The 57,032-nt window shown below is 66.2% G+C and carries 57 protein-coding genes and 1 riboswitch (1 of these 58 running past the window's edge); of the genes, 27 read left to right on the top strand and 30 right to left on the bottom strand.

Features of this window, described 5'->3' with window-relative positions:
* Positions 1-1,320, bottom strand: the 5' portion of a protein-coding gene (locus HH308_RS05995; RefSeq protein ID WP_170193277.1) for a DUF445 domain-containing protein. It extends 39 nt beyond the left edge of the window; the window shows 1,320 of its 1,359 coding nt (coding positions 1-1,320); it begins with the start codon at positions 1,318-1,320; its stop codon lies off the left edge, out of view.
* A gap of 37 nt (positions 1,321-1,357) precedes the next feature.
* On the opposite strand from HH308_RS05995, the gene HH308_RS05990 reads away from it, so the two are divergent.
* Together HH308_RS05990 and HH308_RS05985 are read left to right on the top strand one after the other, a co-directional pair.
* A complete protein-coding gene (locus tag HH308_RS05990) occupies positions 1,358-2,140 on the top strand; it encodes a TetR/AcrR family transcriptional regulator (RefSeq protein WP_170193276.1) in 783 nt (260 codons plus the stop codon).
* Positions 2,141-2,143: 3 nt separating this feature from the next.
* Positions 2,144-2,998, top strand: a complete 855-nt coding sequence (locus tag HH308_RS05985) for a polyphosphate kinase 2 family protein (protein WP_170193275.1) — start codon at positions 2,144-2,146, stop codon at positions 2,996-2,998.
* A 330-nt stretch (positions 2,999-3,328) separates the two neighbouring features.
* Here HH308_RS05985 and HH308_RS05980 read toward each other — a convergent pair whose 3' ends face one another.
* Complete coding sequence (locus HH308_RS05980) at positions 3,329-4,549, bottom strand: benzoate/H(+) symporter BenE family transporter (protein WP_170193274.1); 1,221 nt, start codon at positions 4,547-4,549, stop codon at positions 3,329-3,331.
* A gap of 51 nt (positions 4,550-4,600) precedes the next feature.
* Between HH308_RS05980 and HH308_RS05975 the strand changes: the two genes are divergently transcribed.
* The gene (locus HH308_RS05975) at positions 4,601-5,128 is read left to right on the top strand and encodes a helix-turn-helix domain-containing protein (protein WP_170193273.1); all 528 of its coding nucleotides are present in this window, start codon (positions 4,601-4,603) and stop codon (positions 5,126-5,128) included.
* A gap of 90 nt (positions 5,129-5,218) precedes the next feature.
* On the opposite strand, the gene HH308_RS05970 is transcribed toward HH308_RS05975, so the two are convergent.
* The 3 genes from HH308_RS05970 to HH308_RS05960 all read right to left on the bottom strand — a co-directional run bounded on the left by HH308_RS05970 (position 5,219) and on the right by HH308_RS05960 (position 8,785).
* On the bottom strand, positions 5,219-6,088 hold the full coding sequence (locus HH308_RS05970; protein WP_170193272.1) for a 3-hydroxybutyryl-CoA dehydrogenase: 870 nt from the start codon (positions 6,086-6,088) through the stop codon (positions 5,219-5,221).
* Between the two features lie 259 nt (positions 6,089-6,347).
* Complete coding sequence (gene aceA / locus HH308_RS05965; RefSeq protein WP_170193271.1) at positions 6,348-7,640, bottom strand: isocitrate lyase; 1,293 nt, start codon at positions 7,638-7,640, stop codon at positions 6,348-6,350.
* A 350-nt stretch (positions 7,641-7,990) separates the two neighbouring features.
* A complete protein-coding gene (locus HH308_RS05960) occupies positions 7,991-8,785 on the bottom strand; it encodes a hypothetical protein (RefSeq protein WP_170193270.1) in 795 nt (264 codons plus the stop codon).
* Positions 8,786-8,842: 57 nt separating this feature from the next.
* Here HH308_RS05960 and ramB point away from each other — a divergent pair, with 57 nt between their 5' ends.
* Positions 8,843-10,252, top strand: a complete 1,410-nt coding sequence (ramB, locus tag HH308_RS05955) for an acetate metabolism transcriptional regulator RamB (RefSeq protein WP_170193269.1) — start codon at positions 8,843-8,845, stop codon at positions 10,250-10,252.
* 461 nt (positions 10,253-10,713) lie between these two features.
* On the opposite strand, the gene HH308_RS05950 is transcribed toward ramB, so the two are convergent.
* Positions 10,714-11,346, bottom strand: coding sequence for a TetR/AcrR family transcriptional regulator (locus HH308_RS05950; RefSeq protein WP_312870410.1), 633 nt, complete (start codon positions 11,344-11,346; stop codon positions 10,714-10,716).
* Between the two features lie 69 nt (positions 11,347-11,415).
* On the opposite strand from HH308_RS05950, the gene HH308_RS05945 reads away from it, so the two are divergent.
* Positions 11,416-11,952, top strand: a complete 537-nt coding sequence (locus HH308_RS05945) for a carboxymuconolactone decarboxylase family protein (protein ID WP_170193268.1) — start codon at positions 11,416-11,418, stop codon at positions 11,950-11,952.
* On the top strand, positions 11,949-12,593 hold the full coding sequence (locus tag HH308_RS05940; protein WP_170193267.1) for a class I SAM-dependent methyltransferase: 645 nt from the start codon (positions 11,949-11,951) through the stop codon (positions 12,591-12,593). The genes HH308_RS05945 and HH308_RS05940 overlap by 4 nt, the downstream gene beginning before the upstream one ends.
* On the opposite strand, the gene HH308_RS05935 is transcribed toward HH308_RS05940, so the two are convergent.
* The 3 genes from HH308_RS05935 to HH308_RS05925 are packed head-to-tail and all read right to left on the bottom strand — an operon-like array spanning position 12,586 to position 14,056.
* Positions 12,586-13,149, bottom strand: a complete 564-nt coding sequence (locus HH308_RS05935; protein ID WP_170193266.1) for a dihydrofolate reductase family protein — start codon at positions 13,147-13,149, stop codon at positions 12,586-12,588. The two genes, HH308_RS05940 and HH308_RS05935, sit on opposite strands and share 8 nt — an antisense overlap.
* A 54-nt stretch (positions 13,150-13,203) precedes the next feature.
* Entirely contained in the window at positions 13,204-13,689 is a 486-nt protein-coding gene (locus HH308_RS05930) for an SRPBCC family protein (protein WP_170193265.1), read from the bottom strand.
* Between the two features lie 4 nt (positions 13,690-13,693).
* A complete protein-coding gene (locus HH308_RS05925) occupies positions 13,694-14,056 on the bottom strand; it encodes an ArsR/SmtB family transcription factor (protein WP_170193264.1) in 363 nt (120 codons plus the stop codon).
* 134 nt (positions 14,057-14,190) lie between these two features.
* Between HH308_RS05925 and HH308_RS05920 the strand changes: the two genes are divergently transcribed.
* The 8 genes from HH308_RS05920 (at position 14,191) to HH308_RS05885 (ending at position 19,247) form a co-directional block, all read left to right on the top strand.
* Entirely contained in the window at positions 14,191-14,994 is an 804-nt protein-coding gene (locus HH308_RS05920) for a class I SAM-dependent methyltransferase (protein WP_170193263.1), read from the top strand.
* A 7-nt stretch (positions 14,995-15,001) separates the two neighbouring features.
* Entirely contained in the window at positions 15,002-15,355 is a 354-nt protein-coding gene (locus HH308_RS05915) for a cupin domain-containing protein (protein WP_170193262.1), read from the top strand.
* Between the two features lie 16 nt (positions 15,356-15,371).
* Positions 15,372-16,025, top strand: coding sequence for a helix-turn-helix domain-containing protein (locus tag HH308_RS05910; RefSeq protein WP_170193261.1), 654 nt, complete (start codon positions 15,372-15,374; stop codon positions 16,023-16,025).
* 78 nt (positions 16,026-16,103) lie between these two features.
* A complete protein-coding gene (locus HH308_RS05905) occupies positions 16,104-16,595 on the top strand; it encodes an MTB12 C-terminal domain-containing protein (protein WP_170193260.1) in 492 nt (163 codons plus the stop codon).
* A complete protein-coding gene (locus HH308_RS05900; protein ID WP_312870409.1) occupies positions 16,547-17,302 on the top strand; it encodes an ABC transporter ATP-binding protein in 756 nt (251 codons plus the stop codon). The genes HH308_RS05905 and HH308_RS05900 overlap by 49 nt, the downstream gene beginning before the upstream one ends.
* Positions 17,299-18,102: an ABC transporter permease gene (locus HH308_RS05895; protein ID WP_170193259.1), complete on the top strand. Its 804-nt coding sequence runs from the start codon at positions 17,299-17,301 to the stop codon at positions 18,100-18,102. Before HH308_RS05900 ends, HH308_RS05895 begins: the two co-directional genes overlap by 4 nt.
* Positions 18,103-18,141: 39 nt before the next feature.
* Positions 18,142-18,855 (top strand): rhomboid-like protein, encoded by a 714-nt coding sequence (locus tag HH308_RS05890; RefSeq protein WP_170193258.1) that lies wholly within the window; start codon positions 18,142-18,144, stop codon positions 18,853-18,855.
* A 4-nt stretch (positions 18,856-18,859) separates the two neighbouring features.
* Positions 18,860-18,922, top strand: a riboswitch (guanidine-III (ykkC-III) riboswitch).
* Positions 18,923-18,932: 10 nt separating this feature from the next.
* Positions 18,933-19,247, top strand: coding sequence for a DMT family transporter (locus HH308_RS05885; RefSeq protein ID WP_170193257.1), 315 nt, complete (start codon positions 18,933-18,935; stop codon positions 19,245-19,247).
* A 4-nt stretch (positions 19,248-19,251) separates the two neighbouring features.
* Here the strand turns inward: HH308_RS05885 and HH308_RS05880 are convergent, their stop codons facing one another.
* Both HH308_RS05880 and lpdA read right to left on the bottom strand, forming a co-directional pair.
* Positions 19,252-20,133 carry a DNA-3-methyladenine glycosylase family protein gene (locus tag HH308_RS05880; RefSeq protein WP_170193473.1) on the bottom strand — a complete coding sequence of 294 codons (882 nt, stop codon included), beginning with the start codon at positions 20,131-20,133 and terminating at the stop codon, positions 19,252-19,254.
* Positions 20,134-20,141: 8 nt separating this feature from the next.
* Positions 20,142-21,527 carry a dihydrolipoyl dehydrogenase gene (lpdA, locus tag HH308_RS05875; protein WP_170193256.1) on the bottom strand — a complete coding sequence of 462 codons (1,386 nt, stop codon included), beginning with the start codon at positions 21,525-21,527 and terminating at the stop codon, positions 20,142-20,144.
* A 139-nt stretch (positions 21,528-21,666) separates the two neighbouring features.
* On the opposite strand from lpdA, the gene HH308_RS05870 reads away from it, so the two are divergent.
* Positions 21,667-22,215: a TetR/AcrR family transcriptional regulator gene (locus HH308_RS05870; RefSeq protein WP_211188216.1), complete on the top strand. Its 549-nt coding sequence runs from the start codon at positions 21,667-21,669 to the stop codon at positions 22,213-22,215.
* 73 nt (positions 22,216-22,288) lie between these two features.
* Positions 22,289-24,358, top strand: coding sequence for a prolyl oligopeptidase family serine peptidase (locus HH308_RS05865; RefSeq protein WP_170193254.1), 2,070 nt, complete (start codon positions 22,289-22,291; stop codon positions 24,356-24,358).
* Positions 24,359-24,367: 9 nt separating this feature from the next.
* Here the strand turns inward: HH308_RS05865 and HH308_RS05860 are convergent, their stop codons facing one another.
* From HH308_RS05860 to HH308_RS05820, 9 genes are read right to left on the bottom strand one after another with little or no spacing between them, the layout of a single operon-like run.
* Positions 24,368-25,210: an MlaE family ABC transporter permease gene (locus HH308_RS05860; protein WP_170193253.1), complete on the bottom strand. Its 843-nt coding sequence runs from the start codon at positions 25,208-25,210 to the stop codon at positions 24,368-24,370.
* Position 25,211: 1 nt separating this feature from the next.
* A complete protein-coding gene (locus HH308_RS05855; RefSeq protein WP_211188215.1) occupies positions 25,212-26,042 on the bottom strand; it encodes a hypothetical protein in 831 nt (276 codons plus the stop codon).
* On the bottom strand, positions 26,039-27,004 hold the full coding sequence (locus HH308_RS05850; RefSeq protein WP_170193252.1) for an MlaD family protein: 966 nt from the start codon (positions 27,002-27,004) through the stop codon (positions 26,039-26,041). The genes HH308_RS05855 and HH308_RS05850 overlap by 4 nt, the downstream gene beginning before the upstream one ends.
* A complete protein-coding gene (locus tag HH308_RS05845; RefSeq protein ID WP_170193251.1) occupies positions 27,004-28,059 on the bottom strand; it encodes an MlaD family protein in 1,056 nt (351 codons plus the stop codon). Before HH308_RS05845 ends, HH308_RS05850 begins: the two co-directional genes overlap by 1 nt.
* On the bottom strand, positions 28,056-29,171 hold the full coding sequence (locus tag HH308_RS05840) for an MlaD family protein (RefSeq protein ID WP_170193250.1): 1,116 nt from the start codon (positions 29,169-29,171) through the stop codon (positions 28,056-28,058). Before HH308_RS05840 ends, HH308_RS05845 begins: the two co-directional genes overlap by 4 nt.
* A 1-nt stretch (position 29,172) precedes the next feature.
* Positions 29,173-30,219 (bottom strand): MCE family protein, encoded by a 1,047-nt coding sequence (locus HH308_RS05835; RefSeq protein WP_170193249.1) that lies wholly within the window; start codon positions 30,217-30,219, stop codon positions 29,173-29,175.
* On the bottom strand, positions 30,207-31,229 hold the full coding sequence (locus tag HH308_RS05830) for an MlaD family protein (RefSeq protein ID WP_170193248.1): 1,023 nt from the start codon (positions 31,227-31,229) through the stop codon (positions 30,207-30,209). Before HH308_RS05830 ends, HH308_RS05835 begins: the two co-directional genes overlap by 13 nt.
* Positions 31,226-32,263: an MlaD family protein gene (locus tag HH308_RS05825; protein WP_170193247.1), complete on the bottom strand. Its 1,038-nt coding sequence runs from the start codon at positions 32,261-32,263 to the stop codon at positions 31,226-31,228. Before HH308_RS05825 ends, HH308_RS05830 begins: the two co-directional genes overlap by 4 nt.
* A 4-nt stretch (positions 32,264-32,267) precedes the next feature.
* The gene (locus HH308_RS05820) at positions 32,268-33,125 is read right to left on the bottom strand and encodes an ABC transporter permease (protein ID WP_170193246.1); all 858 of its coding nucleotides are present in this window, start codon (positions 33,123-33,125) and stop codon (positions 32,268-32,270) included.
* 369 nt (positions 33,126-33,494) lie between these two features.
* Here HH308_RS05820 and HH308_RS05815 point away from each other — a divergent pair, with 369 nt between their 5' ends.
* Positions 33,495-34,133, top strand: coding sequence for a TetR/AcrR family transcriptional regulator (locus tag HH308_RS05815; RefSeq protein WP_170193245.1), 639 nt, complete (start codon positions 33,495-33,497; stop codon positions 34,131-34,133).
* Here HH308_RS05815 and HH308_RS05810 read toward each other — a convergent pair.
* From HH308_RS05810 to HH308_RS05785, 6 genes are all read right to left on the bottom strand, one after another.
* Positions 34,130-34,945 (bottom strand): hypothetical protein, encoded by an 816-nt coding sequence (locus tag HH308_RS05810; protein WP_170193244.1) that lies wholly within the window; start codon positions 34,943-34,945, stop codon positions 34,130-34,132. The two genes, HH308_RS05815 and HH308_RS05810, sit on opposite strands and share 4 nt — an antisense overlap.
* A gap of 10 nt (positions 34,946-34,955) precedes the next feature.
* Positions 34,956-35,903, bottom strand: a complete 948-nt coding sequence (gene ppk2 / locus HH308_RS05805; protein ID WP_170193243.1) for a polyphosphate kinase 2 — start codon at positions 35,901-35,903, stop codon at positions 34,956-34,958.
* A gap of 102 nt (positions 35,904-36,005) precedes the next feature.
* Entirely contained in the window at positions 36,006-36,530 is a 525-nt protein-coding gene (locus HH308_RS05800; protein WP_312870407.1) for a DUF6764 family protein, read from the bottom strand.
* Between the two features lie 133 nt (positions 36,531-36,663).
* On the bottom strand, positions 36,664-37,107 hold the full coding sequence (locus tag HH308_RS05795) for an SRPBCC family protein (protein WP_170193242.1): 444 nt from the start codon (positions 37,105-37,107) through the stop codon (positions 36,664-36,666).
* Positions 37,108-37,152: 45 nt separating this feature from the next.
* On the bottom strand, positions 37,153-37,827 hold the full coding sequence (locus HH308_RS05790; RefSeq protein ID WP_170193241.1) for a DUF4166 domain-containing protein: 675 nt from the start codon (positions 37,825-37,827) through the stop codon (positions 37,153-37,155).
* Positions 37,828-37,904: 77 nt separating this feature from the next.
* The gene (locus HH308_RS05785) at positions 37,905-38,447 is read right to left on the bottom strand and encodes a TetR/AcrR family transcriptional regulator (protein ID WP_170193471.1); all 543 of its coding nucleotides are present in this window, start codon (positions 38,445-38,447) and stop codon (positions 37,905-37,907) included.
* Between the two features lie 84 nt (positions 38,448-38,531).
* Here HH308_RS05785 and HH308_RS05780 point away from each other — a divergent pair, with 84 nt between their 5' ends.
* From HH308_RS05780 to HH308_RS05770, 3 genes are all read left to right on the top strand, one after another.
* Positions 38,532-39,026, top strand: a complete 495-nt coding sequence (locus HH308_RS05780; protein WP_376767176.1) for a PaaI family thioesterase — start codon at positions 38,532-38,534, stop codon at positions 39,024-39,026.
* 84 nt (positions 39,027-39,110) lie between these two features.
* Positions 39,111-41,657 carry a LuxR family transcriptional regulator gene (locus HH308_RS05775; protein ID WP_170193239.1) on the top strand — a complete coding sequence of 849 codons (2,547 nt, stop codon included), beginning with the start codon at positions 39,111-39,113 and terminating at the stop codon, positions 41,655-41,657.
* Positions 41,642-44,281: a LuxR C-terminal-related transcriptional regulator gene (locus tag HH308_RS05770; protein WP_170193238.1), complete on the top strand. Its 2,640-nt coding sequence runs from the start codon at positions 41,642-41,644 to the stop codon at positions 44,279-44,281. The genes HH308_RS05775 and HH308_RS05770 overlap by 16 nt, the downstream gene beginning before the upstream one ends.
* 135 nt (positions 44,282-44,416) lie before the next feature.
* On the opposite strand, the gene HH308_RS05765 is transcribed toward HH308_RS05770, so the two are convergent.
* Positions 44,417-45,229: a tyrosine-protein phosphatase gene (locus tag HH308_RS05765; protein WP_170193237.1), complete on the bottom strand. Its 813-nt coding sequence runs from the start codon at positions 45,227-45,229 to the stop codon at positions 44,417-44,419.
* Between the two features lie 125 nt (positions 45,230-45,354).
* A complete protein-coding gene (gene groL, locus HH308_RS05760; RefSeq protein ID WP_170193236.1) occupies positions 45,355-46,980 on the bottom strand; it encodes a chaperonin GroEL in 1,626 nt (541 codons plus the stop codon).
* Between the two features lie 244 nt (positions 46,981-47,224).
* Between groL and HH308_RS05755 the strand changes: the two genes are divergently transcribed.
* The 6 genes from HH308_RS05755 (at position 47,225) to HH308_RS05730 (ending at position 53,761) form a co-directional block, all read left to right on the top strand.
* Positions 47,225-48,427 (top strand): sensor histidine kinase, encoded by a 1,203-nt coding sequence (locus HH308_RS05755; RefSeq protein ID WP_170193235.1) that lies wholly within the window; start codon positions 47,225-47,227, stop codon positions 48,425-48,427.
* Between the two features lie 38 nt (positions 48,428-48,465).
* Complete coding sequence (locus HH308_RS05750) at positions 48,466-49,263, top strand: LytR/AlgR family response regulator transcription factor (RefSeq protein WP_170193234.1); 798 nt, start codon at positions 48,466-48,468, stop codon at positions 49,261-49,263.
* A 174-nt stretch (positions 49,264-49,437) separates the two neighbouring features.
* Positions 49,438-49,827 (top strand): hypothetical protein, encoded by a 390-nt coding sequence (locus tag HH308_RS05745; protein WP_170193233.1) that lies wholly within the window; start codon positions 49,438-49,440, stop codon positions 49,825-49,827.
* Complete coding sequence (locus tag HH308_RS05740; RefSeq protein ID WP_170193232.1) at positions 49,824-51,566, top strand: sodium/solute symporter; 1,743 nt, start codon at positions 49,824-49,826, stop codon at positions 51,564-51,566. The genes HH308_RS05745 and HH308_RS05740 overlap by 4 nt, the downstream gene beginning before the upstream one ends.
* Positions 51,567-51,731: 165 nt before the next feature.
* Positions 51,732-52,124, top strand: a complete 393-nt coding sequence (locus tag HH308_RS05735) for a DUF485 domain-containing protein (RefSeq protein WP_170193231.1) — start codon at positions 51,732-51,734, stop codon at positions 52,122-52,124.
* The gene (locus tag HH308_RS05730) at positions 52,121-53,761 is read left to right on the top strand and encodes a monocarboxylic acid transporter (RefSeq protein ID WP_170193230.1); all 1,641 of its coding nucleotides are present in this window, start codon (positions 52,121-52,123) and stop codon (positions 53,759-53,761) included. The genes HH308_RS05735 and HH308_RS05730 overlap by 4 nt, the downstream gene beginning before the upstream one ends.
* A gap of 333 nt (positions 53,762-54,094) precedes the next feature.
* Here HH308_RS05730 and HH308_RS05725 read toward each other — a convergent pair whose 3' ends face one another.
* A complete protein-coding gene (locus HH308_RS05725; RefSeq protein ID WP_170193229.1) occupies positions 54,095-54,937 on the bottom strand; it encodes a helix-turn-helix transcriptional regulator in 843 nt (280 codons plus the stop codon).
* Positions 54,938-55,006: 69 nt separating this feature from the next.
* On the opposite strand from HH308_RS05725, the gene HH308_RS05720 reads away from it, so the two are divergent.
* Complete coding sequence (locus tag HH308_RS05720; protein ID WP_170193228.1) at positions 55,007-55,747, top strand: dienelactone hydrolase family protein; 741 nt, start codon at positions 55,007-55,009, stop codon at positions 55,745-55,747.
* A gap of 15 nt (positions 55,748-55,762) precedes the next feature.
* On the opposite strand, the gene HH308_RS05715 is transcribed toward HH308_RS05720, so the two are convergent.
* On the bottom strand, positions 55,763-57,032 hold a 1,270-nt coding region (locus HH308_RS05715), incomplete at its 5' end, for an amidase (protein WP_170193227.1).

Genomic DNA, 57,032 nt, shown 5'->3' with positions numbered 1-57,032 from the left:
CCCCGCGAGAGCACCCACGACCGTGCCGTTGATGCGGATGAATTGCAGGTCTCGCCCCACCTGCAATTCGATCTTGCGACTGGTCTCCTCGGCGTCCCAGCCGCGCACCGTCTCGGTGATCACCGAGATGATTTCCTGCGAGTAGTTCGCTGCCACGTGGTGGGCCACGCGCGCCACCCAGCCGTTCATCTTCTGCTGCAGTTCGATGTCGTCACGAACCCGCTTCGCGACCTGAATTATGGAGTCCGACAACGTATTTCGCAGCGTGCTGTTCGGATCGTCGAGCATCTGCTCGATCACCGCCTTGCCGGTCTTCCAGGCCGTCGACGCCGCTCCGGACACCTCGTCGCGCCCGACGAGTTCGGCCTTGATCGCCTCGAATCGCGCGATGGTCTCGGGGTCGTTCTGCAGTTCGTCGGCGAACTGTTCGGCATAGCGATGCATCGCCACCCGCACGTCGTGATTCGGGTCGGTTTTGACCTTCGCGGTGAACTCCACGAGCTCCCGGTAGATCTTGTCGCCGACGAGGTTGTTGACGAACTTCGGCGCCCACGTCGGACCGTCCCGATCGACCACCCGATCGATCAGATCAAGGCTGCCCAGAGCCCAGTCGTGTGCTCTATCACATGCGAGCTGGATCACCGGTTCCAGGCGGTCTTCGGCGATCAATTGCTCCAGTATCCGACCCACCGGCGGCGCCCACTGCGGCTCCGCCGCCCACTTGATCGCCGCCATGATGAGCTGTTCGACGTCCTCGTCGCGCAGCATCTCCGACCACAGCGCGAGTATCCGCGAGGCCTCGTCGGACACCCGGGGCGCGTTGACCGGGTCGGCCAGCCAGTTCGACACCCGGCCGGGCAGATTCAACGACGCCGCACGCGACTCGATCAGTTCCGGGGTCATGAAGTTCTCTTCGATGAATCCGCCGAGCTGATCGCCGATCTGGTCCTTCTTCTTGCGGATCAGCGCGGTGTGCGGAATCGGCAGGCCCAGCGGCTGCCGGAACAGCGCGGTCACCGCGAACCAGTCGGCCAGCGCGCCGACCATGCCGGCCTCCGACGCCGCCCGCACGTAGCCGACCCACGCGGCGACGTCGACACCGTCGCGATTCTCCAGCCAGCGGGTGAACAGGTAGACGATCGCCGCGACGACCAGGAATCCGGTCGCGACGAACTTCATCTTCCGTAGATCCCGGCGGCGCTGTTCGTCGCCGTCGGCCGAGCCGAAACCCGACAAGCCCGGCGACGTCGAGGGGGGCGGGGAAAGTGAGACGTCACTGTCATGAACAAGGACGTTCTCGGGCAAAGCGCGATGCTCCATGAAAACAGTCTTACCGAAATGCCACTACGCTAACCACGTGCCACCCAACAGACCGACTCCCGCCGCGGCCGCTCGTGCCGCGGTCGCCGCCGCCGCGAACGTCACCCGGGGCATCGAACAAGCGCTCATCAGCGCCACCGAGGCGTCGAAGCCGCGAACGTCCGCGGAGAGCGACGGCCGTAAGCAGCGGTGGGAACGGCACAAGTCGCAGCGGCGCGAACAACTCGTCGACGGCACCATCGAGGCCATCTCCGCCCTCGGAGCCGACGCCGGGATGGATGAGATCGCCGGGCACATCGGTGTGTCGAAGACCGTGCTGTACCGCTATTTCACCGACAAGGGCGACCTCGCGCGCGCGGTCTCCGCGGCGTATTTCCAGCAACGGCTGCTGCCCAACCTCCTCGAGGCGATCGTCGACGACCGCATCGAATTCCAGCAGGCTCGCGGCATCATCACCGCTTTCGTCACCACCGTCGCCGAGGCCCCGCAGGTCTACCGCTTCGTCAGCAACGGCGCGACGTCGACCTTCGACGAACCCGAGGCCGTCGTGATCAAACTGATCAACGCACTCATCGCGGCGCGGCTGACCGCACGCGAGTCCGATGTCCGCGGGTCGACCATCTGGTCGTACGCGGTGGTCGGCGCCACTCGCAATGTCGTGAACTGGTGGACCGCGGAAGGCAGCGACGCGTCGGCCGACGAAGTCATCGACTACCTCACGATGCTGCTCTGGAGCGCCGTCGTGGGAATCGCCGGCTTCGACGGCTCGCGGGAACGCTTCTTCGCCGCTCCCCCGCCGCTGCCCCCGGTAGGCTCCTGACCCATGAGCAACGGAGCATGGTCGACGCCGGCCCAGAAGTCACTGCGTGCGAGCGAGCTGGGCCCCATCGCCGCATTCGACGCCGACTCGACGCCCGGATTCGACGGCGACAAGTCCGATGGCGAAGCACTGCTGACCAAGCGCGGTGAGCATTTCGCCGACCTGCAGGAGTTGCTCTACGCCAACGGCCGGTCGGGTGATGATCGATCGGTGCTGCTGGTGCTGCAGGGGATGGACACCGCCGGTAAAGGCGGCATCGTTCGCCATGTCGGCGGCCTGGTCGATCCGCAGGGTCTGGCGATCACGGGTTTCGGTAAGCCGACGCCCGAAGAACTCTCGCACGACTTTCTGTGGCGCATCCGCAACGCGCTGCCCGCGGGTGGTCGGATCGGCATCTTCGACCGTTCCCACTACGAAGACGTTCTTCCGGTACGCGTCCACAACCTCGTTCCACAGTCGGAGTGGGAAGCGCGATACACCGTCATCAACGACTTCGAGCGAGACCTCGTCGACCAGGGGACGACGGTCGTGAAGTGCGCGCTGGTCGTGTCCAAGGACGAGCAGAAGGCACGGCTGGCCGAACGGCTGGACCGGCCCGACAAGTACTGGAAGTTCAACCCCGGCGACATCGACGAGCGCGCCTATTGGGACGCCTACCTCGAGGCCTACCAGGCCGTCTTCGACCGCACCGACACCGACTACGCGCCCTGGCATATCATTCCGGCGAACCGAAAGTGGTTCTCCCGCTTGGCGATCTGCGAATTACTGATCACGGCTCTGGAGAACCTCGACCTGAGCTGGCCACCGGCCGATTTCGACGTCGAGGAACAGAAGAAGCGGCTGGCGGCGTCGGAGTAGCTCGCAATCGAGCCTCACCCGCTCCCCGAGTACCGAAGCGAGGCACGAGCTTCGGTGTAACCGCTGTGCTGAGTGACCGCGAGGAACGAGCGGTTGTATCGAAGTAGAGGGGTCTGGCGAGCCGAAGACCCCAACTGGGGAACCGGTTTCGGGCACGCACACCGTTTCCGCGGCGAGCTCACCTGCTCGACGACGTCGGTTCCGAAATGGCCTGGACGGGCGCCCAGCCCACGGTTCACAGACGAACCTCCCTTCAAAGCCGCAAACATCAGCCTCGCCACCAGCCACGACGACTCGTTTCGCCACCAAGACCCACCCCGACTCAATCCTTCAGTTCGCCGCCCCCCTCATTCGGGGAACGCCGCGGTAGCTCAAGATCCAGTTCGCCGCGATACCGATGACCAACCCCCAGAACGCTCCACCGATACCGGCGATCGTCACACCGGCGGCCGCCGTGACGAATGTCAGTGCAGCCGGGATTCGCAACGCCTCGTCCGTCAGCGCCCCCACCGCCGCCGACGCGAAGGTTCCCAAGAGAGCAAGTCCCGCAACGGCTTCGATCAATCCGGCGGGCGCGACGGCGGTCAGCACCGTCAGTCCCCCGGCCAACAGCGCAAGCACCAGATAGACGATTCCCGCACTGACAGCGGCGATCCAGCGCCGCGACTTATCGGGGCCCGCATCGTCGCCCGCCGCGAGCGCCGCCGACAATGCGGCCAAGTTGACGGCGTGCCCGCCGAAGACAGCCGCGATCATCGTCCCGATTCCCGTCACCGTCATCGACGCCCGCCACGGCGCGGCATAACCGAACGACTTCAACACGGCGACGCCGGGCACGTTCTGCGACGCCATGGTCACGATGAACAGCGGGACGGCCGTACCGATCAACGCCGGTACGGTGAACGTCGGCATCGTGAATTCAACTGTCGGCCACCAACTCTCACCCGGCCGGGGATGCACGCCGATGCCGCGCACGCCCAGGTCGATCCCGATCACCACCAGCGCGGTCACCAGCGCCAAGGGCAATGCCCACCGGGGCAGCCAGCGCAGTGCGACCACCCAGACGAGCAGAATCGGCAACGTCAACCACGGCTGTTCACTCAACGACTTCACCGGCGCTAGACACAGCACCATCAACACACCCGCCAGCATCGCCTGAGCGAGCGGCGTTGGAATCCGCTGCACCAAGTCACTCAGAAACGGAATGAAACCCGTTGCCACCATGGCGATTCCGACGACGAGAAAGGCTCCGACGGCGGCCGACCATCCGCCGGGGACGGCGCCGGCTCCCGCGAGCAGCGCCGCTCCCGGCGTCGACCACGCCAGTGTGATCGGCATCCGAAAACGCAGCGACAGCAGGATGATTCCGAGCGCGAACACGACCGTCAGCGCGAACAGACCCGACGCCGCCTGAGCCGGGTCGGCGCCGGCCGCCCGCAATCCGGCGATCACCACGACGAACGACGACGTGAAGCCCGCGAGTGCGGTGACCAGTCCGGCGATCACGGGCTGACTCAGCGAGGCCTCGCCGGCGGCTTCGTTTCTCGGCATACACTTATCATAGGGCAGGCGTTCCGTAAACAGAACAGCAATACTGGACGGATGACATCCGACGACATGCGCCGCGCCGTCGCGCACCGGGTCGCCGCACTGCGCGCCGAGCGAGGGCTGTCACTATCCGAATTGGCCCGCCGCGCCGGAATCGGCAAGGGGTCACTGTCCGAACTCGAAGCCGGACAACGCAATCCGACGCTGGATACGCTCTACGCGATCGCCGGACAGCTGGGCGTCCCGCTCACCGCGCTGCTCGGCGAGCAGTCGGGAACCGAAGGTACCGGCGAGAGCATCGACGTATCTCTGCTACACGTGGAGCATCACGACGACGGCGCCACGACGGAGGTGTTCTGGCTGCGGTTGACACCGAATGGCATACGCACCTCGCCCGCGCATGGGCCGGGCGTCATCGAGAGTCTGTACGTGGCGACCGGCTCGGTCAGCGCCGGACCGACGGGAAACGAGCGGCCCGCCGGGCCCGGCGAGACCGTGACTTGGGTCAGCGACGTCGCGCACACCTACCGCAGCGGCCCGCGTGGAACGCAGGCGGTGCTGACGATCCATTCGCCGGGGTGAGCTGATGGCAGACTTTCTCGACGTTTCTGCGGTCCGGACACGGCGTGTCACCGCACCAACGTCAACAAAGTTGGCCGCGCCCCAGCGGACCTACTTGCCGTATTCGTAGAATCCGCGACCGGCCTTCTTGCCGACGCGACCGGCTTCGACCATGCGCAGCAACAGCGGCGGCGCGGCGAACAGCGGCTCTTTGTATTCCTCGTACATCTTGTCCGCGATCGCTTTGACCGTGTCGAGACCGATCATGTCACCGAGCTTGAGCGGCCCCATCGGATGAGCGCAGCCCAGGACCATCGCGCGGTCGACGTCCTCGACGGTCGCGAATCCGCCCTCGACCATGCGGATCGCCGAGATCAGGTACGGGATGAGCAGTGCGTTCACCACGAACCCGGCCCGGTCCACGCAGCGCACCACCTGCTTGCCGAGAACGTCTTGAGCGAAGGACTCAGCGCGAGAATAGGTTTCGGCGCTCGTGTCGAGAGTGGTGACCAGTTCGACGAGCGGCAGCACGGGAACCGGGTTGAAGAAATGCATGCCGATGACGCGGCCGGGAGCCGACGTCGCCATCGCGATCTTCATGATCGGGATGGAGGAGGTGTTCGACGCCAGAACGGCGTCGGGATCGGTGACGATGGCATCGAGCTTGCTGAAGACCTCAGTCTTGATGGCTTCGTCTTCGATGATCGCCTCGATGACGAGTTGCCGGTCGGCGAACTCGGCGAGGTCACACGTGAAGCGCACGTGCTCGGCGGCTTGGTCACGTTCGCGCGAGGTGAGTTTGCCGGTGGAGACGCCACGATCGAGAGATTTGAGAATCCGGGCGCGCCCGGCGTCGAGCAGCTCGCGAGTCGATTCGAAGACGAGCACGTCCACCGAGGAGCGGGCGCACACCTCGGCGATGCCGGCGCCCATCTGTCCGGCCCCGACGACGCCGACTCGGGAAATAGAACTGTTGACCATGAAAATCCTTACCTACCAACAGAAAAGCAGAAAACGCAAGCCCAAGTACGAAACGCACCCACCACGAGAAGGCGAGAAGACGGTAACTCTGCGGGGGAACGCCCAGAAATCAATCACTTACAAGACAGGCGGCCCGCAACGGGAAGTTGCGGGCCGCCTGTCTAGTTCGCCAAAGATGCGGGGCGGCGGGATTGCCGCAACGGAAGTTGCGAGCCGCCTGACCAGTTCGCTAAAGACGCCCGGGGAGGCGGAACAGCTCCTAGTGGAACTGGCCTTCCTCGGTGCTGCCCTTGAGCGCAGCGGTCGACGTGTTGGGGTCGACCGTGGTGGCGATGCGGTCGAAGTAGCCCGCACCGACCTCACGCTGGTGCTTGGTGGCGGTGTATCCGCGCTCCTCCGAAGCGAACTCGCGCTCCTGCAGGTCGACGTATGCGGTCATGCCGTCGCGGGCGTAGCCGTAGGCGAGATCGAACATCGAGTAGTTGAGGGCGTGGAAGCCGGCCAGCGTGATGAACTGGAACTTGAAGCCCATGGCGCCGAGTTCCTTCTGGAACTTCGCGATGGTGGCATCGTCGAGGTGCTGCTTCCAGTTGAACGACGGCGAGCAGTTGTAGGCGAGCAGCTGGTCGGGGAATTCCGACTTGACGGCCTCGGAGAACTTCTTGGCGACCTCGAGGTCCGGAACACCGGTCTCCATCCAGATGAGGTCGGCGTAGGGAGCGTATGCCTTGGCACGCGCGATGCAGGGCTCGATGCCCTTCTGCACGTTGTAGAAGCCTTCGCTGGTGCGCTCGCCGGTGACGAACGGCTTGTCGCGATCGTCGACGTCGGAGGTGATCAGGGTGGCGGCCTCGGCATCGGTACGAGCGATGACGACGGTCGGGGTGTTGGCGACGTCGGCGGCCAGGCGAGCCGAGGTCAGGGTACGGATGTGCTGCTGGGTGGGGATGAGCACCTTGCCACCGAGGTGGCCGCACTTCTTCTCCGAGGCGAGCTGATCCTCCCAGTGGGTGCCCGCGGCACCGGCAGCGATCATGGCCTTCTGCAGTTCGTAGACGTTGAGCGCGCCACCGAAGCCGGCCTCACCGTCGGCGACGATCGGGACGAGCCAGTTGTCGACCGAGGTGTCGCCCTCGACTGCGGCGATCTCGTCGGCGCGCAGCAGTGCGTTGTTGATGCGGCGAACGACGGCGGGCACCGAGTTGGCCGGGTACAGCGACTGGTCGGGGTAGGTGTGGCCGGAGAGGTTGGCGTCACCCGCGACCTGCCAGCCGGAGAGGTAGATGGCCTTCAGGCCGGCGCGAACCTGCTGCACGGCCATGTTGCCGGTCAGCGCACCCAGCGAGTTGATGTAGGAGTCGTCACCCTTGGTGACACCGTCCCAGAGGATCTCTGCGCCGCGGCGAGCGAGGGTGTGCTCCTCGACGACCGACCCCTGAAGGTCGGCGACCTGCTGCGCGGTGTAGTCACGGGTGATGCCCTTCCAGCGCGGGTTGGTGTCCCAATCCTGCTGGATTTCGGCGGCGGTGCGTGGCTTACCGACGTTGCTCATTGCTACTTCGCTTTCTTCTACTGCGACCGAAGTGCGATCGCTGTCATCAAGGCAGCTGGCTGTTGCGAAATTTTCGTTGCCTCTAGGCGGTGCCTGCAACGAGGATGCCACAAAGTAAACACCCAGGTCCAACCCCTTTACGATGCAAAATTGGGTTATCTTTTCCCTCGGCTTTGCAAAGTTTGCAAATATGTTCGTGTGAATCTTTCGGCTCCGAAGCCAAAAAGTACGCGCGTACTGGGATTTTGCCGACCCACCCTCGCGGGTGCGTCCGGCACGGCGTCGGCTCGACGCCGCGCCGAGGCTGCCCCGATCCGGCGTCAGAGTGAAGTAATTCACACCCGACGGCGCTACCGGCGGGTAGCTCCGGCGGCGTTCAACGCCTTGCCGAACAGTTCGACGAACGCCGCATCCGACATCGGCGCGATCGCCGTCGGTGCGGGAGCGGCGAACTCGGTGGCGGTGCTCGACGACGTGAGCTGCACCGTCACCGGCGCGGCATCGGCGGCGTCGAAGGTGAAACGCCCGGTGGCGTATCCGGCGAGACTCACCGACGTCGACGCGGTACCGTCGGCGATCCGCGTCACCGCGGTGCTGCGCACGACGAACACGTCGACGACGCGCAGCGAGCCGACCCGGCCGACATACCCCGGCGTCGACGATTCGAAGGCGGGGTCGTCGAGCTGGACGTGGTCGGTGGTGATGACCGCTCCTTTCAAGGAGCCGGTGGTGAGGACGGTCGTGGTCCGCGCGCAGTCGCGAGTGCTGGTGCGGATATCGGAGACGACGTCACGCGTCTGCGTCGACGCCACTTCGGTCAGGCCGGCGTTGACGCTGGTCGCGCCGAGTACCGCCGCGTTCGCCGGCGTCAGCGATTTGTTGAACCGCACATCGGCGACGGGTCGGCACTGCGCTGGCGTGACGGTCGCGGCGGCTGCGACGTCGAGTTGGCGGGCGTTGGCGGAGGTGAGGTCGTCGACGGTGAGCGGCGCGGTGGTGAAGCCGTCGGGCAGCGCGACGGGTGAGAGCAGCATGTCGGCGGGGACCGGACGCGTGATGGCGGTGTCGCCGCTGCAACCGGTCGCCGTCGCGACCCCGACGACCAGTCCCCCCAACGCCATCAGCAGGCGATACCGTGTGCTCACGGCCCAACCGTACCGTGCGCACGAGGACGCGCCTCGCATCAGAAGGGAGGTACCGGCGTGAGCAAAACCTACGTCGGATCACGACTGCGCCAATTGCGATCGGAACGCGCGATGTCGCAGGTGTCGCTCGCGCAGACGCTCGGCATCTCACCGTCGTATCTGAATCAGATAGAGCACGACGCCCGACCGCTCACGCCCGCGGTACTGACGAAGATCACCGAGGTCTTCGGCATCGAGGCGAGCTTCTTCGATTCGCAGGACAATGTGCGTCTCGTCGCCGAACTCCGGGAGGCGCTGCTCGACGAGGACGTCGAAGCCGCACCCGCCGCCGCCGATCCGCAGGCGATCGCGCAGTTGGTCGCCACCCATCCGGCGATGGCCGAGGCCATGGTCAACCTGCACCGTCGCTATCGCGTGGTGACCGATCAGCTGGCGGCCGCCACCGACGAGCGCGGCGACCGCAGCATGCGGGGTAGCATCAGCGCGCCGCACGAGGAGGTTCGCGACTACTTCTATCAGCGCCGCAACTACATTCACGATCTCGACATCGCAGGCGAAGAACTGTCCACCCGCATGCGCATGCATTCCGGCGATGTGCGCGCGGCGATCGTCGAACGTCTGCAACGGGTCCATGGCGTCTCGCTGAATCGTCGCATCGACCTCGGCGACTACGTACTACACGAGTTCGACCCGTCGGCCCGGCGCCTCGACATCTCCGCGGCCCTCTCGGCCGGCCAGCGCACCTTCAAGGTCGCCGCCGAGTTGGCGTATCTGGAGTTCGGCGACCTGATGAACGACCTCGTCGACGAGGGCAACTTCACAACGCCCGACGCACGATCGCTCGCGTATCTAGGGCTGGCCAACTACTTCGCCGCCGCCGTGGTGCTGCCGTACCGCCAATTCCACGGTGCCGCAGAGGATTTCCGCTACGACATCGAGCGGTTGTCGGCGTTCTACGCGGTGTCCTACGAGACCATCTGCCACCGCCTCTCAACATTGCAGCGACCCAATCTGCGCGGCATCCCGTGGTCGTTCGTGCGCGTCGACCGCGCCGGGAACATGTCGAAACGTCAGTCCGCCACCGGTTTTCACTTCTCGTCGAGCGGCGGCACCTGCCCGTTGTGGAATGTGTACGAGACCTTCGGCTCGCCCGGCAAGATTCTCACGCAGATCGCCCAGATGCCCGACGGCCGCAACTACTTCTGGGTGGCACGGACCGTCGAACGCCGGGCGACGCGCTACGGCCAGCCCGGCAAGACCTTCGCGATCGGCCTCGGCTGCGAGCTGCGCCACGCGGCCCGCGTCATCTACTCCGACGGTCTGGAGATCGGGCCGCAGGCACGGGTGTCGTTGATCGGTGCCGGTTGCCGCGTGTGCGAACGGACGAGTTGCCCGCAGCGTGCATTCCCCGCGCTGGGCGCCAAGCTCGACATCAACGAACATCGAAGCAGCGTGTCACCGTACTAGACGGTATCCACTCCGCCGGTTGAGCCGGGCCGCTCCGCGGGTTGAGCCGGGCTTTCCCGCCGGTTGAGCCCGGCCACTCCACCGGTTGAGCCGGGCTTTCCCGCCGGTTGAGCCCGGCCACTCCACCGGTTGAGCCGGGCTTTCCCGCCGGTTGAGCCGGGCCGAAGCGCTAGCGAAGGCCCGTGTCGAAACCACGCAACCCGACGCTGCCAACGCACCAAACGCCCAGCGAGAGTTGGTAACTCGTCTCACGATGGTTTCGACACGGGCGCGTCTCGCTGCGCTCGTCGGGCCCGGCTCAACCAGCGGGGAGGTGAGGTGGTTTCGACACGGGCGCGTCTCGCTTCGCTCGTCGGGCCCGGCTCAACCAGCGGGGTGGTGAGGTGGTTTCGACACGGGCGCGTCTCGCTTCGCTCGTCGGGCCCCGCTCAACCAACAGAGGACCACTCCCCCCGTCGACATCAATCGGCACAGGGCTTCACGTACCCCATCAATAGCGCGACCGCGCCGTCGATCAGTCCTGCGAAGTCGCCGTCGGGGTGCGCGAGATATGCCATCGTCAGCCCGTCGGTGAAGGCGACGACCAGCGGCGCCAATTCGGCGCTCGGCTTGGTCCAGGTGAACTGCGCCGACGCCGACGCCGCGTCGAGCACGCGAGTCACCAGGTCGTAGTAGCCCTGATACAGCCTGGTGGCGAGATGTTCGATGCCCGGCGTGCGTTGAGCGTAGAGCGCCAACGAGATCAGTGCGCGTTCCTTGGCGGGATCGGCGGCAAGGGCGGCCAGGTAGACATCGAGTCCCTGCCGGAACAGTTCGTCGAGCGTGACCCCCGGCGACGGCGACGTGACGTCGAGTTCCGCGAGCAGTCCGTCGAAGGAGGCGATCTCGGCGTCGATGCCAGCCTCGACGACCGCGGCGAGCAAGCCGTCGCGTGATCCGAACGAGTAGAACAGCCCCGACTGTCCCACCCCGGCGGCTGCCGCGATCCGGCGGGTGGTCGCGGCCTCGACACCGTCTTCGGCGATGATGCGCAGCGTCGCATCGACCACGGTCTGACGCTTCGCCGCAGGCCCGGAGAGATCTGCAGAAGACACGGTTCACCGTAACCCACACCGCCGACGCGATCACCGAACATCGGCCACCTGATCGACTACGGTGACCCCATGAGCTCCCCACGGATCTCCCCCGGCGGCCTCCGCGAACTCGGTCCCTTCAACTGGGTCTTCGCTCGCGGCGCGGCGCTGGCGACCGGAGTCGACGACGCCCATATCTTTTCGACGCTCGGCCGGGCGAAGGGCCTGTTCCGCGGCTGGCTGCACTATTCGGCGCGGATGATGCCGTTCGGCAAACTATCGCGCAAAGACTCCGAGATGATCATCATCCGCGTCGCTCATCTGCGACAGTGCGACTACGAGATGGACCACCACCGCCGACTCGGCGCACGCGCGGGTATCACCGGCTCGCTCTACGACGACATCATCGCCGGACCCGATGCCGGCTGGGGCGATCGCGAACGCAGTCTGCTGCTGGCGACCGACCAACTCGTCGAGAGCCGCGACATCTCCGACGACGCGTGGGCCGCGTTGGCCCGCCACCTCACCGACGAGCAGTTGATCGCCTTCGTTCTGCTTGTCAATCAATACGATTCACTCGCGACGACACTGGGTACCCTGCGAATCGAACGCGACGTCAAGAAATGACGTCGATCGCCCAGCGCTTGATGCGCAGCAAGACCTTCTCGGTTGTGTACCAAGATCTTTGGCGGCCGACGTTCACGCGCCTGTTCAGTCTGGGCGGCAGCGCGACGGCCGAGTTCGACCGCGCACTGATGAGTTACCTGTCCCGGCCCGGCGAGCGCTCGATCCTCGACGTCGCCTGCGGCCCAGGGAATTACACCGGACAGCTGGCTCGCCGGCTGACCGGTGTGGGGCACTGCGTCGGCATCGACTTCTCCCCGGCGATGCTGAGCACCGCGGTACGAACCAACTCCGGTGACCGGATCAGCTACCTGCGCGCCGACGCGCATGCGATTCCGTTGGCCGACAACACCTTCGACACCGTCACGTGCCTCGCGGCGCTCTACCTGATTCCCGATCCGCTGCCCGTGATCGACGAGTTGGTCCGCGTCTGCAAGCCCGGCGGCGACGTCGTCATCTTCACCTCGGTGCGCACGGATCTGTCGCGCCTGCCGGGAGTCGGAACCATCGCCACGCTCGGCGGTTACCGGATGTTCGAGCCCCATGAGATCACCGGGCGGATGCACGACGCCGGGATACCCGACGTCGAGCAGACCATCATCGGACAGGGGCAGTACGTCATCGGCCGCAAGCCCGCTACTTGACGACGTCGAATATCTGCAGCTGGACTCCGTTGGAGAACGACGCCGACTCGGCCAGTGCCAGTGCGGTTTTCGCGGCGGCGGCGTCGTCGAACAGCCGCTTTCCGGAGCCTAGCAGCACGGGGAAGACCAGCAGGTGGTAGCGGTCGACGAGTCCGGCCGCCAGCAACCCCTGCGCGAGGGTTGCGCTGCCGCGCACGATGATCGATCCGTCCGCATCGGAATCCTTCAGTGCCGCAACCTCATCGAGCGAGCGAAGGACAGAAGTGTTATGCCACTGCGGATCCGACAGTGTCGACGAGACGACGTACTTCGGCATCGCGTTGTAGTCGGCGAACTCGTCCATCGACGGCCATACCGGGGCGAACTCGTCATAGGATTGCCTGCCGAGCAGCATGGCGCCCGCCTCGGTCTGTTCCCGGCCTTTGATCTCGTAGGCCTCGGGAACGAAGTCGATGTCGGTGAAGGTCCAGCCCGCGTGCGGGTGAGCACCGCCGCCGGGTGAGTCGACGACGCCGTCGAGGGAGATGAATTCGCTGACGATGAGCGGACGAGACATGAAAACTCCTGGGTGGGTGAGGTATTCGACGCAGGCTGGACTGCGACGAGGTGGCTAGGCCTTGACCAGATCGTCGATCTGATTGATCGCCCCGCTCGCACCCTCGATGACACCCATGTCGAGCACCTTCTGCAACGCTTCGGCGGTCTCATAGGTGCTCAGGTATACCGCGCGGGTGCCACCGTCGACGGCGGTGAAGGCATAGTCGTTGCGCGACACCGGCATTCCCGGAACAGGGTTGAATTCCTCGTCGGCGAAGCCGTCGTCGAAGGTGAATCCGTCGGGTTCGTCGACGGCGGTGATCTGCCACCAACCGGCGAACTTCTCACCCTCGGGGCTCGTCATGTAGTAGGTGACCCGGCCGCCGGGCCGCAGATCGTGCTCGACGACGGTGGCCGGGTACGTCGGCGGTCCCCAGATGCGTTCGAGCTGGCGCGGGTCGGCGTAGATCTGCCACACCCGTGGTACCGGGGCGGCGAATTCGGCGGTGATGGTCAGGGTCAGGTTGTCGGTGTCGGTCTGCACGTCGATGACAGGCATGGTCTCAATCCTTCTGCGTTGGTTGATCTTTCGATTCTGATAGGTCGGTGGCGAGCAGATCGTCGATCCGGGCGATCCGGCCGCGCCACACGGCTTCGATTTCGTCGAGCATCGACGCCACCGACCGGACCGCCTCCACATCGCCGCGGGCCAGCTGCTCACGGCCGCTGCGCCGTTTGCTGAGCAGACCCGCCTTCTCCAAGACGGCGACGTGTTTCTGCACCGCGGCGAAGCTCATGTCATAGGGCTCCGCGAGTGCACTGACCGAATGCTCTCCCGCCAGGACGCGCCGCAAGATGTCGCGCCTGGTGCGATCGGCGAGGGCGTGGAACATCGCATCCGCTCTGTCCTCGTCGGCCTCGGTCACTCGCCAATCATACAACCGATCGGTTGTATGTTGTCAATCCCCGATTCCACACTCTTTTCTGTAGCCAAGCCTTACCTTTCTGGTAATTTCGATGAGACTCACTACTCTAAATTCGAAGAAGAAGAGGTATCACCATGGACGCTGCCGAGCTGCCCTTCGCTGCCCGCCGCTCTGCCGACATGCCCGGCCATTGGCTGCTTGCCCGCCTCGGCAAGCGCGTCTTGCGCCCCGGCGGCGCGGAACTGTCCACGCGGATGCTCGACGACCTGCCGATCGCCGGCGCCGACGTCCTGGAAATCGCACCGGGCCTCGGCCGCACGGCCACCGACATCCTCGGCAGATCGCCCCGCAGCTATGTCGGCGTCGAATCCGACGACGCCGCGGTGTCGCTGACGAAGTCGGTGATCGGCACGGCCGGTGACGTCGTCGAAGCCGACGCCTCGGCCACCGGACTGCCCGACGCATCGATCGACGTCGCGATCGGCGAGGCGATGCTGACCATGCAATCGGCCCGCGGCAAGACCGCCATCGTCGCCGAGGCCCATCGCGTCCTTCGCGAGGGTGGCCACTATGCGGTGCACGAACTCGCGGTGCATCCCGACACGCTGCCCGCCGACGACAAGGCCGCGCTGCAACGCGCACTCGCCCGATCGATCAAGGTCAACGCCCGCCCCCTGACCGAGACCGAATGGCGAGAACTGTTCACCGCCAACGGCTTCGAGGTGAGCGAGGTCAGGTTCGCGCCGATGGCACTCCTGCAACCCCGGCGAATCATCGCCGACGAGGGCTTGTTCGGCGCGATTCGGTTCGTCGGCAACGTGATTCGCGACGGCGAGTCACGTGCGCGCGTGCTCGACATGCGCTCCACCTTCCGCAAGTACCGCAAGAACCTGGCCGCCATCGAGGTGGTGGTGACCAAACTGAAGACAACAGAATGAGGAGCAGATGACAGCCCACATCAACGAGGCCACCGCAATCGACTGGACCGCGATCACCGGTCTCGCCGACGTCGCCGACGGCCCGCGGGCCGATCGCCCGCTGGTCGACGTGCGGGCGCGGCTCGACGGCGCCACCGTCGTCCGGATCGCGTTCACCGGCGGTCAGACAATGCCCGATCACCAAGCGGCACACCCGATTCTCATCGTCGGGCAACGCGGTAGTGTCGACGTGACCGTCGCCGGGACGACGACGGCGGTGACACCCGGCGTCGCGCTGCATATCGCCGCGCGGGTCCGGCACGAATTGCGGGCTGCCGACCCGGGCGCCGTCACTCTTCTCGTGCTGAACGCGACGCCCTGAACGAAAGAGGGCGACGATGACACTGTCCGATCCCCGTGCCGCCGTGCTGCGGACGCTGCGGAACGCGGACGGGCCGGTCGACGCCGCAACGGTGGCCAAGCAGCTGCAGGTGCACGTGACGACCGCACGATTTCACCTGAACAACCTGATCAAGTCGGGTGAGGCGAGCACGGCACAGTTGCCGTCGACGTCGGTGGGGCGACCCCGACTCGGCTACGTCGCGGCACCGGATGCGCCGACCGACGAGCTCGTCGCACTGTTGCTCGGACAACTCGGCCCGACCGCGCACAGTCGCGAACAGCGGGCCGCCGAAGCCGGCCGGCTGTGGGCCGCGCGCCATCCGGCCCCACCGGCGCCCACTCCGCTGCCCGACCCGGTCACCGTCGTCGTCGACGCGTTGCGGGGGCTCGGGTTTCAGATTCGCTCGACGACCAGCGCCTTCGGCTCGCATGAACTGACCATCTGCTCGTGCCCGCTCAAAGAATTGTCGACCGACCATCCCGAGATCGCGCAGGGCATCGCCCGCGGCGTGATCGAAGAGGCGCTGGCGACGGCATCGGCGGCATTGGGCTCGCAGTACGCCGTCGCCGTTCGCCCCGACGTCGCGGGCGGCAACTGCGAGATCACCGTGGGCCTGTCGCCGCAGGTGCGCTCGGCGTCTCGGCACTAAGGGTTGCCTTTCATAATTTAAATGACTACGGTCCTTTTTATTGCGGGTCGAATCCCGCATGCAACGAAAGGACATCTGATGCCACATCCGCTCCGAACTCCTATCCGCAGCACGGCGGCGGCCCTCTGCGCCCTCCTGATGAGCGTCGGACTGGCGGCCGTGGTCGCCGCGCCCGCACCGGCGAAGACCTTCCCGCCGAATTTCACGGTGACCGCCGAGCACCCGACCCTGGCCGACCTCAACGACATCGTCGAGTTCATCGTCGAGACACCGGCGTCGGATGAGGCCAAAGCCGCGAACGTCGAAGGAGGCATGAGCGCCGTCGTGGTTCCACGCACCGTCTATCAGCTGGGACTGTTTCGCGCGCCGCGCGGATGGAACGACGTCACCGGACCGCTGGTGCAACGCGGAAACTCGGTGACCGCCACGCTCAACAGTGGATCCGCGGGCCGCCCGACGATCCGGATGACCATCGAGTTCAAACGCCTCGGCGGAAACTGGAAGCTCGCGGCGAGCTCGATGTGCCAGGGCGTCAAGGCCGTCGGCCTGAACATCTACTGCAACAGCTGATCGTGATCGACGTCGTCGAGGTGACCAAGGAGTATGGCGACCGCAGCGCGCTGCGTGCGGTGAACCTGGCCTTGCCACGTGCGCAGCTGAGCTACCTGCTCGGCCGCAACGGCGCGGGCAAGTCGACCCTGTTGCGGTGCCTGAGCGGGCTGACCACCCCGTCCACCGGCACCGTGCTGCTCGACGGCAGACCGATCGGCGACCGCGCCGACCGCGCCCGTCTGGTGGGAATTCACTTGGGCGGCAAAAGGTTTCCGCCCGGCCATACCGCCCGGCGGTACCTGCGGTTTCGGGCCGCGGCGGCCGGGGTCGGGCGATCCCGGGTGAATGCCGTACTCGACGACGTCGGCATGACCGATCACGCCGATCGCCCACTCAGCGGATTCTCACTGGGCATGGCACAGCGGATCGGCATCGCGGCCGCACTGCTCCCCGACCCCGCGGCACTGATCTTCGACGAACCGCACAACGGGCTCGACATAGTCGGAATCCATTGGGTCCGTGCGCTTCTCACCGACCTCGCGGCCGGCGGGCGAACCGTCGTCGTCGCGTCGCATCTCCTCGACGAGGTGGCGCGTACCGCTGATCGGGTCATCATGCTCGACGACGGAGCCGTCGTCGCCGACGAGCCGCTGAGCGACTTCGTCGGCGCCGCAACAGATCTCGAAGAGGCGTATCTGATCCGGACCGGCAGGCGGATCGCGTGAGGGCGTCGACGATCCCGACCGCCGTGGTGGCCGAGTCCATTCGGACCGGCGGTCGGCGCGGCGTCGTATGGACGATCGGCGTGCCGGCGGCGGTACTGAGCGGGCTGCTGATCACGATGGCGGTTGCGATCGTGGCCGAACAGTTCGCCGCCATCGGCGCCGCCAGCGCGAATCCGGCATCGATTCAGGTCACCTCGGCCACCACGCCCAACGCGGTCTACTGGATCATCACCTTCACCGTGACCATCGGCGCGATCACCGCGGCGTACGCCCAGGCGTCGGCGATGCGGGAACCCGCGGACGACCTCGAGCGCTTCAGCTATGTCCGGTCGTGGACCGCTCCGATCGCACGGTGGCTCTACTACGGGACGGTCACCGCCGTCGTGTCGTCAGCGCTCGTGGTGTGCACGCTTCTGACGCTGCCGCGGGCCTTTCCGCTCGTTTACGGCGGCGTCGAGCTGATGTCCGACGCCGGGCTCCGCTTCGTCTGGGCGGTGCCGCTGTACGGATTCGGTGCTTGCGGATTCGGTATCGGGCTGGCCGCCGTGATCGCCAACCCGGCGGGGGCGATCGCCCTGCTGCTCGGCTGGATGTACGTCGTCGAGACGGCGATCACCTTGGTGCCCAACGGTTATCAGCTGCAGTCGTATCTGCCGTTCCTCAACGGCGTATACGGCACCGGACAAGAGTTGGCGTTGCAGACCCCGTGGTCGCGCAATAGCGCGCTGGCCTTCTTCGTGGCGGTCTCGGCACTGGTGTTCGCGGTGGGGCTGCTACGGCTGAGTCGGCGTCGACGATGATCGTTGGCTATGACAGCACCCTTGAGCGACAATCCCACTATGTGGCGACGCGTATTCACAACGGTGTGGACATACCTGCGCCGATCCCCGCTCACGTTCATCTGGCTCGCCGTCCTGCTCGCTACGACGTCGGTCCAGCACGCCGTGTCGCCCCAATTCCTCGATGCGATCCTCGTTCACCGGTCGACCAACATCGACCAGCTGACGACGGATCCGCTTCGCGTCATCGTGATGAGCCTCTGGTGGCTCGACGGCGGCGGCGACGCCGCATACTGGTTCCCCTATGCGATCAGCTACGTGATCTTCCACGCTCCCGCCGAGCGTTGGCTCGGCTCATTCCGTTGGCTGGCAATCGGGTTCACCGGGCACGTCATCGCGACCTTCGTCAGCGAAGGCGCACTCGCGCTGGCGATCCGCGACGGGATCGCCAACGGTTCGATGCGCGACACCCAGGACGTCGGCGTCAGCTACTTCCTCGCCACCATCGTCGCCGTCCTGACGTATCACATCGCCAGGCCGTGGCGGTGGGCCTACCTGGCCGGAGTGCTCGTCAGCTATGCGGTCCCGCTGCTCGTCGCCCCCACATTCACTGCGCTGGGCCACTTCTCGTCGGTGTTGATCGGCCTCGCCTGCTATCCGGTGGTACGTGGGAAGACCGACGACCAATGGGACCCGGCGGTTACCGTCCGCCGGCTCATCCGACGATGGAGACACTCCTCACCAGAGGTCTCACCGGTTCGTCGAGCGTGCTAGGTTGACGACGTCAACGATGACAAACGGACGAGCGCACCGTACCCGACCGATGCAAAGACGGTGCAGGAGTGTGTGCAATGGCATGGATCGTTCTCGTCGTTTCCGGTGTGTTGGAAGCCGTTTGGGCCACCGCCCTCGGTAAGTCCGACGGCATCACCCGCCCCATCCCGTCGATCGTCTTCGGTGTCGCCCTGATTCTGTCGATGAGCGGCCTGGCCTACGCCATGCGCACCCTGCCGACCGGAACGTCGTATGCCGTGTGGGTCGGCATCGGCGCCGCCCTCACCGTGACCTATGCGATGGCCACCGGCGGCGAGTCGGCGTCGTGGTTGAAGATCCTGTTCATCGTCGGGATCGTGGGGTGTGTCATCGGCCTGAAGGCGCTGCACTGACCACTCAGATCCCCCGATAGTCGCGCACCGACATCCGGTGTCCCCGACGTTGCGGCCGCGGACCGTACCGCTCGATGAGCCGGATCACCCGACCCCGCTGTCCCGCAAAGGGTTCCAACAACTCCAGCATCCGTGCATCGTCGATGCGCTCGCCGATCAGTGCGTGCCCCACGACGTTGGGGATGTGGAAGTCGCCAACCGGCACGGCGTCGGGGTCGCCGACGGCGCGGGCCCGCACCTCGGCCTCGGTCCACGGTCCGACGCCGCGCAGCACCGTCAGCCGGTCGGCGTGCCGCTCGACGTCGACGCTCGACGCCCCGCGAATCGTGCGCATCCGTACCGGTTCGGCACCGCTGCGATGCCAGTCCCAGTTCGGGATGTCGGCCCACACCGCACGCGGCGGCGGCACCCACAGCCCGTCGACGCCGGGCGCCGGCTCCCCGAATCTGCGCACCAGATACCGCCACGCCCGCCACGCTTCGGCCCCGACGACCTTCTGTTCCAGGATCGACGCCGCCAGCGCCTCCCACACCCGGTCGCTGCGCCCGATCCGAAATCCCCTCGACCGTCGGACCAAGTCGTCGACGATCGGATTTCCCGACGGCACCAGACTCGGATCATCTTGTGCGCCAAGCAGATCCGGTAGTTGATCGAGCATCCAGACGCCACCCGGCCCCCACGCCGTTCCGGTCACCACGCCCGACGACGCCGTGATCCGCAACGTCCCCGGACCGTCCGGTGTGTGACTCGCCCGGGTGATCGCTCCCCCGGCGTCGACCCGGAAAGCCGGGTCACCCCCACCACGACGATGGACGCCGACCGTGGCCCCGATGTCCAGGGGCCACGGCGGCGTCCAGTCGCGAGTTCTCGGCGTCGAACCTGCCAGTGGGGAACTCAGAGGTTGATCATGTGGCCGATGGCGCCGTGGAAGGTCTCCTGCAGCGCCTCGGACATGGTCGGGTGAGTATGGACGTTGCGCGCCAACTCTTTCGCGGTCAGATCCCACTTCTGGGCGAGGGTCAGCTCGGGCAGCATCTCGGAGACGTTGTCGCCGACGAGGTGCCCGCCGATCAGTTCGTCGTTCGCACCGTCGGTGATCAGCTTGACGAAGCCCGCGGTCTCCGCGAGACCCTGCGCCTTGCCGTTGGCGGAGAACGGGAACGTCGAGACCTTGACGTCGTAGCCCTCGGCCTTCGCCTGTTCTTCGGTGAGGCCGAACGACGCCACCTGCGGCTGACAGAAGGTGGCCCGCGGCATCATCCGATAGTCACCGAGCGCCATCGTCTCGGCACCGGAGATCGTCTCGGCCGCGACGACGCCCTGCGCCTCGGCGACGTGCGCGAGCTGCAGCTTCGCGGTCACGTCGCCGATCGCGTAGATGCCGGCCACGTTGGTGCGCATGAAGTCGTCGATGGCGATGGCGCCACGCTCGGTCAGCTCCACACCCGTGTTCTCCAGTCCGAAGCCGGTGACCCGCGGGGCGAAGCCGACCGACATGAGCACCTTGTCGACGCTGATCTCACCGGGCTGGTCCTTGGCGTCGATGTATCTCACGGTGACCGACGATCCGTTGTCGGTCACCGACTGCACCTTGGTCGAGGTGAGAACCTTGACGCCGAGCTTCTTGTACTGCTTGGCGATCTCCTTGGAGACGTCCTTGTCCTCGTTGGGGAGCACACGGTCGAGGAACTCGACGATGGTGACGTCGACGCCGTAGTTGGCGAGCACGTAGCCGAACTCCATGCCGATGGCGCCCGCGCCGACGATGACGATCGACGACGGCAGTTCGCGGGTGAGGATCTGCGTCTCGTAGGTCACGACATTGTCGGACAATTCGACGCCGGGCAGCAGTTTGACGGTCGAGCCGGTGTCGATGATGACGTTGTCGAAGGTGATCTCACGGTCGCCTACCGTGATCGTCTTGGCGTCCTTGAACACCCCGTAGCCGTCGATCTCGGTGATCTTGTTCTTCTTCATCAGGAAGTGGACACCCTTGACGATGCCCTCGGAGACCTTGCGACTGCGGTCGAAGGCGGCTCCGAAGTCGAAGCTCACGCTCCCCGACATACCGAAGGTCGACGCCTGATGATTGAAGATGTGCGCCAGTTCGGCGTTGCGCAGCAACGCTTTCGACGGAATACAGCCGACGTTGAGGCACACACCTCCCCAGTACTTCTCTTCGATGACTGCGGTTTTCTGACCCAACTGGGCCGCCCGGATCGCGGCTACGTACCCACCTGGACCTGCACCGAGGACAACTGTTTCGAAGTGTTCTGACACGATGGTCAGACTAGTCTTCGCGCGCGGGCGTCGCAGCAGGTCCCGGGGTACCCGTCGGTAGCATCTCGTGCGGACGGGCCCCGAACCCCGATTCAATCGACGCTTCAATCGCTGTTGGGCATGTGGTTTGATGATCCCCATGACCTCCACCGCCGTGAGCACGCGTGATCGCCTGTTGCAATGCGCCGAGGAGTTGCTCGCCGACGCCCCGTACGACGCGGTGTCGGTGCGATCGATCTGCGGCGCGGCACACGCGAACGTCGCAGCGGTGCACTACCACTTCGGCACGAAGGAAGACCTCGTCGTCGCACTGCTCAACGAGCGCCTCGCGCCCTACTGGGCACAACCCCTCGAAGCACTCGGAGCCGATCCGTCGGTGACCGAAGTCGTCGACGCCATCCTCGCCCCCTTCCTCGAGCTCAACGCGCAACCGAACGGTCGCCTGTATCTGCGCCTGCTGGCGCGCGTCGTCGACGATGCCGATCAGTCCAGTTGGCACGGCCGGTGGTTCACCCTCGACACCTGGAGCGCGCTGCTCACCCACGTCGACGCGGCACTCGCCCGGCGTCGCTGGGCGCTCGCCTTCGACCTGCTGATGCGCAGTTTCAGCCGCACCGACGCCCCATTGTCCGACGACGCGGTGGCGGCACTTCGCGGATTCGTCATCGCGGGTCTGTCGGCGCCGTAACCGCAACGCGCTGCCCCATTCGAACGGGTGAGGTTCCCGATCCGGTGGCACTCGGCGCAGTATTGTCGACCGAGTGACCACCACCGCAGACGACCCCTACCTCTGGCTCGAAGACGTCACCGGCGACGACGCGCTGGCCTGGGTCCGCGCGCACAACGACCCCACCGTCGCCGCGCTGACCGGATCGCAACGCTTCGCCGACATGCAGTCTCAGACGCTGGAGATCCTCGATTCCGACGACCGCATCCCGTACGTCTCGCGGCGCGGCGCCTATCTGTACAACTTCTGGCGCGACGCGGCGAATCCGAAGGGCCTGTGGCGCCGAACGACGTTGGAGTCCTACCGCACCGACGCACCGGAGTGGGACGTCATCATCGACGTCGACGAACTTTCTCGCGCGGAAGAGGAGAACTGGGTGTGGGGCGGCGGCACCGTGCTGCGCTCGACGCTGTTGCCCGGCGACGACCCGGACGGCCAATACCGGCATGCGCTGGTCTCGCTGTCACGCGGGGGTGCCGATGCGACGGTCATCCGCGAGTTCGACCTCGTCACCCGCAGCTGGGTGGACCCCGCCGACGGCGGCTTCTACCTGCCGGAGAACAAGTCACGTATCGGGTGGATCGACGTCGACTCCGTCTACGTCGGCACCGACTTCGGCGAACAACCCGACGGCACCGGCTCGATGACCGACTCCGGGTATCCGCGGATCATGAAGAAGTGGGTCCGCGGCACGTCGCTGGACGACGCACCGATCGTTTTCAGCGGTACCACCAACGATGTCTCGGTGGGCGCCAGCTTCGACGACACGCCCGGTTACGAACGCCATTTCGCTTCGCGCTCAACAGATTTCTACAACTCAGAAATGTACGAGATCCGCGGCGACGAGCTGATCCTGGTCGACGTGCCCACCGATGCCGTCGCGGGGATTCGCAACAACTGGCTGTTCGTGCTGCCCCGCTCGCAGTGGCAGCTCGACGACGCCACCTACGCGCCGGGCACACTGATCGTCTTCGACTACGGCGCCTATCTGGCGGGCGATCGCAGCGCAACCGTGCTGTTCACGCCCGACGACCACACGAGCCTGGCCGCTTTCGTCTGCACGCGTTCCCACCTGATCATGACCACCCTGCACGACGTGCGGACGCAGCTGGACGTGCGCACCCTCGGCGACTGGGCTCCGGTGGAATTGGCCGGCATTCCGCCGTTCGCCACCGTCACCGTCTACGACGTCGACCCCGATGTCAGCGACGAAATCTTCTTGAACGCAAGCACTTTCACGCTTCCGCCGACATTCCTGCACGGCGACACCTCGGCGGGGTCGGTCGCGGCGATCAAACAGGCTCCCGCCCAGTACGACGCCACCGACGTCGTCGTCGAGCAGCGGTTCGCGACGTCGGACGACGGCACCCAGATTCCGTATTTCCTCGTCCGCCGCTCCGACGTCGGGCCCGGTCCGACCCTGCTCTACGGCTACGGCGGGTTCCAGAACGCGCTTGTGCCGGGGTATTCGGCGGTGTCGGGGCGCAACTGGGTGCAGCTCGGCGGGACCTACGTCATCGCCAACATCCGCGGCGGTGGAGAATACGGGCCGAGCTGGCACACCCAGGCGGTGAAAGCGGGACGCCACAAGGTGTACGAGGACTTCGCCGCGGTCGCGCGGGCACTCGTCGCCGACGGCATCACCACGGTGGAACAACTCGGCGCGCAGGGCGGCTCGAACGGCGGGCTGCTGATGGGCGTCATGCTGACCCGCTACCCCGAACTGTTCGGGGCGCTCGTCTGCCAGGTGCCGCTGATCGACATGCGCCGCTATCACAAGTTGCTCGCCGGAGCGTCGTGGATGGCCGAGTACGGCGACCCCGACAACCCGGAGGAATGGGAGTTCATCCGCCCCTTCTCGCCGTATCAGAACATCGTCGCCGACGTCGACTACCCCGCGATTCTGGTCACGACGTCGACCCGCGATGACCGCGTGCACCCCGGACACGCCCGCAAACTCGTTGCGCGACTTGAAGAAATGGGCAACCACCCGCTCTACTACGAGAACATCGAAGGCGGCCACGGCGGCGCGGCCGACAACAAACAGGCCGCCTTCATGACGTCGCTGGCGTACGAATTCCTATGGGAGCAGCTGGCGAAGTAGCGGCGACACTCACCCCAGCTGCATGGGGAAGAAGACGGTGTAGACCAGCGTCAGCAGCATGTTGACGATGATGATCGCGACGGTCGACACGACGACCGTCGCGTTCACTCCGTCGGCGACGCCGCGCGGTCCGCCCCGCGCTTCCAGACCGCGCTGGCATCCGATGACCGAGATCATGAAGCCGAAGATCATGGCCTTCACCAGCGCGAAGAGCAGGTCGCGCACCGACGCGAATGCACCGAACGACTGCCAGTAGCTGCCCGGACCGACGCCCTGCAGGGTGATCGACAGATAGAACGCCGAGATCACGCCGACCAACACGATGAACAGTGCCAGCAGCGGCGCCACGACCACCGAGGCGATGATGCGCGGCACCACGAGCCGCTGGATCGGGTCGATGCCCATGACGCGCATGGCGTCGATCTCCTCGCGCACGGTGCGCGCTCCCAGATCCGCCGCGATCGCCGACGCCCCGGCACCACCGAGCAACATTCCCGAGGCCAGCGGCGCGGCCTGCTGGATCACCGCGAAACCCGACCCGGCACCGAGAAGTGACTGTGCCCCGAGCTGATTGATGACGTTGCCGATCTGGACGGTCACGATGACCCCGAACGGGATGGCCATCAGGAAAGCCGGAACCGCCGTGACGCTCACCATGTACCAAGCCTGAAAGACCGCTTCCTTCATCTTCACCCGCCACCGGAAGATGTCGATCAGCAGCGTGGCGACGGCGGTTGCGGCGAGGTGGAAGGTGCGGCCCAGCGTCTGCACTGGACCCAGTGCGTTGGACCGGAGGTTCTTCTTCAGAACCGACCCGACCGACGGTCCCGCCGAAACCGCTGCGGCGGTCATGTCAGCCACCCGCCGGTGTCGACGCGGGCGCCGGCGACGGTGCGACAGAACTCGGCGTCGGCGTGGTGGTCGTGCCGCCGATCGCCTGCGGAATCGCCGACGTCGGATCGCCGACCGACGTGATCATCCAGTCCTTCGAGCGGTCCAGGGTCAGCGTGTAGGTGGCGGTGGTATTGCTGCCGTTGGGTGTCTGCACCGACTTGGTGTTCACGTCGACGACGGCCTGCACCCGGAAGATGTCGCCGGAGGTGCTGACCGTCTTCGCCACGATCAGGTCGGCGGTCGTCTGCATGCGCAGCGGGGTGAGAACCTGGTCCATCGTCTGGCCGATGAGGTCGTACTGTTTCTGCAGGTCGGGGCTGACGCCCTTCTTCATGTTGGCGATCCATGGTGTGAGGTCGCGGTAGTCGAGGGTGGCGGCGTTTACCGCGTACTTTCCGGCGACGTTCTCGGCCGCGGCGCGATCGGCGACGTCGGCGCGCAGGTCGTTGAGGTCCTTGCGCGCGGAGATGTCGCGGACGAGGAAGACACCGAGCGCCACGACCAGGGCGATCAGCACCACCGAGGCGACGATCGAACGGACCGACAGGGTGACCTGCCGAGGCGCTTTGACCGGGGTGCTCGCCGCGGGGCGTCGAACGGGATTCTTCGCGGCCGTCTTGCGCACCGGCGAGGCGCCCTTCGCCGGCGCCGCTTTCGTCGTCGCATCGTCGCTCGACGCCGGCTCCTCCGACACCGGCTCCCCTGACACCGCGTCGGTGGTCGTCTCGTCGGTCATCACGTCGGTCTCTCCTTGATTCGCAGCGGGTGTCGTCTCGTCTGTCGTCGTCATTTCGGCGGCACCGTCACGACCAGTCGAGCGGCTCCGTCGGTCCCGAACATCTGTAGCGCATTGGACAACAGTTGGCTCACATTCACTTGCGGCAGAGTCTGATTCAGTGCGGTAGCGATCGGCATCAGGGGCCCGACGGCGTCCATCGTCGGCGGAATGATCTTCGCGAGGTACTCGTGCAATCGCGCCAGGAAGGGGTCGATGATCGGCAGGTTCTTGGCGAAGTCCGAGCCGTCGACGACCCGCTCCAGAACGGGCAACACATTGCCGACGCTGGTCATGGTGCGTCCCAGACCGGTGCCGAGTTGCGGCGCGGCAGCGATCAGCCAGCCGAGATCGCCGGTGTAGCGCTGCGTGTTGGCGAACATCGTGCGCAGTTGAGTGGATCGCGACAGCAGCACCCCGGCGATCAGTCGGCTTCCGTCGCTGATCTGTCCGAGCGCCTGATCGGTGCCGTCGAGCGCCTGCCACACGGTCCTCAACAACGACGCCATCGGGTCGGCCGCCAGCGCCGACGACAGATTGTTGATCAGATCGAATATCCCGGGAATCGACTCGGGCTGCACCAATTGCTGCGCCGCGATGCGTTCACCGTCGACGAGATAGGGGCCGTTGCCGGAACCGGACACGAAGTTGATGTATGGCTCGCCGAGTGCCGACTGCATGCTGATCTCGACGCTGGCATCGCGCGAGATCTGCTGTTCCTTCGGATATCGCAGGGTGACATCGGCACCGGTCGGTGTGACATTCACGGTCGAGACTTCACCGACTCGAACCCCGTCGACGAATACCCCGGTTCCGCCGAGCACCAGATCGGTATTCGTCAGATGCATCGAGACGGTGGAGTACTCGGTCAGCGGATTCCAGCGATATACCCCGACGGCCAGATACAGCCCGCAGGTCGCGATCACCACCGCGAACGTCACGACGTTGATCCCCAATTCCTTGTTGACCGACATCATCAGGGCACCATCCCCAGGATCCTAAAAGCCTTGACCATCTGCGCCGAGAGGTCGGCATTGCTCGTCCCGCTGGCGATCGCGAGCGTACGGATATTGAGATTGGGCACGCCCTTGAGGAACGGAATGATCTTGTCGTTCAGAAGGTTGTACATCGCCGTCGCATTCGCTGCCTGACCGTGGTAATTCGGCCAGCCCGGAATGAGCAGGGGTTTGATCACCGTCTCCACCACTCCCGTCAATCCGTTGAGCAGCGGTATCGCAGGGTGCAGCGGCGTGATTCCGTGGTCGACCCGCGCGAACAGTTTCGCGATCCACAGAATCAGCAGGTCGCCGTTGATCTGGGTCGCGCCCTGCGGACTCAGCAGGAATTTCAGCGTCTGCTGTTCCGTGGCCAATTCGCCGGTGAGCCCGGTGACCGAATCGAGCATCGTGGTCAGCGCCGCCGTATTGTCGGCGAAGGCGTTGAGTGTGCCGACCATCGTCGACATCACCCGGGTCACCTCGGTGGGCTGCGCCGGGAACTGGGCGTTCACCTTGTCGAAGGTGTTGCCCAATTGGGGCAGACTGCCGCTGCCCAGGAAGTTGGACAGGCTGACCATCAGATCTTCGATCTGGACCGGCGCCTTGACGTGGTCCTTCGTCAGCTTCTGCCCCGCGGCGAGCCGTTTGGAGAAGGCGTCGGACGGATTGGTGATCGCCACGTAGGTGTCACCGAGCAGCGTGTCCTGGCGCAGCTCCACCTGTGCGTCGGAGCCGACGACGAATCCGTCGTCGATCGACAGGGTCACGATCGGAGCGGTCGGGCCGGATCGGATCGACTTCACCAGGCCCGCCCGGATCCCGTTGATGGTCACCTTCGACGCGGTGGGCAGGTTGCTGACGGTGCCGAACTCGACGTCCAGCGGCCAGCCGTTGCTCACCGACTGCGGAGTGGGAAGTCGTTCGGGACTGAACGAGCTGCTGCACGCCGAAACGCCGACCACCGTCGACGCCGCCACCGCGGCGGCAACCCAGCGTCGTATCAGATTGCGCGACAACACGATACGAGAATTCATCGGGCCGCTCCACTCAGAATCAAGGCCATCCGGATGGCGTCGACCTCCATGCCGTCGGGACCGGACACGTGGCATTGGCCGGGGAAGATCCGATTGATGTTCTGGCAGGTCGCCACCGGATTCTTGGCCGGAATGCGGGTCTTCGGCGGGTTGTAGCGGATCCGCACGCCGAGCGTTCGCTGGTCGAAGGAGACGTTGAACGCCCGGATGAGCACCGGCACGATGCCCAGCAGGTCGCCGAAGTTACGCATGCCGGCGCCGATCAGCCGCGCGATCGGAACCACGACGTCGAGCGCGGGCCACACGAACTGGGAGTAGCGCTGCGCGAGACTCGCGATCACCTGGATGATGATCGGCACCGAGGTGCCGAGTCCGTGGACGCCGTCGAAGAGCGCCGGAATCGTCGTGCCGAGCACCGGGTTGACCACCGAGACTAGCTGCTGGGCCAGACCCCAGTTATCCGCCAGGCCGGTCGACATGGCGCTGACGTTGTCGATCACCGTCACCATGTCGGCGAGTCCGCCGGTGATCGGCGTATTCGGCGCCACCGCGAGCTGCTTGATGATCGTGTTCAGAATCGGCCCGGTACCGGCCAGCCCGCCGCTGATGTTGCGGACGCTGGACATCACCGCGGCGAGCTCTTGCGGTCCGCCGTCGCTGGTCAGCTGCTTGCCGACCTTGGCGATGCTCTCCAGCGACTTGCTGATCGACACCGGCGTGCTCGTCGACGACAAGCCGATGCACTGGCCGGGTGTCAGCCGTGCGCCGCCGGTGTAGTCGCCCAACAGCGCCAGTTGGCGTACCGCGATGATCGACGGCGACACCGATGCCGCCTTGACGTCGGCGGGCAGCGTCTGATCACCGTCGACGGTGAAGGTCACCTTCGCCGACGACGGCCCGGCGTCGATGCCGGTGATCTCACCGACCGCCACTCCCCGCCTCGTCACCGTATTGCCGGTGAAGATACCCACGGCGTCGTGCATTTCGGCGCAATAGGTAGTCGACTTGGTGGTCGCCTTGCCGACGGCGAAATAGCCGACGCCGAGCAGGGCGATGATCACTATCGATCCGACCGACACCAGCCACGGGGAGCCCGCTATCTTGCGCAACATCTCAGCACCCCGATCCGGCGACCGGCACGCAGAAGTCCGACGCCAGCACGGTCTTGCTCTGGTCGATGATCACCGAACCGTCGGGCCCGACCATTCCCTCGAGCTTCTTGATCAGATCGCGTCCCTGGTTAATCATCGGCGTGTATCGCGCCAAGACCGGACCGAATTGCTTTCCGATTGCGTCGAGCTGCCGTACGAGCGGGTCGATGTCGTCGCGATAGGAGGCGAGCACGCCGGCGACCTTTCCCAGGATTCCGGTGAGCGCGAAGGCGGCCGAATTGAGGCGTCTGCCGAAATCGTCGTATTCGCTGAAGAACAGGCTCAGATTCTGGACCAGAGCGGTGATGACATCGCCATTGGCGTTGACCACCTTCGTATAGTCACCCGCCATTTTCAGCATCGCGCCGAATTCGTCCTGCTTCTGGTTCAGGTTCGTCAACATCGACGACAGAATCGTCAGATCGCTGCGGAATGCGGTCGGATTGTCGGCGAATCCGGCATTCAATTCGACCAGGGTCTTACGCAGCGGTGTGGCGTCGATCTTGCTGATCTTGGGCTGGGCGATCTGAAAAACCTCGGTCAGCGAATACGGCACCGACGTCCGGGTGACCGGAATCGGCGTATCGCCCAACGGCCGATCACCGATCGAGGTGATGTCGATGAAATTGCCGCCGACGACCGTCAGCATCTTGACGTCGGCCGTGGAATCACTGCCGATGAACGCGCTCTTGTCCACGGACATCGTGACCGCGACGTGGTCACCGGCGAGCTTCACCCCGACGACGTTGCCGACCGGAATTCCCGCGACGCGGACGCTGTCGCCGGTGCGGATCTGACCGGCTTCGTCGAAGTTCGCCGTGATATGCCCCTTGCCCGGCGTCAACACGTAGATTCCGACGGCCACCAGCCCGACGACGGCCAGCACGATCACCGCGGCGATGCCCCACCGGACCTCGCCCCGTTGCTGCTGGGCAGTCGTCTGGGCGGGGGGGTCGGTGAGCCGCGTGATGATCTTGCGCGGCCAGGAGAGGACCGTCAACGTTTGCACAGCGTCACCTGCGTTCCACGAATGAAGACTCCGATCGACGCGGGCACCGACGCCCGGCCGCGCGAGCAGGTGAACGACGTCGCCGTCGTACCGGGCACCGGCAACGCGGAGTTGAGTGCCGACAGGATGCCGGGCGCCAGCGACAGATACCCGACGACCGACTGGGCGATCGGCATGATCTGCCCGATGAAGACGTCGAGGTCGGGGGTGCGATTGTCGCGCAGCCCGAGAGACGCCAGGAAATTGTCGGTGCTGACCAAGGTGTCACTGGAATAGTCGGCCAGATGGCGCAGGTCGGGCATGAGCTGTACCAGCGTCGAACCCAGGTTGGACAGGTATCCGATGATCGGCGTGAGCGAATTCTCGCCGCCGCCGATCGACGACGACAGTTGCTGAAGGTTGCTCACCAACAGATTGACGACCGCCGAACGGTCGTCGACGACGGCGAGGACCTTGTTCAGCGAATCCACGAGACGACTGAATCCGGTGCCGTCCCCCTGCACCAGGGCGAGCAGGCTTTCGGAGAAGTGGTTGATGTCGTCGGGACTCATCACCGCGAAGACCGGCGCCAGGCCGTGGAAGATCGTGGTGATGTCGAAGGACGGGACAGTCGATTCCAGTCCGATCGTCGACCCGGCCGCGGCGGTCGGTCCGGTCGCCGAGCGCTGCTGCAGGTCCAGGTACCGGATACCGGTCAGGTTGAGGTAGCGGATGGCCAGTTTGGAGTCGGAGTAGATGTGCTGGCTCGACGACAGTGAGAAGCTGACCCGCGCCAACGACGTCTCGTCGCGGCGGTCGAGGGCCACCGCGGTGACCTTGCCGACTCGCACGCCGAGCGCGCGTACGTCGTTGCCCACCCGCAGCCCGGAGGCATTGCTGAACTCCGCCGAGTACGACGCCGAGTCCCCTTCGGTCGGGCGGTTGATCGCATTCGCGATGAAGATGCCGCCTGCGACGGCGACGATCGCGAAGATCACCAGGTAGACGAGGGTCCGAACGACGGATTTCACCGATGTCCTCCCGTCGGCGACGTCAGGGCTGCGGTAACGCCCGGAATGCCGCGCAGCACGACGTCGACGTTGAGCATCGGCCGCCCGTCGGCGCCGGCCGGCATCGCGCGCCGGATTCGTTCGATCAACGCGGCGATCTCCAAGCCGTTGTCGTAGGAGTCGGGGAAGCTCTGCTGAATCCGCGCGACGATCTGCGTCAGCGCCGGCACCAGCGGCATCGTCTGACCGATGTCCTTACCGAGGATGTCGTTGATGATGGGCAGCAACGTCGAGTAGGCAGCCCCCAGACCGTCGTTCGCCTTGTCGATGAAGCCGGGTCGCTGTGCCGCCTGCCAGCTCATCAGCGACCGGAGTCCGGGCAGCGCCGCCACCGTCGTCGCATTCAACCCGCTCAGTAGCGCGGCCATCTGGGGCATCGTCACCGACGTCGGGAGCTTCTGGGTGTCGGCGATCTCGGTCGCCAGCTCACTGACGGTGCCGATGACCGGCAGCAGTCCCATGGTGGCCTTGTTGGCGTTGGACAGGATGTCGGAGACGTACGGGGCGAAGGCTTCGGTCTGCAGGTCGCTGAGTCCGCGCAGCAACGTCGTCAACGTCGAGTCCACCGGAGTGTCCGGGTAGAAGTCGGCGTCGTTGCTCAGCGGGTCGCCGCCCGGCTGCGCGGTGAGCTCGACAGCGCCGATGCCGAACAGATTCTTCGGCGCGTAGGTGACCTGCATCGCGCTGGTGAGGACGTCTTTGCGGTCGCGATAGGCGGGGTTGATCGTCAGCCCGACGACGAACTTGGTGCCGTCGGCGCGGACCGAGGCCACCTGCCCGATCTCGTCGCCGTTGAGTACCACCGCGGTTCCCGGTTCGATGCCTCCAGCGACGACGTCGGTGTGCATGGCGATGTGCATGTTGTCGTCGGGGAGCATGGCGGTTACCACGACCGCGCCGATCACCAGGATTGCCGTGACGATGATGGCGATCACCGCTCGTTTGGCGAACGTCGCGGGCGATGCCGCCATGCCCGGGGTGCGAAAGTCGGTCATGCCGTCAGCCCCTGAACACGAACGGTGAGTTGATACCCCAGAAGAGGACGGTCAGCACGAGGTCCAGGCCGACCACGGCGACGAGGCTCGCCCGGATCGCGCGCCCCGAGGCCACGCCGACGCCCTCCGGACCGCCCGAGGCGAAGAAGCCTTTGTAGCAATGGATGATGATCACCGCCACGATGAAGATGGCCACTTTGAGGGTGGCCAACACGAGGTCGGGAAAGTTCACGAACTGCTGGAAATAGTGCTGATAGGCACCCGACGACTCGCCGCTGACCCGCACGACGAAGGCGCTGCTGAGGTAGCTGGCGATGATGGCGATCAGGAAGGTCGGGATGGTGGTGAGGATGCCGGCGACCACGCGGGTCGACACGACGAATGAAATCGAGTGCACGCCGACGACTTCCAGCGCGTCGATCTCCTCGCTGATGCGCATCGAGCCGATCTCGGCGGTCATTCGGCAGCCGGCCTGCACGGCGAAACCCAGTGCGGCGAGCAGTGGCGCGAATTCCCGGGTGATCGCATACGACGAGACCGAGCCGGCGATCGGGCCCAGGCCGAGCATGTTGAGGACTCCGTGCGCGACGATGGCGACCGTGGCTCCGGCGGCCAGCCCGAGGACCGCCATGACCAGCGCCGTACCGCCGCCGACGATGACCGCGCCGCGTCCCCAGGTGAGATCGGTGACGGTGCGGACGGTCTGCCCCTTGAACCGCCACATCGCCTGCGGGGCGAACCGGAAGCTGTAGTACACGAACGACAGGAAGTGTCCGAGCAGCGCGAGCGAGTCCTCGCCGCGGCGACGAACCCGAACGAGCCACCCCAGGCCTCGCGGTGCATACGCGGCGGGCACACCCATCGCACGTCACCCCTCTTCCTCGTACTGGTCTTCCTCGTACCGGTCTTCCACGTACTGTGTCGCCGCTCACCTCCGGCGGGCGACAGCGTAACAGAACACCGCTATCCAGATAACACCGCTACGCGACAGCACATCGTCGAGCCGAAGCGTCCACTCATCAGTCCGCTTAATATCAGTCACGCCGCACTTGCATAGAACGAACTGAACCACACCCGACGTCGTCGTTCACCCGTTTTGGACAGACGACCGAGCACGGATATTCGGATCGATCGATCGACCCGCCGGCGGCGGCGCTTCGAAAACCTAGCGGCGTAACATTTGAGGTGATACCGCTATGTGAAGTACGCGGCAATGCAGTGAGGAGATTCGATGGCACGGCGCAAGGCGCTCACCCGCGCCGAGAGTCAGGCAGTCACCCGCGAACAGTTGGTCGACTCCGCCGAGAAGCTGTTCTTGGCCAACGGCTATCACGCGACGTCGATCGCGACGATCGCCGCCGACTGCGGCCGCACCGTGGGCGCCGTGTACAGCAACTACGCCAGCAAGGAGGAACTCTGCTGCGCGGTCCTGCGACGCCGCTTCACCGCCGAGATCGCCAAAGCCCTGGCCATGCTCACCGCGGCCGGCGACGACCTCGACGCACGCCTGGAAGCCATCGCCCAGTGGTGGCGCGAGTTCGCGCGCGACACCCCGATGCTGTTGTTGACCGCCGAATACGGGCTGTCGCTTCTGCGCGACCCGAATCAGCGGGACAAGGCGGCACATGCGATCGATAGCACCGTCGACTCGGTGCGCGTCATGGTCGACGACCACCTCCCGAGCGAAGCGGCACGAGCCCATTCGGCGTCATTCGACCGCGCCGCCAACGCGATCACCGCGTTCGCGATCGGATTGTCGACGCTGCGCGGGGTCGGGACGCTCGGCGAGCGCGAATCGACGGCGATCCTCACCGAATCGATACGGATGTGGATCGACCGGGTGGCCGCCGAAACCCACCTGCCTGCCTAGAACCGAAAGGCAAGGCGCACAACAACTCCCACTACTGCGACGCCGAGTCCCACCGCACCGACGATCAGCGCAACATGCGTCAGATCGTTGACCACGCCGTCGATCGTCACTTCGGCGACCTGCCGCGCGCCGCCGTCGGTCGCCGAGACCTCCTGCTTGGCGCGGTGGGCGAACAGGATGGCCAATCCCCACGAGATCGCCGCCGACGCCACCGCGCCCACGCCGAGCCAGGCCAGGACGGTGCCCCGACGTCGGCCGATCGCCAGCGCCAGCAACGCCGCGACGACGGCGACTATGAGGCTCACGTAGGCGATCAGCGTGAGTTGGCTGCCGACATGGTGATAGCGCCCGGCCTCCAGGCCGTCGCCCGCGCCCCGGGTGATGTCGACGGTGATCGGGCCGGGAACCTTCACGCTCAGCCCGGTCGAGGCGATCACCCGATTGACCATGTTGGTCAGGTCGAGCTGCATCGGCTTGCCCCGTTGCTCGGGCGTCGCCTCATTGAACAGCCAGGCGTGCTCCTGCGAGGCGATGTCGACGAAGTCGGACCGAAACTGGGCACTGGCCGTGTAGCGGGTCGCGATGGGCTTGGCGATGAGGGCGGGTACCAGACCGTTCGACGCGGTGACCACCTGATTGACGATCTCGTCGGCCATGTAGGACTGGATCTTGGAGTTCTCGGCCATCGTCGACGCCGTCGTCGCGAATCCCTCCGGGTCGATGACCCGTTCTTTGACCCACAACGACGGCAACGCAACGATGATCGCGACGATGGCGATCAGCGTCGCCAGGCCGCTTACAAAACTTCGCACCCCAGAGAGGCTACTCACCCGCCAGATCGCGCGCGCGTCCGACGATCAGCGGATCGGGTTCGCCGACCACATCGTCGTTCTTACCCTCGTAGTCGAACAGACTCAGGACGTGACGCATCGCGTTGATCCGGGCCCGCTTCTTGTCGTTGCTCTTCACCACGGTCCACGGCGCGATGTCGGTGTCGGTGGCGGCGAACATCTCTTCTTTCGCCGCGGTGTAGCGATCCCACTTGTCCAGCGAGGCGAGGTCCATCGGCGACAGTTTCCACTGCCGCACCGGGTCGATCTGCCGGATCGCGAACCGCGTCCGCTGTTCGAGTGGGGTCACCGAGAACCAGAACTTCACCAGGCTGATGCCGTCGTCGGTGAGCATCTTCTCGAACGCCGGAACCTGCTGGAGGAATCGCGAATGCTGTTCGTCGGAGCAGAACCCCATCACGCGCTCGACTCCGGCGCGGTTGTACCAGGAGCGGTCGAAGAAGACCATCTCGCCGCCGGCGGGCAGATACTGCACGTAGCGCTGGAAGTACCACTCGGTGGACTCGCGCTCGCTGGGCTTCTCCAGTGCGACGATGTGCGCGCCGCGCGGGTTGAGGTGCTCGTTGAAGCGTTTGATGGTGCCACCCTTGCCCGCGGCGTCGCGGCCCTCGAAGACGAGTAGGTGGCGCTGGCCGGTCTTCTTCGACCATTTCTGCAGCTTGAGCAGCTCGATCTGCAGACGACGCTTGGTCACTTCGTATTCCCGACGGCTCATCCGCTCGTCGTAGGGATAGTCCTCCCGCCACGTGTCGACGACGTTGCGTTCGGGCAGGGTGAGGAGAATGGGGTCGTCGTCATCATCGTCGTTGACGGTGAATCCGGTGGTGTCGGCGAGGTCGACCAGCTGCTGTAGCGCCTCTCGGCCGGACACCGCACTGAAGTCGGGGCCGATGCGTTCCAACTCTTCAAGATCAGTCACCACACAACGGTAAGCAGCAACCGCGAACGGCACATGTCTTCCAGGTGAACTCGACGGATCTGTCGTCGGCCCCGACGTCGTACTACTCCCCGGGCGGGGTTCTCAGTTCTGGAAGTAAAGGACTCCCGATCGGACGCACAACTTGCCGCTCGACGTCTCGTAGGCGGCGGCGAAACCACCGAGGCACGCGGTTCCCTTGGGGCTCGCATACGCCTGGCCGCCCCATCCGCCCAGGGCCAGCGCCGTCGCCCCGGCGGTCGCCTGCGCCACCGACTGCGCTCCCGGCCCGGTGGTCACCGAGTAGGCGGTGCCGTTGTACTTCGCGCCGGCCAGAGCGGTCGAGCCGGGCTGCATGTTACGTGCAGTCGCCTTGCCGCCCTTGTCGGCGACGGCGATCGCGGTGCCCGCCGACGACGCGTCGTCGGCGGTGGCATGACTGCCCGGGCCCGACGTCGCCGCACACGCGCTGTCCGGGGTGACGTGCTGCATCCGCCCACCGTTGTCGGCGGTGCAGAGGTTGGCCTGTGCGCTGCCCCCGCCGACCGAGATCAAGAACGCCGCCCCCGCGACGGCCATCGCCGCGCCCATGACCCGTGTTGTGCACTTCGACAAAGTGGTGATTCGCACTGATTCCTCTCCCCGGACGGCCCCGCTGACCTGCCCAACGCACGTCAGCCTACAGATGCGGCAACCGCGCGTGTGCAACGATGTGGTCACGACACGCCGATGTGTTCTCGCCGGTCAGCGGCCTATCCAAAGGTCACTGGGCGGCGCGGCGCTTGGCCTCGGCGGAAACGCCCTTCTTCGACGTTTCCACCGCCACCTTCTGCGCCTGACGCAGCAGAAGGCCGGGCAGCTTCACCTTCAGATCGACCGACAACTCGAACTCGACATGCGTGGTGCCGTTGGGTCCCTCGGACAGGTGGTATTCGCCATGCTGCTGGCTCAATTGAGTCGCTTCGACGAGATCCCACGTGCAGGAGTTCTCGGTCCACGTGTACTCGATGACCTGTTCGTCGGTGATCGGCCCCATCGACACCGCGATCTTGACCCGCTTGGGCGCGCCGTCGTCGTATTCGTCGAGGATCTCCGCCGATTTGTGCGGCCCCGACCAGTCCGGCAGTGACTCCACATCCATCAGCAGTTCCATCACCACCGGCAGCGGTGCTTGAACGTCGTACTCGGTTTTCGCAGAGACAGCCATGGGAGGAAACCTATCACCGACCTGCGACACGATTGCCGCGTAGCCTCAGTGTTCCCGGTCGATGAGATTGATCGGCCAGGCTTCGTCGGGGATGTCGCTCAGTGCGCACTGCTGATCGACTGCGGTGAACCATCCGCGATAGTGCAGCACCTCCCCGATCACCGGGTTACGGACGATGGCGTCGCACCGGAATCGCTGGCGGGCGTCGTCCCATCCCTCGGTGTACTTCATCTCCAGCACGAACGGCCCGCGCATCCCCAGCCGCGGCCCGCGCAGCCAGCGCAGGGGGCCGCTTTCCAGAAGCAGATCGCCCTGCGGGGTCGTCGACGCCGTGATCGGGTAGAGCAGTTCGGGGCCGTCGCCGAAATAGTCGACGAGTCCTTCGTGGCCGGCGACCAACACGGAATTGAGCTTGCGACTACCCGCGGTGTATTCGAAGTTGCGCAGCACCGCGAGACACTCGCGGCCCAGTTCGTCGACGTAGCAATAGTTGTCCTGGGTGAACGGAACCATCCGGCTCGACTTGCTCGGCAATGCGTTGCGATTGCCGTAATACCAGGTGATCGGCGGTGGAACGGCTGCCGAGATATAGATCGACTCCAAGATGCCGGTCAGCCGCTGCGCCACCCCCGACGTCGAGTCGATCCCGTAGCGCCACTGCATATTCGGGTGCAACCGGTCGAAGTCGGACCCCAGGGCGGCACGGTAGACCGGCGTCATGGTTCTCCTCACTTCGACGCGGCGGAAGTCGATTCCGCGATTGTTCAAAGTGAAAACCTACTACGCCGACACACGCCTCAGGTAGCGGCAGCCGATTCGCACAGGGCCTGCAATTCGACGATCACGTCGTCGAGCGGGTCCACCCGACGCTGCGTCTGACACAGTCCGACGGCCCCTTCGACGGCAGCGATGATCAATCGCGCCAACGATTGCGCGCGCTCGCGCGGCACGCCGTCGCGGGCGAGTCGAGCGGCGATCAGCGCGATCCATTCGGCGAAGATCTCCTCCGCTTCGTCGGCGACGGCGGGTTCGGAATTGCGTGCCAAGCCTCCGGCGAGCACCGGGCAGCCGAATTCGAAATCACTCTCGATGAGCATCTTGCGCCATACGTCGCCGATGTCGGCGACGGTGTCGGCCGGGGTCGCCGTCCCACGACCCGCGATCCGGCGGGCCATGAACTCCCCCGCATAGCGGACCGCTTCGACCATCAACTCGCTCTTGCCGCGCGGAAAATGGTGGTAGATGGAACCGCGCGGCGCCTTGCTGGCCGCGAGCACGTCGCCGATCGACGTCGCCGACACCCCGTCGCGGCCGATGAGATCCGCCGCGCTGATCACCATGCGCTCGCGCGGGCCGCGTGCCTGACCGCGCCCGACGGGAATCTCCGCCACCTGCCGACCCTCATTTCATCTGCCCGAATATCTATGCCATCATACATAACCATGAGCACCGACATCTCTCCTTCGCCGGATTCGACGCCGCTCGATCCGCGCAGCGCTTCCGGACTCGAGCTCATGCAGGCATGGGCGGCCAACCCCGGCCTCGACCGCCCCAGCATCGGCCGCCTGCTCGGCATGCGGCCGGTCGCGATCGGCGAGGGAACGGTGACCTTCACCGTGACACCCAAACCCGACTTCGCCAACCCGCTGGGCAGCGTGCACGGCGGAATCTGCGCCACCCTGCTCGACTCGGTGATGGGCTGCGCGGTGCACACCACCCTGCCCGCGGGCGTCCGCTACACCACCCTGGAACTCAAGGTGAACTACATCCGCTCGGTGGCGCTCGACGCCGACGACCTCACCGCGGTGGGAACGGTGATCCACAGCGGGCGCAGCACCGCGACCGCCGACGGCAAGGTGTTCGCCGCCGACGGCAAACTCGTCGCACACGGCACCACTACCTGCATCATCTTGCGCTGAGGCCGACGCCGGGGCGTCGGTCGAACAGCGGAAGAACGCCGATAACGGCCGGCCGATGCAACCGGGCCGTCGTAGTCTCTCTCTATGCACGACATCGTGCGCACGCGGTTCTTCGAACAGGCCCGCGTGCTCGTCGACGACCCGGGTGCAGGGGGACTCCTGCTCGTCGGTCCGCTCGGCGTGGGCAAGACCACCCTCGCGCAGGCGATTCTCGCCGGCCGGACGGTGACCGCATTGACGGCGGCGGACTGCACCGCCGAACGTCTGCGCGACTTCGCCCATCGACCCGACGACAGTTCGACAGGGCGAGCGGAGCGCCGGGGCACTTCGACAGGGCGAGCGGGCAGTTCCATCGTGTGGATCGCCGACGCCGACCGACTCGATCCGGCCGCAGGCGCGATGCTGTGGCAGTTGACGGCCGCCCGCGCGACTCGAGTACTGCTGACCGCGCGCAGTGCGATCGCCCATCCCGCGCTGTACGCGATGTGGAAGGACAATCACGTCCACCGGCTGTCGATTCCGCCGTTCAGCCTCGACGACACCGCCGCACTCGTCGAGTCCCGCATACCCGGGCGCGTCCATCGTCGGGTTCCCCACCAGATTCAGCGGCTCAGCGGCGGAATCCCGCTCATCTCCGAGGCTCTGATGAGCGCTGCGATCGATTCGGAAACACTGCAGACCGAATTCGGTGTAGCTCAGTTGCATCACGACATTCCACTGTCACCGACGCTGCGGGCGATCCTCGACCGGTTCCTCGCACCGCTCACCGCGACACAGCGCGACGTCGCGACGATACTGTCGATCGCCGCGAATCTGCCGCTGGCGGTACTCAATACACTCTGCGACGGTTCGGCGATCGACGAGTGCGAGGCGTCGGGCCTGATCGACGTCGACGCCGGTGGCGACGCCACCCTGCGCATCCGGATTCTCGCATCGGTGATCGATGCCGAACTGTCCGACGATCAGCGCCGCGATCACGCGCGCCGGATCAGCGCGGCGTTCACCGCCGACCTCGCCGTCGGCGACACCTGGGTCATCACGCCGGTGATGATGAAGCTGATCGCCGGGATCGACCAGCCCACCGGGGCATTGGTCGACGCCGCGGCGCACGAACTGCGCATCGGCCACTTTCAGACGGCGGATATGCTTGCGCGCCAAGCAATTACGCGCGGTGACCACGCCGAGCCCACGCTCATTCTGGCGCAATCGCTGATGTGGCGGGGTCGTGCTCGCGAGTGTGAGCAACTGCTCGCCGCCGGCGACCCGCCGCCCGACGCCACCGTGCGCGCCCGGACCATCTCGGTGCGCGCGGCCAACATGTTCTGGTTTCTCCTGCGGCCCGACGATGCACTGACACTGCTTCGCGAGGCGCGTGCGACGTTGCCCGCCGACTCGGACGGCCTGTTCGCGATCGACGCGCTGCGTGCCACGTTCCACTACTATCTGGGCGAATCGCCTGTCGCGCTTGAGATTTGCGCTGAGCTCGGCGAACCGCGAGACCGTGACGCGTTGTCGACGGCGTGGCTCTACAGCTCGAAGGCCGCCGCCCTCCTGTCGGTGGGCCGACCGGCCGAAGCGCAAGTGCCGATCCGGCTGTCGCGCGCCGCCTCCAGCCAGGTCAACACCGGGCTCGCCGCGTTGATCAATACCTTCAACCAACTCGAATTCTATTTGCTGACAGGACGATTCGAAAAGGCCGGACGATTCGTCGCCGAGGTGGCCCAGGCCGCCCGCGACGACGGCGACTCGCTGCTGAGCCTGGCCAACGATGTGATCAGCGGGCGCGCCGCGCACATGAGCGGAGATCTGCTCGCCGCCGAGGACCACTATGCGCGTGCCCTGTCGCTCGCATCGCGGAGTCCCCAGGCGAGCCTGGTCTGCGCATGTTCGGCATGGCTGTCGCAGGTGTACTCGTTGCTCGGCCGCGTGACCGAGGCCAAGAGTTCGCTGCAGATCGCCGAGAACACCGCCCACCGGGTGAACGCCCACCAGCAACCCGCCGTCGAGATGGCACGGGCGCTGTATCGGATGGCGACGTCGGATCTGCCCGCCGCTCGGCTGCACGCCGCCGACGCGGTGGCCTTCGCGCGTAGCCACGAGATGGCGGGCGTCGAACTCGATGTCCGTTTCGACGCCGAGGCGCTCGGGCTCATCGCGCCCGACGCCGACTTTCATCGGCGCGCGCGTCAGGGCAGCGGCGGGCAAGCCGCCGTCGTCTTCCTCGAGGCGCTCGCCGGCGACGCCGATACGATGTCCGCGGCGGCGGAGCAGATGACCGCGCGCGGGCGGCTCATCTGGGCGGCCGAGGGTTTCGCGCTGGCCGCGCTCAAGTATGCGACCGAGGACGCGAAACTACTTGCGCTGAAGGCGAATTGGCAGTCTCGCGCCATCGTCGCGACCACCCTGCAACGCACGCCGGCGGTCGCTGCGCTGCCCGAACCGCCGACGCTGTCACGACGCGAGATCGAGATTCTCACCGAGGTCGCGCGTGGGGTGTCCAACCGGGACATCGCCGACGATCTCGTGGTCTCGGTGCGCACCGTCGAAGGCCACGTGTACCGGCTGATGCACAAACTCGGAGCGCGCCGACGCGACGAGTTGTCCATACTCACGCCGTGGATCCCGAGGTGACCGCCGGTATCGTCGGCCGTCGAGCGCAGTTGCACACCCTGGCCCGATTTCTCGACTCAGCCCGCGGCCTCATCGTCCTGGCCGGTCCGCCCGGGGTCGGCAAGACCGCACTGGTGCGCGCCGCGGTGACCGAACGCTCCCACCACCGTTGGATTTCCGGCGGCCCGGCGATGGCCGACATTCCGCTGGGTGCGCTGGCGCTGCACGTGCGCACCTTCGCCGGCGGGAGTACCGAACTGATCGAGAATGCCGCGCACGACCTCATCGAGACTCGCGGATCGACGCCGGCCGGGTGCATCGTCGTCGACGACGCACATGTCGTCGACGGCCTGTCGGCCGCGGTCATCGCGCGTGCCGCCGCCATGCTGCCGGTGGTCGCGACCACGCGTTCGCTCGACGACCTGCCCGCAGCCATCGCGGCGATCGCCGCCCGCGAGGTCATCGACATGCAGCCGCTATCGGTCGCCGAGGTCGGCGCGATGCTCGACGATCGGCTGGGCGGCACGGTCGAGCAGGCCAGCGTGCATCGCATCCACCACCTCACCAACGGCCTTCCGCTCTACATCGATCATCTCGTGCGGACCGAGACCGACCGCGGGCACTTCCACCGCGACGACGGCACCTGGTGGTGGACCGGCGAACCCGATGCGGTTGGCGTGCTGGGCGACCTCATCTCCCACGAACTGGCCCGCCTGGCCCCCGACGTCGCCGAGGTCGCCGACGTGCTCGCGGTCGCGGGCGAGCTGAGCGCCGAACAACTCGAGGGCATCGTCGATGCGACCGCCGTCGAGGCAGCGGTCGACAGCGGTGTGGTGGCCGCGGTCCCGACCAGCCACGGACCGCGCTACACGCTGGTCCATCCGCTGTATGGGGAGATCGGGCGTCGTCGGGCGGGCTACGGTCGACGCCGGGCGATCAGCGCCGCCCTCATCGCCAAGATTCCCGATCGACCCGGTGTGCCGCCGCCGCTGCGGATCTCGCGCGCGATCATGATGCTGCGCTGCGGGTTGGAAGTCGATCTGGCGATGTTGCAGCGCGCGGCCGAAGATGCCATGGCTGCCAACGACATCCGCGTCGGCAAGGAGCTCGCCGGCCAAGTCGCCCGACGCGCCGTTGCGGGCAGCGCACCGTATCTTCGCGCGTCCTACGTCCTCGCACTGTGCGCTACCTGGGCGGGCGACGGCGTAACGGCCGACGATCTGCTGCGCGCCGCGATGGCCTCCACGTCGGATGACGCCGACATCGTCCGACTCACCACGGTCCGAGCCGCCAACCTGGCCTGGGACTTGGCCGACGTCGACGCCGGGGCGGCATTGCTCGACGACGTAGGTGCGACGCTGCACGACCCCGACCTGCGCGCCCTGCTCGACGGCCCGCGCGCGGTGATGTTGCACGGCCGGGGTGCGTCACTCGATGCGGTGGACGCCGCGCGGCGCGCACTGAACAGTCGGCTGATCACCGATCCCGACTTCGCGATGCCCGCGAACCTCGCCATCACCGGGCTGCTCGCGGCCGGCGGGGAAACCGGCCAGATCGTTCGATGCCGCGCGGAATCATCGCCGATACTGGAGCGCCTGCAAGACAACTTCGACGTCGCGAATCTCAAACTGCCCATACAGATGAGGGAAGTCGCCGGACTGCTGATCGCCGGACTGCTCGACGACGCCGCCGCCCTGGCCGACGCCAACTCGTCGGTGCTCACCGGTCCCCCGGGCCCCGCATTGATCTACGCGCGGCTGATCTCCGGGTGGACGTGTACCGCGTCGGGCCGGATCGACACCGCTCTCACCGTCCTCGCCCAGGCCTGCACTGGAATCCGACGCTGGAGCGAGACCGGAAATCCGATGGGTCTGGACACCCTGGCACAGACCTCCGTCGCCATCGGCCACGCCATGCAGGGCTCCGCACAGGCGGCGAGCGCGGCATTGGACCCGGTCGCGGACGGTCCGCCGTCGGCGTACGCCTACTATCAGCCCCAGTCGATGCTCGCTCGGGCGTGGATCCACGCCGCGCAGGGCGCGATGGCGACCGCGATCGACGTCTGCACCGCGGCCGCCGACCTCGCGTCGCGGCGCGGACAGTCCGCGGTCGCCGTGCTGATCATGCAGACCGCCGTCGGCTTCGGCGACCTCGACGCGGCCAGCAGACTGATGGCCGTCACGGTCCCCGTCGACGGCCCCCGCTTCGCGGCCGCGCGACTGCACGCGCAGGGGTTGCTCGCCGACGATCCGTCCGCGCTGTTGACGGCCGCCGACGCCGCCGAGAGTTACGGCGACCTGGTCACGGCCGCGACGATCGCCGCTCAGGCCGCGGAGATCGCCAACGGCCAGGGTCGCCGGGGAACCATGCTCACGGCACGTAAGCGGGCGAGTGACCTGCAAGCCCGATGCGAGTCGGTGATCACCCCTGCCCTCCGTGCGCTGCCCCGCCTCGATCTACCGCTGACCCGACGCCAATGGGAGGTCGCGGGCCTGCTCCGCGAGGGCCTCAGCAACGCCGAACTCGCCGAACGGCTGGGCATGTCGCTGCGCACCGTCGAAGGACATGTCTACCGCATCAACCAACGGTTGGGCACCACCGACCGAGCGGAGATCATCGACTACCTGAGCAATGTGACCGAGTGATCGTCGAGCCGCAACCCGCTCCCCGAGTGCCGAAGCGAGGAACGAGCTTCGGTGTAACCGCCGTGCTGAGTGACCGCGAGGAACGAGCGGTTGTAACGAAGTAGAGGGGCTCGCGAGACGAAGAACCCAACCCGACTACTCCGATCGGTCCAGATACTTCTCCCGCAACGCCTGCTGCGCGTCGGCGTCGATCCCCAGGCCATCCGCGAAATAGCCTGCGACCGAACCGAATTCGGTGTCGAGCTCCGCGAACGCCGCATCGAGGTAGCCAGGCACCACACCGAAGACCGGCTTGAGGACCTCCGGGTCGCCGCCCGCAGCGGCGAATCGTTCGAAAAGCGGCGTCAGCCCGACGAGCAACTGATCATTGGTGAGCAGATACTCGGCGTACACGTCGTCGCGGGACACGCCCATCAGTGACAGGAATGCGGCCGCGGCCCAGCCGGTGCGGTCTTTGCCAGCGGTGCAGTGAAACAGTGCCGGCGCGGGGTCGTCGAGGAGTCCCGTGAAGAAGCCTCCGAAGCTGCGTCGAGCGCTGTCGAAGCTGACCAGACCGCGGTAGATCTCGCAGATCGACTGATGCACTTCGGGTTTCGCCAGTTGCTCGGTGAGTTCGGCGGCGTGCGCCGGGTCGGCGAGCTTGTCGCCCATGTTCGCCGCGATCGAGCGCGGCGAGTCGGCGAGGACGTCCAGATGCACATTACGCACGCCGGCCAACTCCGGGTCCGCGCTCTCGGTGACCTCGTCGACGCTGCGGAAGTCATAGACGCGGCTCAGCCGCAGACCGTCGAGCACAGCACGATCGTCGGCGTCGAGTCCGGTGAGTCCCTTACTGCGGAACAGCAGCCGGCTGCGCACCGTCGCGCCGTCGCCCGCCGACCATCCACCGAGGTCGCGGAAATTAGTTAGAACGGGCAGGCCGAGGGCGCGGCTCGCGGTTGATGTCATGGGTCGATTCTCTCAACTACAGATTCTCTCGAGCACAACGGTTCTCTCGAGCACAATCGGCCGGTCGTCCAAACAGGACGACCGGCCGATGTGAAATGCGTTGTGCGCGCAGGGTTCTGACTAAATCAGAAGCCCATGCCGCCCATCTCGTCGCCACCCGGCATAGCCGGTGCGCCGGCCTTCTCGGGCTTGTCGGCGACGACGGCCTCGGTGGTGAGGAACAGAGCCGCGATCGAAGCCGCGTTCTGCAGCGCCGAGCGGGTGACCTTGACCGGGTCGTTGATGCCGGCGGCCAGCAGGTCCTCGTAGGTGTTGGTGGCGGCGTTCAGGCCGGTGCCAACGGGCGAGTTGCGGACCTTGTCGGCGACGACGCCGGGCTCGAGGCCCGCGTTGATCGCGATCTGCTTGGCCGGAGCCTCCAGCGCGACGCGAACGATGTTCGCACCGGTCGCCTCGTCGCCTTCCAGCGACAGGCCCGCGATGGCGGGCTCGGACTGCAGCAGAGCCACGCCGCCACCGGCGACGATGCCCTCTTCGACGGCGGCCTTGGCGTTGCGCACGGCATCTTCGATGCGGTGCTTGCGCTCCTTGAGCTCGACCTCGGTGGCAGCACCGGCCTTGATGACTGCAACGCCGCCGGCCAGCTTGGCCAGGCGCTCCTGCAGCTTCTCGCGGTCGTAGTCCGAGTCGCTCTTCTCGATCTCGGCACGGATCTGCGCAACGCGGCCGGCGATGGCCTCGGCGTCGCCTGCACCCTCGACGATGGTGGTCTCGTCCTTGGTGATGACGACCTTGCGGGCGGTGCCCAGCAGTTCCAGTCCGGCGGTCTCCAGCGAGAGGCCGACCTCTTCGCTGATGACCTCGCCACCGGTGAGGATGGCGATGTCGGCCAGCATGGCCTTGCGGCGGTCACCGAAGCCCGGTGCCTTGACGGCGACGGACTTGAAGGTGCCCTTGAGCTTGTTGACGATCAGGGTCGACAGTGCCTCGCCCTCGACGTCCTCAGCGATGATGACGAGCGGCTTGCCGGCCTGGATGACCTTCTCCAGCAGCGGCAGCAGGTCCTTGATGGTCGAGACCTTGCTCGAAACCAGCAGGATGTAGGCGTCTTCGAGGACGGCTTCCTGGCGCTCGGCGTCGGTGACGAAGTAGGCCGAGATGTAGCCCTTGTCGAAGCGCATGCCCTCGGTGAGCTCGAGCTGCAGGCCGAAGGTGTTCGACTCCTCGACGGTGATGACACCCTCGTTGCCGACCTTGTCCATGGCCTCGGCGATCAGGTCGCCGATGGTCTGGTCGCCCGCGGAGATGCCGGCGGTCGCAGCGATCTGCTCCTTGGTCTCAACTTCCTTGGCGCTGGCGAGCAGCGACTCGGTGACGGCCGCGACGGCCTTCTCGATGCCGCGCTTGAGGCCGAGCGGGTTTGCACCGGCAGCGACGTTGCGCAGGCCTTCGCGAACCAGGGCCTGAGCCAGGACGGTAGCGGTGGTGGTGCCGTCGCCTGCGACGTCGTCGGTCTTCTTGGCGACTTCCTTGACCAGCTCAGCGCCGATCTTCTCGTACGGGTCCTCCAGCTCGATCTCCTTGGCGATGGACACACCATCGTTGGTGATCGTGGGGGCGCCCCACTTCTTTTCCAGAACGACGTTGCGACCCTTGGGTCCCAACGTCACCTTGACGGCGTCGGCGAGGCTGTTGAGCCCACGCTCGAGGCCACGACGTGCCTCTTCGTCGAACGCAATGATCTTGGCCATTGGTAAGTGATCCTCCGGATACGGGGTGACACTAGGTTTGGTATGTCGGAACTCGGTGCCCGCGACGGACGACCGGCGTGTCAAACGGACCGATCTCACCGTCCCGACCTGGCACTCACGGTAGTCGAGTGCCAGTACCGTTTTTAGCACTCGAGGTCTGAGAGTGCAAGGACAGGTGCGCGGATTGCGCCCAGGGCGAACTACGAAGCGTTCCCACGCGCCCAACCCGGTAACTTGGACATCCATGAGCCCGCAGGTGGCAGTGGCACTGATCATCATGGCACTGGTGACCATCGGCGTGATCGACGTCGTGGTCCGCACCCGCCGCGTGGTGACCACCCCGACCGAACGAGCTGTGCACGACACCCTGCAGACCGCCGCGCTTGCCGCGCGCTCACTGCGGGCCGGTTTGTCTCCGCAGTCGGCTGCCGACGCGGTTCCCCATCTACGCGAACTGACCGGTGCGTCGGCGGTCGCCGTCTACGACGCCGACGTCGCGCTGCTCGCCGCCGAGTCGGCCGATTCCGTACTGCCCGATCACGTGGTCCGCGTCTTCGACGACGCCGCCCACAGTGCCCACGACGGCGGTCGACGCGTGTTGAAGACGGTGTCCCCGGCGTCGACTCTGCGTTCGGTCATCGCCCAACCGTTGATCGCCGACGAGCAGACCGTTGGTGTACTCATCGTGGCCACCGCGCAGGAACCGGGTCCGGGCTTGCTCGGAGCCGTGGCCGAAGTGGCCCGGTATGTCTCCAGTCAGCTCGAATTGGCTGAGCTCGATGCGTCCCGAAGCCGCCTGGACCGCGCCGAAGTTCTCGCGCTGCGGGCCCAGATCAGTCCGCATTTCATCTACAACGCGCTCAACACGATCGCGTCCTTCGTGCGGACCGACCCCGATCGCGCCCGCGAACTGATCCTCGACTTCGCCGATTTCACCCGCTACTCCTTCCGCGCCGCCGGCGAGTACACGCTGCTCGCCGACGAGCTGCGCAACATCGATCGGTACCTGACTCTCGAACGGGCGCGCTTCGGTTCGACGTTGACGGTCAAACTGCAGATCGCCCCCGAGGTACTCAACGTGGTGTTGCCGTTCCTCGCGCTGCAGCCGCTGGTGGAGAACGCCGTCCGGCACGGGTTGGCCGGTCGACGCAGCGGGACCATCACGATCACCGCGGTCGACGCCGGTTCGGACTGCGTGATCAGCGTCGAGGACGACGGAGTCGGGATGGATCCGGAGCTGCTGCGCACCGGCGACATCGACGCGCTCACGCCGCCGCAACGCCCGGTCTCCGACGACGCCGGCGCGCACGTCGGGCTGACCAACGTCGACCATCGGCTGCGCGCGGCCTTCGGCAATGACTACGGTTTGATTGTCGAGACCGCACCCGGCGCCGGGACGAAAGTCGGCATGCGGGTGCCGAAATTCCGTCCCGGCGTCGCGGTGTGAGCACGATACGCACAGAGCCGAGCGGGAAGGACACGACGATGCCCCTGGTGATCCTGGCGGTCGACGACGAGCCGCCCGCCCTCGATGAATTGCAGTTCCTGTTGTCGAGGCAGCCAGGGGTCGGCGAGGTGATCACCGCGTCCGACGCCACCGACGCTCTGCGCCAACTCAATTCGCGCCGGTTCGACGCGGTGTTCCTCGACATCAACATGCCGGGGTTGTCCGGGCTCGAACTGGCCGGAGTACTCACCAACTTCAACCATCGCCCCGCCGTCGTATTCGTCACCGCCCACGACGACCGTGCCGTCGACGCGTTCGGCGTCGGCGCGGTGGACTATCTGCTCAAGCCACTGCGGGAGGAGCGCCTCGCCCAGGCGATCACACGGGTCCGCACCTCCGAGGCACCCGCAGAGGAGGCTCCTGCTCCCGCCGAAATCGAACCCGACGATTCGGCCGACGTGGTCCCCGTCGAGTTGGGCGGCGTCACGACCCTGGTGCCCCGCGACAGCATCTCCTGGGTGGAGGCCGTCGGCGACTACGCCCGCCTGCATTCCGCGTCCGGCGCGCATCTGGTGCGAATACCGTTGTCCACGTTGGAGACTCGCTGGCGAGGCCACGGTTTCATTCGTATCCATCGGTCGTATCTGGTGGCCCTGCCGATGGTCACCGGACTACGCGCCCGCGGGTCGACGACGACGGTGAGCCTGCGAACGAACGGCGCCGAACCGGCGGTCGACCTTCCCGTCAGCCGACGCCAGGTCCGCGACCTCAAGGACCGCCTCGTCCGCGACCCGATGCGCTCCTACCGCGCCGCCGAACGGCGAACCGATGTGTGAGCTGGTTGAGCCGAGCCCGCCCCACCCGCTGGTTGAGCCGGACCCGACGAGCGCAGCGAGACGCGCCCGAGTCGAAACCACCGCACCCCACACCCCCAACCCACCCGGTTTCGACACGGCTCTCCGCTATCGCTTCGACCCGCCTCAACCAGCGGCCAACCACCCCGCCACGTCATGAATGAAGCCCCCAAACATGAAGTGCCCCAACGGGAACGCGTCGTTCTCGCGCACCGTCGCGGGGCGCGCATCGTCCGCACGCGGGTGGAAGTGCAGGAACAGACCGAGATCGGCGACGCCCTGGTCCGCGGTCTGATGCGTGCCCAACTGGGCTTGGCGCTGCGGCTGGGCTGCTCGGTCCTAGCCATCTGCGTGGCGATCGCCGTCGTCGTCGCAACCGTCCCCGCCATCGGCGCGGCGTCGGTCTTCGGGGTGCGCACCGTGTGGATCACCGTGGGGCCGTTGCTGTTCGGCGTGTTCTACGGCGTCGGGCGGCTCTATCTGCGGCTGGCCGATCAAGCCGAACAAGACTTCCTCGGCGTCGTCGACGAGGGCGCCGACCGGTGAGCACCGACGTCTCTCCGCTGACCGCCGCGGCACTGGTGCTCGCCGCGGTCGCGACGGTCGCCGTCGGCGCCTACTGGGGACGATTGGCACGTACGACGTCGGACTTCCTGGTCGCCTCGCGGTCCGTCGGACCGCGCTGGAACGCCGCGGCGATCTCCGGCGAATACCTCTCCGCCGCATCCTTTCTCGGCGTCGCGGGACTGATCGCGAAATACGGCGCCGACGCCCTGTGGTACCCGGTCGGATTCACCGCGGGCTATCTCGGACTGCTCATGTTCGTCGCCGCGCCGCTGCGACGTTCGGGTGCCTACACCGTCCCCGACTTCGCCGAGTTCCGACTGGGCGGCACCTCGGTCCGCCGCGCCGCGATGATCGTTGTCGTCGCGATCTGCATCTTCTACCTGATCCCGCAGTTTCAGGGCGCGGGCCTCGCCCTCAACATCCTCCTCGGGCTGCCGGTCTGGGCGGGCGCGGTCATCGTCGGAGTCATCGTGATCGTGAACGTCGTGGGAGGCGGCATGCGGTCGATCACGTTCGTTCAGGCCTTTCAGTACTGGTTGAAGCTGACGGCGGTCGCGGTGCCCGCACTCGCCTTGGCGGCCACCGTCCTCCACGACCGACCGGCCGTGAATCAAGCTGTGCCACCACGGGTTTCACAGATCACGACGGTCGCCATCACCACCGACGTCGTCGTCGCGGTCACCGACCCGGCGGGCGTCACGGTCACCGGGCGGCTCGACGGCGCACCCGTCGTCGACCATCCACTGACTCACCCCGGCCGCTACACCCTCGACCAGGACAGCACCTTGCGGTTGGCCGAGGGCGCCGCGACGCCCGTCGTCGCCGGCACCCCGACGTCGGGCGGAGCGTGGCTGACGCCGGGCGGAGGTTTCGGCGCGTCGGGCAATCGCGCTCTCTACCAGGTGCTTTCACTCATCCTCGCGACGTTCCTCGGCGCGATGGGACTGCCGCACGTACTCGTGCGCTTCTACACCAACCCCGACGGCCGGTCGGCTCGCCGAACCGCGCTGACCGTCATCCTGCTGCTGAGCCTGTTCTACCTGTTTCCGATTCTGCTGGGAATCCTTGCCCGACTGTATGTTCCGCAACTGTTGATCACCGGCAGCGCCGACGCCGCGGTGCTTCTGCTGCCCACCGCCGTCGTCGGCGGTCTCTGGGGAAGCTTGCTCGCGGCACTGGTCGCGGCCGGTGCCATCGCGGCGTTCCTGTCGACGTCGTCGGGCTTGTTGATCAGCGTCGCGGGCGCACTGTCGACCGATGTGCTGCGCGGCCGGATCAGCGACTTCCGCTGGGCCGCGGTGATCGGCGGCGTGATTCCGATCGTGCTGGCCGTCGCGTCGACGTCATTGGAGCTATCGCGAATGGTCGGTCTGGTGTTCGCCGTCGCGGCGTCGACGCTGTGTCCGCTGCTGGTCCTGGGAATCTGGTGGCGGCGACTCACCGCGGCCGGCGCGATCAGTGGGCTCGTCGTCGGCGGGCTGACGTCGGGTATCGCTGCGGTGCTTGCCATTTCGGGTGTGCCGGACAGCCAGGCCGACGGCTGGTCGGCGGTGATCATCGGCTATCCGGCCGCGGTGACGGTACCGCTGGCATTCGCGACGACCATCCTCGTCAGCCTCGCGACGTCGGCGGGCGTTCCCGCCGACGTACCACGCACCTTCGCCCGGATGCACGTTCCCGAGCGGCTCGGCATGGGCATCGAGCGGTTGCCGAAGTAGTCCGGCGGTAGCGCGTCGACCGCTGACCGTTCGTCGCCGCGCATCGACCGCTCGTCGCGCGATCGGGCATACCCGACTCATCGCCCAGAGATCGAGCATCGGTTGTGACCCAGATCGCAATAGTCTCCCCTGGTAGCCCAGCACACGTAGCCACAGGAGGCAGCAATGTCCACCGTCGAACATGTGGGCGGACCCGCGGATCCGCCCACGCCGACTCCCGAACAGTTCCTCGAGATCGATGCCAGCCCGGAGTTCGCCGACCTCAAGCGCACCCTGCGGTCATGGGTGTTCCCGATGACGGCGTTCTTCCTGCTCTGGTACGCGGTGTACGTGCTGCTCGGCGCCTTCGCCCACGACTTCATGGCGATCAAAGTCTGGGGAAACATCAACGTCGGCATCTTCCTCGGCGTCGCCCAGATCATCACGACCTTCCTGATCACCGGCCTGTACGTGCGGTTCGCCAATTCCAAGCTCGATCCGAAGGCGCAAGCCATCCGCGACTCGGCGACCGTGGCGGCCGCCGCGAACGTATCCCACGGAAACGGAGCCCGCGCATGAGCACGTCGGTGACCACCCTCGCCGCCGAAACCGTCGGCAACCCGATCGCCAACATCTCGATTTTCGCGGCCTTCGTCGCGATCACGATGTTCGTGGTGATCCGCGCGAGCCGCAAGAACCAGTCGGCTGCCGACTTCTTCACCGGCGGCCGGTCGTTCTCCGGGCCGCAGAACGGCGTCGCCATCGCCGGCGACTATCTCTCCGCCGCCAGCTTCCTCGGTATCGCCGGCGCCATCGCGGTCTACGGCTACGACGGCTTCCTGTACTCCATCGGCTTCCTCGTCGCCTGGTTGGTCGCGCTGCTCCTGGTCGCCGAATTGCTGCGCAACACAGGCAAATTCACGATGGCCGACGTGCTCAGCTTCCGCCTGAAGGAGCGGCCCGTGCGACTGGCCGCGGCCATCTCGACACTCGCGGTGTCGCTGTTCTACCTGCTCGCGCAGATGGCCGGTGCCGGTGGACTCGTCGCTCTGCTCCTCGACATCGAAGACCGGACTGGGCAGTCGATCGTGATCGCCGTCGTCGGCGTGCTGATGATCGTGTACGTACTGGTCGGCGGCATGAAGGGCACCACCTGGGTGCAGATCATCAAGGCCATCCTGCTCATCGCCGGTGCAGCACTCATGACGATCATGGTGCTCGCGAAGTTCGGGATGAACTTCTCCGACATCCTCGGCAGCGCACAGCAGTCGATCAGCGGATCGTCCGACGCCAAGGTCGCCGCCCGCGATGTTCTCGCGCCCGGTGCACAGTACGGCGGCTCGACCACGTCGACGATCAACTTCCTGTCGCTCGCCATCGCCCTGGTCCTGGGCACCGCGGGCCTGCCGCACGTGCTGATGCGCTTCTACACCGTCCCGACCGCCAAGGAGGCCCGACGCTCGGTGGTCTGGGCGATCGGACTGATCGGTGCGTTCTACCTGTTCACTCTGGTCCTCGGGTACGGGGCGGCGGCCATCGTCGGGCCCGACCGCATTCTGGGCGCGGCCGGCAAGGAGAACGCCGCGGCACCTCTGCTGGCCTTCGAACTCGGCGGGGTCGTTCTGCTCGGCGTGATCTCCGCGGTCGCCTTCGCGACGATTCTCGCCGTCGTCGCCGGACTGGTGATCACCGCGTCGGCGTCGTTCGCCCATGACATCTACGGCAGTGTCATCAAGCGCGGCAAGGCATCCGACGCCGATCAAGTCCGCGTCTCTCGGATGGCGGCGGTCACCCTGGGTGTGCTCGGCATCGTGCTCGGCATCCTCGCCAACGGACAGAACATCGCGTTCCTCGTCGCACTCGCCTTCGCCATCGCGGCATCGGCCAACCTCCCGACGATCATCTACTCGCTGTACTGGAAGCGCTTCAACACGCGCGGCGCCCTGTGGAGCATCTACGGCGGCCTGGCGTCGACGATCCTGCTCATCATCTTCTCCCCGGCCGTGTCCGGCGGGCCGAAGTCGATGATCCCGGGCGCAGACTTCGCCTACTTCCCGCTGGCCAACCCCGGCATCGTGTCGATCCCGCTCGCCTTCATCCTCGGCATCGTGGGTACGCTCACCTCGCCGTCGGACAAGGGCGACCCAGCCCGTAACGCCGAAATGGAAGTCCGGTCATTGACCGGGTTGGGCGCGGAAAAGGCTGTGGCGCACTAGGATTGCCTTCCGCACAGATCAATGGTCGGCCCCGGCACGTGAACCGTGTCGGGGCCGATGTGCGCGTCCAAGCCCGCTCCCTCTCTGCTCCCCGAGTGCCGAAGCGAGCCGGCGCGGCACCCCTCCGCTCCCCGAGTGCCGAAGCGAGCCGGCACGGCACCCCCTCCGCTCCCCGAGTGCCGAAGCGAGCCCGCGAGCTTCGGTGTAACGAGGGGCGGGTGAGACGAAAGACCAAGCGGGGGACGGGGCCGGCGCATTTTCGATGTTGACGCCACCGCGCGGTGCGGACCAAATTCTGACGCCAATCAAGTTCATCACCTGGGTCACCTGCGGTCATCCACGCTCGATGAGATCGGCGATCCGCCGTACATCGTCGGCCCCTGGCGTGAAGATCACAAGCTTCTGCTCCAACGCACCGGCCACCTGCAGGACCACATGGTCGAGACGGATCTGCCCAAGCTCCTTGTGCCGCAAGCATTTAGCGCCACCACCCAGGGCTTCGACGTCGTGGTCGAGCCACCATTCCCACGCCTGCGGACTCGCCGACAGCAGTCTGTCGATGAGTTCGGTGAACTCGCGCTCGCCGACGTGGCGCGCGGCTGCCGCACGGAAACGACCCAGTTGCGCTGAGGCCTCATGCTCCCAGTCGGGGAACACCGCCCGCGCCTGCGGCGACGTGAACATCCACCACAGCATGTTGCGGTTCTCTGGAGCGATCGTCGTCCAGTCGGTCCACAGCAGACGGGCCGCTCGGTTGCTCGCCAACACATCCCATCGGCGGCCGGTGACGTACGCGGGGAACGGATCCTGCCGGTCGACGAGTTGCGCTAAACCTGGAGCGAGGACCTCAGGTTGCGATGGGGACCGCGCTGGGCGCTCGTTGCCGGCGTTGAGCGCGTGGACGTAGTCGCGCTCGGCGTCGGAGAACCGCAACGCGGATGCCAGCGCATCGAGGACCTGCGGCGACGGATGCGAGGCGCGGCCTCGCTCCAAGAGCGAATAGTAGGTCGGCGACACCGCAGCAAGCAGCGCCACCTCCTCGCGCCGCAAGCCCGGGGTGCGGCGTCGACGCCCGGCTGGCAGGCCGACGTCGACGGGCTGCAGTTCCGCGCGCCGGGTGCGCAGCAGATTGGCGAGTTCGGCCGCGGGTCCGGTACCGATCGGTCCGCTGCTCATCCTGGCAATGCTAGTACGTCGATAACCGGTATGTAGCTGTGCTCGCCGCGACCGCATAGCGTTGATTCCATGCAAACAGTTGAGTCGCAATGGGTTTCGATTCCGGTCGGCGATCAGTCGATGAGTGCGTACGTGAGTCGGCCGACCGCGGGCGGGATAGCCCACGTGGTCCTGGTCGGATTCGAGATGTTCGGCCTGACGCCGTATGTCGCGGGCGTGACCGACCGGATCGCCGCGCTTGGCTACACCGCCGTCGCGCCTGACTTCTACCATCGAGCGGGCGACCGGATCGAGCTGCCGGAAACCGACGACGGTCGTGAACGCGGCTTCCGACTGGTCAATGAGCTCACCCTCGACGGCGTCGCCGACGATGTGCGAGCCTGTCTCGGTCATCTCGGACGCGCCGATGCGCCGGCCGCCATGGTCGGGCTCAGCGTCGGGGCTCACATCGCGTTCGGTGTGGCGACGCGAGTCCCGCTGCACGCACTCGCGTTGTTCTATCCCGGCTGGCTGACCACGTCCGGCACCGGCTTGAGTCGCCCCACTCCGTTGCTGGAGCTGACTTCCCGCATCGTCGCCAACGACACCGAAGTGCTGTTCGTCGTCGGCGAGAACGACAAACTCTATGCCCCGCAGGATATTTCACTGATCGACGACCGATTCGGCGCCGACCGGCTCCATCATGAGACGGTCATCTATCCCGGCGCGCCGCACGGCTTCCTCTGCGAGCACCGCGACGCCTTCCGGGCCGACGCCGCAGCAGACGCATTCGACCGCATGCAGGCGCTGTTGGCGCGGGCGCTGGGCTGAGGTTCTGGCGGCGGACTACGTCTGAATCTTCCGAAACCCTTGCGCTGCTTCAAGTTCGAAGCACAGCTCCAGCAACGATTGCTCCTGTCCGAGATCCGCGCAGTAGTGCAGCCCGATCGGCAGGTCGTCACTCGACTGCGCCAGCGGCAGACTCACCGCGGGTGTACCCGAAGTGTTGTTAATCGGCGTAAACGACACATAACGCACCAGGCGTTCGAAGATCTCCTCGAAATCCCCTGCGGGATCGAGGTATCCGATCCTCGGCGTGGTGTGCGCCAGCGTCGGCGACAGTACGACGTCGAACGACCGGTACACCTCGCGGAATTTCGCGTTCTGCCGTTTGAGTCCGTACAACGCGAAGGGCGCGCGCCAGAACGTCTTGCAGAAGTTGCGCGACAGACTGCGAGTGAACTGATCGAGCTGAGATCGATCGAACCCCTTGTCTATCAATCGCTTTCCCATGAATTCCAGCGAAAAGGCCAGCAGCGACCAGTATTCGGTGAAGTCACGGATGTAGCTGCGATCCACCGGGACCGGGATCGATTCGACGCGGTGTCCGAGCGATTCCAGCAGTTCGATGTTGGCGAACAGTGCGTCGTTGGTGTCGCGGTCGAGCAGCGCGCCGGTCAGCGGCTGGGTCAGCGCGGCGATTCGCAGGCGACGCTTACCCGGGCCTTCGACGAGTCCCAACTCCGGCAATCCTTTTGCGGGAGCGAACTTCTGGGTATCGGCGAGGAACGCCGCGGTGTCCCGGACACTGCGCGATACGATCCCATTGGAGATGATGTCGATCGGCGCGGCCTCGCCTTCCGGCGACGCGACGACGCGATCGCGCGTCGGCTTGAAGCCGACCAAGCCGCAGCACGCCGCCGGAATCCGGATCGATCCGCCACCGTCGTTCGCGTGGGCGATCGCCAGCGCACCCGCGGCGACCAGGGCCGCCGAGCCACCCGACGACGCCCCGCATGAGTATTCGGTGTTCCACGGATTGCGGGTGGGATCGCGGTCGACGAATTCCGTTGTCGCGGTCAGACCGAACGCCGGCAGCGTCGACGCCCCGACGATGTTGACGCCCGACGACAGCAGCTGATCGGTGAACGGCTCATTGACGGTAGCGATCACCTCCGGGACCGCCGCCGAACCATGCATCGTCGGAAGCCCCGCGAGCAGGGTGTTGTTCTTGATGATCGACGGCACACCACGGAACGAACCGGGTGCGAAATCATCGGCGGCCGCCCGGGCGAGAGCCCGCTCCCGGTCGTCGACGACGATGGCGTTCAGTTGC

Source organism: Gordonia asplenii (assembly GCF_012933505.1).
In the GTDB taxonomy this organism is placed as follows: domain Bacteria; phylum Actinomycetota; class Actinomycetes; order Mycobacteriales; family Mycobacteriaceae; genus Gordonia; species Gordonia asplenii.
The sequence above is the reverse complement of the archived record's forward strand: the minus strand, read 5'-3'. Positions and strand labels throughout refer to the sequence as shown.

Excerpts from the sequence above, each read along its gene's own strand:
- HH308_RS05985 (WP_170193275.1), top strand. The coding sequence starts at position 2,144 with ATGAGCAACGGAGCATGGTCGACGCCGGCCCAGAAGTCACTGCGTGCG.
- HH308_RS05980 (WP_170193274.1), bottom strand. The coding sequence starts at position 4,549 with ATGCCGAGAAACGAAGCCGCCGGCGAGGCCTCGCTGAGTCAGCCCGTG.
- HH308_RS05975 (WP_170193273.1), top strand. The coding sequence starts at position 4,601 with ATGACATCCGACGACATGCGCCGCGCCGTCGCGCACCGGGTCGCCGCA.
- HH308_RS05970 (WP_170193272.1), bottom strand. The coding sequence starts at position 6,088 with ATGGTCAACAGTTCTATTTCCCGAGTCGGCGTCGTCGGGGCCGGACAG.
- aceA (WP_170193271.1), bottom strand. The coding sequence starts at position 7,640 with ATGAGCAACGTCGGTAAGCCACGCACCGCCGCCGAAATCCAGCAGGAT.
- HH308_RS05945 (WP_170193268.1), top strand. The coding sequence starts at position 11,416 with ATGAGCTCCCCACGGATCTCCCCCGGCGGCCTCCGCGAACTCGGTCCC.
- HH308_RS05940 (WP_170193267.1), top strand. The coding sequence starts at position 11,949 with ATGACGTCGATCGCCCAGCGCTTGATGCGCAGCAAGACCTTCTCGGTT.
- HH308_RS05935 (WP_170193266.1), bottom strand. The coding sequence starts at position 13,149 with ATGTCTCGTCCGCTCATCGTCAGCGAATTCATCTCCCTCGACGGCGTC.
- HH308_RS05930 (WP_170193265.1), bottom strand. The coding sequence starts at position 13,689 with ATGCCTGTCATCGACGTGCAGACCGACACCGACAACCTGACCCTGACC.
- HH308_RS05920 (WP_170193263.1), top strand. The coding sequence starts at position 14,191 with ATGGACGCTGCCGAGCTGCCCTTCGCTGCCCGCCGCTCTGCCGACATG.
- HH308_RS05915 (WP_170193262.1), top strand. The coding sequence starts at position 15,002 with ATGACAGCCCACATCAACGAGGCCACCGCAATCGACTGGACCGCGATC.
- HH308_RS05910 (WP_170193261.1), top strand. The coding sequence starts at position 15,372 with ATGACACTGTCCGATCCCCGTGCCGCCGTGCTGCGGACGCTGCGGAAC.
- HH308_RS05905 (WP_170193260.1), top strand. The coding sequence starts at position 16,104 with ATGCCACATCCGCTCCGAACTCCTATCCGCAGCACGGCGGCGGCCCTC.
- HH308_RS05890 (WP_170193258.1), top strand. The coding sequence starts at position 18,142 with ATGTGGCGACGCGTATTCACAACGGTGTGGACATACCTGCGCCGATCC.
- HH308_RS05885 (WP_170193257.1), top strand. The coding sequence starts at position 18,933 with ATGGCATGGATCGTTCTCGTCGTTTCCGGTGTGTTGGAAGCCGTTTGG.
- HH308_RS05870 (WP_211188216.1), top strand. The coding sequence starts at position 21,667 with ATGACCTCCACCGCCGTGAGCACGCGTGATCGCCTGTTGCAATGCGCC.
- HH308_RS05860 (WP_170193253.1), bottom strand. The coding sequence starts at position 25,210 with ATGACCGCCGCAGCGGTTTCGGCGGGACCGTCGGTCGGGTCGGTTCTG.
- HH308_RS05855 (WP_211188215.1), bottom strand. The coding sequence starts at position 26,042 with ATGACGACGACAGACGAGACGACACCCGCTGCGAATCAAGGAGAGACC.
- HH308_RS05850 (WP_170193252.1), bottom strand. The coding sequence starts at position 27,004 with ATGATGTCGGTCAACAAGGAATTGGGGATCAACGTCGTGACGTTCGCG.
- HH308_RS05845 (WP_170193251.1), bottom strand. The coding sequence starts at position 28,059 with ATGAATTCTCGTATCGTGTTGTCGCGCAATCTGATACGACGCTGGGTT.
- HH308_RS05840 (WP_170193250.1), bottom strand. The coding sequence starts at position 29,171 with ATGTTGCGCAAGATAGCGGGCTCCCCGTGGCTGGTGTCGGTCGGATCG.
- HH308_RS05825 (WP_170193247.1), bottom strand. The coding sequence starts at position 32,263 with ATGACCGACTTTCGCACCCCGGGCATGGCGGCATCGCCCGCGACGTTC.
- HH308_RS05820 (WP_170193246.1), bottom strand. The coding sequence starts at position 33,125 with ATGGGTGTGCCCGCCGCGTATGCACCGCGAGGCCTGGGGTGGCTCGTT.
- HH308_RS05815 (WP_170193245.1), top strand. The coding sequence starts at position 33,495 with ATGGCACGGCGCAAGGCGCTCACCCGCGCCGAGAGTCAGGCAGTCACC.
- HH308_RS05795 (WP_170193242.1), bottom strand. The coding sequence starts at position 37,107 with ATGGCTGTCTCTGCGAAAACCGAGTACGACGTTCAAGCACCGCTGCCG.
- HH308_RS05790 (WP_170193241.1), bottom strand. The coding sequence starts at position 37,827 with ATGACGCCGGTCTACCGTGCCGCCCTGGGGTCCGACTTCGACCGGTTG.
- HH308_RS05785 (WP_170193471.1), bottom strand. The coding sequence starts at position 38,447 with ATGGTGATCAGCGCGGCGGATCTCATCGGCCGCGACGGGGTGTCGGCG.
- HH308_RS05780 (WP_376767176.1), top strand. The coding sequence starts at position 38,532 with ATGCCATCATACATAACCATGAGCACCGACATCTCTCCTTCGCCGGAT.
- HH308_RS05775 (WP_170193239.1), top strand. The coding sequence starts at position 39,111 with ATGCACGACATCGTGCGCACGCGGTTCTTCGAACAGGCCCGCGTGCTC.
- HH308_RS05765 (WP_170193237.1), bottom strand. The coding sequence starts at position 45,229 with ATGACATCAACCGCGAGCCGCGCCCTCGGCCTGCCCGTTCTAACTAAT.
- groL (WP_170193236.1), bottom strand. The coding sequence starts at position 46,980 with ATGGCCAAGATCATTGCGTTCGACGAAGAGGCACGTCGTGGCCTCGAG.
- HH308_RS05755 (WP_170193235.1), top strand. The coding sequence starts at position 47,225 with ATGAGCCCGCAGGTGGCAGTGGCACTGATCATCATGGCACTGGTGACC.
- HH308_RS05750 (WP_170193234.1), top strand. The coding sequence starts at position 48,466 with ATGCCCCTGGTGATCCTGGCGGTCGACGACGAGCCGCCCGCCCTCGAT.
- HH308_RS05745 (WP_170193233.1), top strand. The coding sequence starts at position 49,438 with ATGAATGAAGCCCCCAAACATGAAGTGCCCCAACGGGAACGCGTCGTT.
- HH308_RS05735 (WP_170193231.1), top strand. The coding sequence starts at position 51,732 with ATGTCCACCGTCGAACATGTGGGCGGACCCGCGGATCCGCCCACGCCG.
- HH308_RS05730 (WP_170193230.1), top strand. The coding sequence starts at position 52,121 with ATGAGCACGTCGGTGACCACCCTCGCCGCCGAAACCGTCGGCAACCCG.
- HH308_RS05725 (WP_170193229.1), bottom strand. The coding sequence starts at position 54,937 with ATGAGCAGCGGACCGATCGGTACCGGACCCGCGGCCGAACTCGCCAAT.
- HH308_RS05720 (WP_170193228.1), top strand. The coding sequence starts at position 55,007 with ATGCAAACAGTTGAGTCGCAATGGGTTTCGATTCCGGTCGGCGATCAG.